47 protein-coding genes (2 of these 47 running past the window's edge) are annotated in these 57,671 nt (G+C 44.4%); 31 read left to right on the top strand and 16 right to left on the bottom strand.

The genetic code is table 11. The annotated features are described in order from the left end of the window. Positions 1-1,275, top strand: partial view of an MFS transporter gene (locus CLOSA_RS19715; RefSeq protein ID WP_013274494.1) — the 3' portion only. It extends 12 nt beyond the left edge of the window; 1,275 of the gene's 1,287 nt are visible here — the last part of the coding sequence; its start codon lies beyond the left edge, outside the window; it ends in the stop codon at positions 1,273-1,275. A 369-nt stretch (positions 1,276-1,644) separates the two neighbouring features. After that, on the top strand, positions 1,645-2,685 hold the full coding sequence (locus CLOSA_RS19710) for a LacI family DNA-binding transcriptional regulator (protein ID WP_013274493.1): 1,041 nt from the start codon (positions 1,645-1,647) through the stop codon (positions 2,683-2,685). Positions 2,686-2,793: 108 nt separating this feature from the next. On the opposite strand, the gene aes is transcribed toward CLOSA_RS19710, so the two are convergent. From aes to CLOSA_RS19695, 3 genes are all read right to left on the bottom strand, one after another. After that, positions 2,794-3,801, bottom strand: a complete 1,008-nt coding sequence (gene aes / locus CLOSA_RS19705; RefSeq protein WP_013274492.1) for an acetyl esterase — start codon at positions 3,799-3,801, stop codon at positions 2,794-2,796. A gap of 763 nt (positions 3,802-4,564) precedes the next feature. Next, the gene (locus tag CLOSA_RS19700) at positions 4,565-5,275 is read right to left on the bottom strand and encodes a DUF421 domain-containing protein (protein ID WP_013274490.1); all 711 of its coding nucleotides are present in this window, start codon (positions 5,273-5,275) and stop codon (positions 4,565-4,567) included. An 82-nt stretch (positions 5,276-5,357) separates the two neighbouring features. Continuing rightward, on the bottom strand, positions 5,358-6,068 hold the full coding sequence (locus CLOSA_RS19695; RefSeq protein ID WP_013274489.1) for a YetF domain-containing protein: 711 nt from the start codon (positions 6,066-6,068) through the stop codon (positions 5,358-5,360). Positions 6,069-6,701: 633 nt separating this feature from the next. Here CLOSA_RS19695 and CLOSA_RS19690 point away from each other — a divergent pair. Next, complete coding sequence (locus CLOSA_RS19690; protein ID WP_013274488.1) at positions 6,702-8,117, top strand: DEAD/DEAH box helicase; 1,416 nt, start codon at positions 6,702-6,704, stop codon at positions 8,115-8,117. 521 nt (positions 8,118-8,638) lie between these two features. After that, positions 8,639-9,652 (top strand): DUF4489 domain-containing protein, encoded by a 1,014-nt coding sequence (locus CLOSA_RS22345; protein ID WP_013274487.1) that lies wholly within the window; start codon positions 8,639-8,641, stop codon positions 9,650-9,652. 76 nt (positions 9,653-9,728) lie between these two features. Here CLOSA_RS22345 and CLOSA_RS19675 read toward each other — a convergent pair whose 3' ends face one another. Further along, complete coding sequence (locus CLOSA_RS19675; RefSeq protein WP_013274486.1) at positions 9,729-9,968, bottom strand: hypothetical protein; 240 nt, start codon at positions 9,966-9,968, stop codon at positions 9,729-9,731. A 28-nt stretch (positions 9,969-9,996) separates the two neighbouring features. After that, complete coding sequence (locus CLOSA_RS23025; RefSeq protein ID WP_013274485.1) at positions 9,997-10,146, bottom strand: hypothetical protein; 150 nt, start codon at positions 10,144-10,146, stop codon at positions 9,997-9,999. A gap of 368 nt (positions 10,147-10,514) precedes the next feature. On the opposite strand from CLOSA_RS23025, the gene CLOSA_RS19670 reads away from it, so the two are divergent. The 9 genes from CLOSA_RS19670 to hydE all read left to right on the top strand — a co-directional run bounded on the left by CLOSA_RS19670 (position 10,515) and on the right by hydE (position 25,675). Next, a complete protein-coding gene (locus CLOSA_RS19670; protein WP_041709508.1) occupies positions 10,515-12,704 on the top strand; it encodes a HelD family protein in 2,190 nt (729 codons plus the stop codon). 516 nt (positions 12,705-13,220) lie between these two features. Continuing rightward, positions 13,221-15,716: a LuxR C-terminal-related transcriptional regulator gene (locus CLOSA_RS19665; RefSeq protein WP_013274483.1), complete on the top strand. Its 2,496-nt coding sequence runs from the start codon at positions 13,221-13,223 to the stop codon at positions 15,714-15,716. A gap of 207 nt (positions 15,717-15,923) precedes the next feature. After that, positions 15,924-18,461, top strand: coding sequence for a bifunctional diguanylate cyclase/phosphodiesterase (locus CLOSA_RS19660; RefSeq protein ID WP_013274482.1), 2,538 nt, complete (start codon positions 15,924-15,926; stop codon positions 18,459-18,461). Between the two features lie 22 nt (positions 18,462-18,483). Next, positions 18,484-20,214 (top strand): methyl-accepting chemotaxis protein, encoded by a 1,731-nt coding sequence (locus CLOSA_RS21975; protein ID WP_013274481.1) that lies wholly within the window; start codon positions 18,484-18,486, stop codon positions 20,212-20,214. Positions 20,215-20,246: 32 nt separating this feature from the next. After that, positions 20,247-20,600 (top strand): DUF2442 domain-containing protein, encoded by a 354-nt coding sequence (locus tag CLOSA_RS19650; RefSeq protein WP_013274480.1) that lies wholly within the window; start codon positions 20,247-20,249, stop codon positions 20,598-20,600. Between the two features lie 91 nt (positions 20,601-20,691). Then, on the top strand, positions 20,692-22,653 hold the full coding sequence (locus CLOSA_RS23320; RefSeq protein ID WP_013274479.1) for a methyl-accepting chemotaxis protein: 1,962 nt from the start codon (positions 20,692-20,694) through the stop codon (positions 22,651-22,653). A gap of 209 nt (positions 22,654-22,862) precedes the next feature. Continuing rightward, a complete protein-coding gene (locus CLOSA_RS19640; RefSeq protein ID WP_013274478.1) occupies positions 22,863-24,020 on the top strand; it encodes a GGDEF domain-containing protein in 1,158 nt (385 codons plus the stop codon). A gap of 204 nt (positions 24,021-24,224) precedes the next feature. Continuing rightward, positions 24,225-24,587 carry a VOC family protein gene (locus CLOSA_RS19635; protein ID WP_013274477.1) on the top strand — a complete coding sequence of 121 codons (363 nt, stop codon included), beginning with the start codon at positions 24,225-24,227 and terminating at the stop codon, positions 24,585-24,587. Between the two features lie 50 nt (positions 24,588-24,637). After that, positions 24,638-25,675, top strand: coding sequence for a [FeFe] hydrogenase H-cluster radical SAM maturase HydE (gene hydE / locus CLOSA_RS19630; RefSeq protein WP_013274476.1), 1,038 nt, complete (start codon positions 24,638-24,640; stop codon positions 25,673-25,675). A 154-nt stretch (positions 25,676-25,829) separates the two neighbouring features. On the opposite strand, the gene CLOSA_RS19625 is transcribed toward hydE, so the two are convergent. Next, complete coding sequence (locus tag CLOSA_RS19625) at positions 25,830-26,426, bottom strand: hypothetical protein (protein WP_013274475.1); 597 nt, start codon at positions 26,424-26,426, stop codon at positions 25,830-25,832. Between the two features lie 316 nt (positions 26,427-26,742). Here CLOSA_RS19625 and CLOSA_RS19620 point away from each other — a divergent pair, with 316 nt between their 5' ends. Continuing rightward, the gene (locus tag CLOSA_RS19620; RefSeq protein WP_013274474.1) at positions 26,743-27,054 is read left to right on the top strand and encodes a nucleoside triphosphate pyrophosphohydrolase; all 312 of its coding nucleotides are present in this window, start codon (positions 26,743-26,745) and stop codon (positions 27,052-27,054) included. A 19-nt stretch (positions 27,055-27,073) separates the two neighbouring features. Next, entirely contained in the window at positions 27,074-28,636 is a 1,563-nt protein-coding gene (locus tag CLOSA_RS19615) for a sensor domain-containing diguanylate cyclase (protein ID WP_013274473.1), read from the top strand. Between the two features lie 180 nt (positions 28,637-28,816). Here CLOSA_RS19615 and CLOSA_RS19610 read toward each other — a convergent pair whose 3' ends face one another. Then, complete coding sequence (locus CLOSA_RS19610) at positions 28,817-29,923, bottom strand: tyrosine-type recombinase/integrase (protein WP_013274472.1); 1,107 nt, start codon at positions 29,921-29,923, stop codon at positions 28,817-28,819. 415 nt (positions 29,924-30,338) lie between these two features. Beyond that, positions 30,339-30,746: a metal-dependent transcriptional regulator gene (locus CLOSA_RS19605; RefSeq protein WP_013274471.1), complete on the bottom strand. Its 408-nt coding sequence runs from the start codon at positions 30,744-30,746 to the stop codon at positions 30,339-30,341. Between the two features lie 334 nt (positions 30,747-31,080). On the opposite strand from CLOSA_RS19605, the gene CLOSA_RS19600 reads away from it, so the two are divergent. The 4 genes from CLOSA_RS19600 (at position 31,081) to CLOSA_RS19585 (ending at position 34,681) form a co-directional block, all read left to right on the top strand. Continuing rightward, entirely contained in the window at positions 31,081-31,476 is a 396-nt protein-coding gene (locus CLOSA_RS19600) for a V4R domain-containing protein (protein ID WP_013274470.1), read from the top strand. A gap of 3 nt (positions 31,477-31,479) precedes the next feature. Then, positions 31,480-32,712 carry a sensor domain-containing diguanylate cyclase gene (locus CLOSA_RS19595; protein WP_013274469.1) on the top strand — a complete coding sequence of 411 codons (1,233 nt, stop codon included), beginning with the start codon at positions 31,480-31,482 and terminating at the stop codon, positions 32,710-32,712. An 80-nt stretch (positions 32,713-32,792) separates the two neighbouring features. Beyond that, a complete protein-coding gene (locus CLOSA_RS19590) occupies positions 32,793-33,842 on the top strand; it encodes a DNA adenine methylase (protein ID WP_013274468.1) in 1,050 nt (349 codons plus the stop codon). After that, the gene (locus tag CLOSA_RS19585) at positions 33,833-34,681 is read left to right on the top strand and encodes a DNA adenine methylase (protein ID WP_013274467.1); all 849 of its coding nucleotides are present in this window, start codon (positions 33,833-33,835) and stop codon (positions 34,679-34,681) included. The genes CLOSA_RS19590 and CLOSA_RS19585 overlap by 10 nt, the downstream gene beginning before the upstream one ends. 165 nt (positions 34,682-34,846) lie before the next feature. Here CLOSA_RS19585 and CLOSA_RS19580 read toward each other — a convergent pair whose 3' ends face one another. Genes CLOSA_RS19580 through CLOSA_RS19560 form a run of 5 tightly spaced genes read right to left on the bottom strand, consistent with a single transcriptional unit; the run spans position 34,847 to position 39,177 of the window. Beyond that, the gene (locus CLOSA_RS19580; protein WP_013274466.1) at positions 34,847-35,944 is read right to left on the bottom strand and encodes an ABC transporter substrate-binding protein; all 1,098 of its coding nucleotides are present in this window, start codon (positions 35,942-35,944) and stop codon (positions 34,847-34,849) included. A gap of 12 nt (positions 35,945-35,956) precedes the next feature. Continuing rightward, complete coding sequence (locus CLOSA_RS19575) at positions 35,957-36,745, bottom strand: ABC transporter permease (RefSeq protein WP_013274465.1); 789 nt, start codon at positions 36,743-36,745, stop codon at positions 35,957-35,959. Next, positions 36,745-37,557: an ABC transporter permease gene (locus CLOSA_RS19570; protein WP_013274464.1), complete on the bottom strand. Its 813-nt coding sequence runs from the start codon at positions 37,555-37,557 to the stop codon at positions 36,745-36,747. Before CLOSA_RS19570 ends, CLOSA_RS19575 begins: the two co-directional genes overlap by 1 nt. After that, a complete protein-coding gene (locus tag CLOSA_RS19565; RefSeq protein ID WP_013274463.1) occupies positions 37,550-38,626 on the bottom strand; it encodes an ABC transporter ATP-binding protein in 1,077 nt (358 codons plus the stop codon). The genes CLOSA_RS19570 and CLOSA_RS19565 overlap by 8 nt, the downstream gene beginning before the upstream one ends. Before the next feature lie 17 nt (positions 38,627-38,643). Next, a complete protein-coding gene (locus CLOSA_RS19560; protein WP_013274462.1) occupies positions 38,644-39,177 on the bottom strand; it encodes a helix-turn-helix domain-containing protein in 534 nt (177 codons plus the stop codon). Between the two features lie 302 nt (positions 39,178-39,479). On the opposite strand from CLOSA_RS19560, the gene CLOSA_RS19555 reads away from it, so the two are divergent. From CLOSA_RS19555 to CLOSA_RS19540, 4 genes are all read left to right on the top strand, one after another. Beyond that, entirely contained in the window at positions 39,480-40,535 is a 1,056-nt protein-coding gene (locus CLOSA_RS19555; protein ID WP_013274461.1) for a lactonase family protein, read from the top strand. Between the two features lie 88 nt (positions 40,536-40,623). Beyond that, positions 40,624-41,763: a chorismate synthase gene (aroC, locus tag CLOSA_RS19550; protein ID WP_013274460.1), complete on the top strand. Its 1,140-nt coding sequence runs from the start codon at positions 40,624-40,626 to the stop codon at positions 41,761-41,763. A 127-nt stretch (positions 41,764-41,890) separates the two neighbouring features. Continuing rightward, positions 41,891-42,334: a ribose 5-phosphate isomerase B gene (gene rpiB / locus CLOSA_RS19545; protein ID WP_013274459.1), complete on the top strand. Its 444-nt coding sequence runs from the start codon at positions 41,891-41,893 to the stop codon at positions 42,332-42,334. 24 nt (positions 42,335-42,358) lie between these two features. Then, positions 42,359-43,222, top strand: coding sequence for an NAD(P)-dependent oxidoreductase (locus tag CLOSA_RS19540; protein ID WP_013274458.1), 864 nt, complete (start codon positions 42,359-42,361; stop codon positions 43,220-43,222). Positions 43,223-43,276: 54 nt separating this feature from the next. Here CLOSA_RS19540 and lepB read toward each other — a convergent pair whose 3' ends face one another. Beyond that, positions 43,277-43,843, bottom strand: coding sequence for a signal peptidase I (lepB, locus tag CLOSA_RS19535; protein WP_041708716.1), 567 nt, complete (start codon positions 43,841-43,843; stop codon positions 43,277-43,279). 282 nt (positions 43,844-44,125) lie between these two features. Here lepB and CLOSA_RS19530 point away from each other — a divergent pair, with 282 nt between their 5' ends. The 3 genes from CLOSA_RS19530 (at position 44,126) to CLOSA_RS19520 (ending at position 48,519) form a co-directional block, all read left to right on the top strand. Further along, positions 44,126-45,175: a DUF3810 domain-containing protein gene (locus CLOSA_RS19530; RefSeq protein WP_013274456.1), complete on the top strand. Its 1,050-nt coding sequence runs from the start codon at positions 44,126-44,128 to the stop codon at positions 45,173-45,175. A gap of 82 nt (positions 45,176-45,257) precedes the next feature. Further along, a complete protein-coding gene (gene glgB / locus CLOSA_RS19525) occupies positions 45,258-47,579 on the top strand; it encodes a 1,4-alpha-glucan branching protein GlgB (RefSeq protein ID WP_013274455.1) in 2,322 nt (773 codons plus the stop codon). Positions 47,580-47,607: 28 nt separating this feature from the next. Then, a complete protein-coding gene (locus CLOSA_RS19520) occupies positions 47,608-48,519 on the top strand; it encodes a mechanosensitive ion channel family protein (RefSeq protein WP_013274454.1) in 912 nt (303 codons plus the stop codon). 180 nt (positions 48,520-48,699) lie between these two features. Here CLOSA_RS19520 and CLOSA_RS19515 read toward each other — a convergent pair whose 3' ends face one another. Next, complete coding sequence (locus CLOSA_RS19515) at positions 48,700-49,452, bottom strand: SIMPL domain-containing protein (RefSeq protein WP_013274453.1); 753 nt, start codon at positions 49,450-49,452, stop codon at positions 48,700-48,702. Positions 49,453-49,935: 483 nt separating this feature from the next. Here CLOSA_RS19515 and CLOSA_RS19505 point away from each other — a divergent pair, with 483 nt between their 5' ends. The 5 genes from CLOSA_RS19505 (at position 49,936) to CLOSA_RS19485 (ending at position 55,848) form a co-directional block, all read left to right on the top strand. After that, positions 49,936-51,333: an ABC transporter substrate-binding protein gene (locus CLOSA_RS19505; protein ID WP_013274452.1), complete on the top strand. Its 1,398-nt coding sequence runs from the start codon at positions 49,936-49,938 to the stop codon at positions 51,331-51,333. 141 nt (positions 51,334-51,474) lie between these two features. Continuing rightward, the gene (locus CLOSA_RS19500) at positions 51,475-52,317 is read left to right on the top strand and encodes a carbohydrate ABC transporter permease (RefSeq protein ID WP_013274451.1); all 843 of its coding nucleotides are present in this window, start codon (positions 51,475-51,477) and stop codon (positions 52,315-52,317) included. Next, positions 52,317-53,186, top strand: coding sequence for a carbohydrate ABC transporter permease (locus CLOSA_RS19495; protein WP_013274450.1), 870 nt, complete (start codon positions 52,317-52,319; stop codon positions 53,184-53,186). Before CLOSA_RS19500 ends, CLOSA_RS19495 begins: the two co-directional genes overlap by 1 nt. 126 nt (positions 53,187-53,312) lie before the next feature. Then, positions 53,313-54,791 (top strand): 4-alpha-glucanotransferase, encoded by a 1,479-nt coding sequence (malQ, locus tag CLOSA_RS19490; RefSeq protein ID WP_013274449.1) that lies wholly within the window; start codon positions 53,313-53,315, stop codon positions 54,789-54,791. 22 nt (positions 54,792-54,813) lie between these two features. Further along, positions 54,814-55,848, top strand: coding sequence for a LacI family DNA-binding transcriptional regulator (locus CLOSA_RS19485; RefSeq protein WP_013274448.1), 1,035 nt, complete (start codon positions 54,814-54,816; stop codon positions 55,846-55,848). Positions 55,849-56,289: 441 nt separating this feature from the next. On the opposite strand, the gene CLOSA_RS21965 is transcribed toward CLOSA_RS19485, so the two are convergent. Then, positions 56,290-57,671, bottom strand: the 3' portion of a protein-coding gene (locus CLOSA_RS21965; RefSeq protein WP_013274446.1) for an HD domain-containing phosphohydrolase. Its footprint extends 937 nt past the window's final position; 1,382 of the gene's 2,319 nt are visible here — the last part of the coding sequence; the start codon falls outside the window, past its right edge — the gene reads right to left on this strand; the stop codon is at positions 56,290-56,292.

Genomic DNA, 57,671 nt, shown 5'->3' with positions numbered 1-57,671 from the left:
AAAAAATCCGGAAAAGTTATAACCCTTATTTTGATGATGTTGTCGTTGAACACGATCTATGTTTTGCCATATCTGATGTACACCTATTATGCACCGCTTCAGGAAGCAATGGGGCTGCTGGGAAGGGATGCGGATTACGGTAAATTGTTGAATGTGTATGGCATTGCCAATATTATTCTTTATATTCCAGGAGGGATGATCGCGGATAAGTTTGATGCAAAGAAGCTTTTGATTTTTTCCATGATAGGAACAGGAGCCCTTGGATTATGGGAAGCAACATGGCCAAGCTACACAATACTGATGATCATCCATGTTGCATGGGCATTTACAACAGTACTGACTTACTGGTCCGCATCGATTAAATGTATCAACGTGATTGCAGGGGCCGATGAGCAGGGGAGTATGTATGGCTCACTGGAAGCAGGGCGCGGAATTGTAGGTATTATTCTTACGACCATTTTTGTAGGTATATTTACAAAATTTTCAGCCGATAGTTCAAAGGCAATGAGTTATGTAGTTATCACCTGCAGCGTGGTTATGATTCTGGTTGGTATTGCAATGGTTTTCCTGATGCCTGTAACAAATGTTGAGGGCTCTACAAATAAAGGATTGCTTGACAGTATCAAAGCAATGGGCCAGGCACTTAGCAGGCCGGTTACCTACTTGCTTTCCGGAATGATCTTTGGCGCCTGTATCGCACAGGCAGGAATCTCTTATCTGGCGCCATATCTGGCGAAGGTATGTGGGATGGATCAGAATATGACCGTTATTTTTGCGAATTATAACCGGACAATCTGTACGTTAATCGGTGCTTCAATCGCAGCGTTTGCCGCGAAAAAGATGGGGCGTTCAAGCAAGTTTATGATTTATGCGGGATTTGGTTCTATAGTCAGTTACATATTGCTGGTTCTGATACCAGGATCTGCGGTTACGATGTTTCCGATTCTGGTTATTATGGTTTTCTCTACCTTGTGTTATCCGGTATTCCGCGCATTATACTATGCAGTTGTGGATGAACTGGGAACACAGAAAAATGTGGTGGGTAGTGTTATTGGAATTGCTTCTATTCTGGGATTCCTTCCGGATACCTTTTACACTTCCATGTGCGGTGCAAGATTAGAGGCAGACCCGGTTGGCGGATACAAATTCGTATTTATTACTTGTATGGCGGCTATGGCGCTCGGTTTAATCTGTGCCTTTATCAGTGACCGGAAAATTTTAAAATACAGAAAAACGGATGAGTACAAAGCTACGATAAAGCAGGCAGATATGTAAAATCCCGGAACGGGGAAAGGCGCCGCCTTGATAGAAAATGGCGGGCAGTACATTGTTTTATATGATGAAAACAAAAGATGATTTCATAAACGGATGAATGGGCTGGAAAACAGCCCTTTTATCTTCACTAGCGCTGCAAGTAAAGATAAGTTTTATATGATGAAAACAAAGAATGCTTTCATAAACGGATGAACGGGCTGGAAAACAGCCCTTTTATCTTCACTTGCACTGCAAGTTCTGATAAGCTGCATGATATGAAATTATGCTATTTACATAATAGGAATAGTTTAGTATAATCAGACAAATGCAAATTTTTCAGAGAAGAGACCGATCCCTACTGCATGATGCAATGATAAGGAGAATGTTTTTATGCAAAGAATAACAATTAAAGATATTGCAGCAGAGGTAGGGGTTTCACATACCACAGTATCTTATGTCCTAAATAATAATACAAATCAGAGAATATCAGATAAAACACGGGAAGCAGTGTTGGACGCAGCCAGGCGTTTGAAGTATGTACCCAATGAAACTGCACGTTCCCTTCGTAAGGACAGTACGGAATGTATCGCAGTGGCATTGGAGAAATCTGTGGCACAGAGCCGGTTCGGAAGGCTGCTGCAGGGAATACGGGAAGTGCTGGGGACAGAAGGATATGGTCTGATGCTGATGGATTTCCAGATGAATAAAGAAAGTAAGTGTCCGGAATATGTGGAAAGCGTGTTGCAGCGGCGGACGGATGGGGTTATTTTTATTTCTTCCGATGGTCTTCCGCCGGTCTGCAGCAGGATGATTGACAGCTATAAAATTCCCTTCGTTGCCTGTGACTGCTGTCCGGAAGAAGAAGGGCTGGCTTCTGTAAGCTTTGATTATGAAGATGGGGCTTTCGAAGTAGCATGCTGCCTTTTGGGTGAGGGCGCGAAGCGGATTCTGTACTGGCAGCCGGGCGTAGACAGTCTGCAGGAGGAATATCGGTTATGCGGATTGAAAAAAGCTATGGAGTTATATCCGGATGCGGAACTTATCGTGTGCAAGGTCCCCGTTATGCAAGGAACCTCTTCGCACGACCGGCATATGGCATTTGATGATATGTGCAAGCTCTCTCTTACGCAGAATGTTCTGCCAAGACTCAGACTGTTTGAACCCAATGACGCTGTGATTTGCGGCTGGGGAGTGATGATAAAGTATTTATGTGCTGCTTTATATCAGAGAAAAGAATTGGAAATTAAGATTGCCGTGCTTTCGGATTCAGATGTTCCGGTGGTTCCTGGGATGAATATCATGGTCAGCAGACCGGAATATATACGAGGGGGGAAGGAGAGTGCAAGACTGCTTCTTGCCCAGATTCATAAAGAACAATACGAGAGCAGAATTGTAATTGCACCGACACCGCCTGCTTATGTGAAAATATAAAATTTGAATGCAAATACTAAAAAAGAGTGCCGTACCTGTGATATATATTCGCAGGTGCGGCCCTCTTTTTCGGTATAATCGGCAGGTAACCATATCCGGCCAACTTTTTTATTCTTCTAAGATGGAAGCATAAAATTCGCCGCTATGCTTTAAACAGTCAAGGGCTTCGTCCATCATACGCCCATAATGCATGAATGCATGCAGTACACCAGGAACCAGCTCAAATTCCGTATGTATGCCATGGAGAGCTAATATGTTATGTAAAGCCTGAGAATCTCCTAAGAGTGGATCCAAGCTTCCACAGCATAAATAAGCAGCAGGTATTCCGTGGGTCAGATCATTGTTTAGAGTAGCAAAATATGGATTTTCTCCATCTAATGAAGGATTTTCCAGATAGTAGCTGATGTAAGCAGACATATCACCTTTGCGCATACCGTCTAATGAGGTTCCGTTCAAGCGCCAGGAAGGACCGTCCATCAGACCGAAGGAACCATAATAGAGCAGCAGTGCGCAAATATAATCGTTATCGCCAAATACGTCACGCAGGTAAAGCGTTGCCCCCAAAGCCAGATTTGCTCCGCCGGAGTCGCCCCCAACCGCCATCTTATCCGGAAGAATACCATATTTAGAACCATGCTCATGGAAATAGCGGATGACAGCAGTGCACTCAAACAGCGGAACCGGGAATTTCGTTTCAGGCGCAAGATGATAATCCACACCGATGACTGCGCATTTGCTGGAAGCCATGACACTTCGCATCATGCGGTCGTGAGTATCAATGCTTCCTACGGTAAATCCGCCGCCGTGAATGAATACTAAAGCATGATGCTGTGGTTTATCATCAGGGTAATAAATGCGCACAGGGATCGGGCCGATCGGACCTTCGACTGTTAATTCCACTGTTTTGAAGGGATTTGGCCCTCCCTCATTCCAAAAACGGCGTTCTTCTACATATTTCGTTCTCAATTCATCCCAAGAGCAATTAGTATCAAAGGCATCGGCAGAGTGTTCTGCCTGATAATCAATGACCTTTTTCATTCCCTCAGAAAGAAGTGGATATGGATCCGGCTTGTTTACTTCGTAGTCGATTTTGTACTCTGGCATGTGAAATTTCATATAGTTTACCTCCTGATTTTGGATTGGTTCTCGTTCGTACTGCGGATTGTACCATATGGTCAAACCTAAAGCTCAGTCAGTAATTCAAACCGATGATGACGGGTGATACTAGGAGTGCTTATTATTTGGCTTTACGGCTTCAGAACAATCAAATCCTTATTTACAATTCTACATCAAATCCCTGTATTTTGAAACGGAAAATTCTATCTTTTCTAATAAAATTTGAATATCCAGATTAAAAAATACAGAGAAACGGATGAGTACAAAGCTTCGTTAAGTCAGGCAGGTATGTAAAAAGTCCCGGAACGAGGAAACGTATTATCTTGTTAGGCTAGCGTAAAGTTTTATTCGGATAACTGCAGTGGCATGATCGGCAGCTGCCAGCTGCAGGCAATGGATTATGAGAAACAGCTTCGTTATAAGGAACGGAAGATTTATAACATTATTACCAGAGTCCGGGAATTTTCATAATAGCAAAGCAGTAAGGGGGCAACCAAGCTGACGGATACCAAATTACTTCCAAGCAGGGAGTACTAAAGTAGGCAATAAGGTTATGGACGAACGTTCAAAGGTAAAAGACCCAAGCATAAATTTCAGAGATACCCTTAATGATGTGGTATCAGTGGAGAAGCATATTTTAGCAATCAACGAAATTATAAATGTTGATCTCCTAGGTTTGTTGGTTAAAAACCAAATGTTAATTACTCTGTCCTAGTTTGGCTACGGATGATAGAATTATAACTCTAAAACAGACAGTTTGTGATCAGTGCCTTAGATCATGCAGGCTGCTTGATTTCTCCTTACCCACTGAGATGTAAAGCTCTCCCTTTGTGTTGAATGCCGCATAGAAAACGTCTTTTTCCGAAGCTACATTATTGGTCTTAAGCTGGCTGGAAAGCCATTTCTCATCCAGGTTAAGCCTTTCAAGATTTTCTTTATAAATTGTACCTTCCACTATAAGGGGAATCGACAAACCCACATAATCCGTATTTATTTTGATTTCACTTGGAGTTATCGGTTGGTATTGAGACTTTTTTAGTACACTAAGCTGTCCGGTCGACTCTATGATTGCAAACTCAACTTCATTCAGATCAAAAACATCCTTGTCCCTTAAAAGTGTCAATATATTGTCTATACTATATTTTAATTTTTTCATATTTCCTTTCACAAACTGTCCGTTTTCTATTACGACAACAGGCTCGAATGTAAGAAGTTTGCCTACTCTCTTGCTTTTCACCAATACTATGGAGTAAATATAATGCAGCAGCATAATTAATATAACTGCATAAGCGGTCGGCCAATGCTCGATATCGGGATCTGCTATGTCTGCACCAACGACAGCCCCAACAGCTAAGAGTGAAAGAAAATCAAAAACAGGTAGTTCCCCAATCTTCCTTCTGCCGGTCAGCAAGGTAATTACAAGAAACATGGGCAAGATCGTAATTATTCTGAAAAGTATCTCAAGATATTTCATTTCAACCTCCTATTGTGTTTATTCTTGATATTTTCCTAAGTCAGAGATTATCTCTGAAAAATCCCGGGTACCCAATAAATGCTTAGTGACGCAAAATCCCTATTTCCCGGGGTTTTTCCAAACCTTTGGAAATATAAAGATTACCTTGAGAATTAATAGATGCAAAAAAAATCTCCTTCACTGAATGTATGTTATTTTCGCTTAATTGCTCCCTCAACCAGTCATCATCCAGCCCGAGCTTCTGCAGATTGTGTTTGTATACTTTCCCTTCCACAATCAAAGGAAGAGCTAATCCTTTGTATTCCGTATCAAGGTTTATTTCACTCGGTGTCAAAGGCTGGAACTGAGATTTTATCTGAACACTTAACTGCCCGGTAGATTCTATAACTGCAAATTCTACTTCACTGATATCGAAAACATCCTTTTCTCTTAATAATGCCAGAATATTGTCAATACTATATTTGAGTTTTTTCATATTCCCTTTTACAAAATCACCGTTCTCAATAACTACAACAGGCTCGAAAGTAAGCCATTTACCCAGATTCCTGTTCTTTATGATAATAATGCTGTAAATATAGTGTAAAAGCATGATTATTATAACTGAAAAAACAGTCGGCAGATGTTCAACTTTTGGATCTGCTATGTCCGCACCAACGACAGATCCCAATACCAGGATTGTCAAGAAATCGAATACCGGCAATTCTCCGATTTTCCGTCTTCCAGTCAGCATTGTAATAAATAGAAACAAAGGAAGAATCGTAATTATTCTAAGAAAAATTATTAGATAGTCCATATTTCACATCCCTTAAGTCCATAAGTTAATTTGCAACGGTTTGCATACCCCGTCACATTATTGTCAGAAGCTTTTATTATTATTTGTGATCCTGTTTAAAATATACACCTGCATAAAGTAAACAGGGCAAGTCAGTCTGTGCGTTTTCGCACTTATTTTACAAATGGGGCAACATCTTTCAGATTGACTACAGTTACTTCGAGCGGCCTTTTATCGCTTAGTTACAATTTAATGGTGTATTTGCAGTTTTTATAGGTAGCAATAAATATAAATTAGTGATATTATAAAATGAAGCTTCTATAGGCGTTGCATGTGGAGTCTGTTGTATTAATGGCAAGAGTTGTTAAATAGCAGTGGCGTAAGATAAACTGCCCCCTGTCATAAAGAAAGGGAGCAGTTTATCTTGCTTTTTTCTACCGGATCTCCTGGCACCTCGCTGACCCTGTGAACGATTTAGTTGATGTGCGCTGCAGCATGAATTTCAATAAGCTGTTCAGGGAATGACTAAAAAGGCTGGAAGCGGCCGGATTGGCGAAACGAAAAAGAGTATTCCCTGATCACTCCTTGCGCAGGGGACCGCTTGACAAAATAACAAAAGACTCATTTAAACAAAACAGATTAAAAGGAGATTTTATGCAATTTAAAGATTTAAATATTATACCTGATATAATAAAGGCATTGGAAAAAGAAAGTTACCTTATTCCTACACCGATACAGGAAGAGGCAATACCTGTTATATTAAGCGGCAGGGATTTACTTGGCTGTGCCCAGACAGGCACCGGAAAAACAGCTGCATTTGCCATACCAACGATTCAGCTGCTGAGAGAAGAGAAAGAGTCACATGGGGCAAAACAGAATATAAGGGCCCTGATTGTAACGCCGACAAGAGAGCTGGCTCTGCAAATATATGAAAGTTTTAATACTTATGGAAAATTCACTGATTTAAAGTGCTGCGTAGTCTTTGGGGGAGTATCCCAAAAGCCCCAGGAGGAAAAATTAAAACAAAGGGTAGATATCCTGGTGGCAACGCCAGGGCGACTTCTGGCCTTAATTGATCAAAAAATTGTTAATATAGATCATATTAAAATATTGATACTGGACGAAGCGGACCGTATGCTGGACATGGGATTTATTCATGACGTAAAAAAGATCATTGCCAGAACTCCTTTAAAAAAGCAAACTTTACTTTTCTCGGCTACGATGCCGCCGGACATTGCCAAGCTGGCAGGTACGATTTTAAAGGCTCCTGCGAAAATAGAAATCACTCCGGTATCTTCAACCGTGGATACCATCGGGCAGTATGTGTACTTTGTAGATAAAAGTAATAAGAAGGATTTGCTTTTGCACGTTCTAAAAGATAACAACATAGTTTCCGCCCTGGTATTTACACGTACCAAGCACGGTGCGGACCGACTGAATAAGCAATTATCAAGGAATAACGTAATTGCACAGGCAATCCATGGAGATAAATCACAAGGAGCCCGCCAGAGTGCATTAAACAATTTTAAAAACAAATCATTGCGGATATTGATTGCAACAGATATTGCAGCAAGGGGAATAGACATCGATGAACTAACTCATGTGATTAATTATGACCTGCCGGATATCCCAGAGACGTATGTACATCGTATTGGGCGGACAGGCCGGGCAGGACTAGGCGGAACCGCAATATCGTTCTGTGATTATGATGAAAAGGAACAACTGAATGATATTGAAAGGCTGATTGGGAAAAAAATAACAGAAATAAAAGACCATCCCTACCCCTTAAAGAACAACGTTCCTGGGATAAAGGCAGTGCAGCCACGTAGAGAAGCAGCGAAAACGGAGAAAACCAAAGCCAAACATCCGGAAAGAGCATTTCTAAAATCAAAAGCCTCACTCCAGACGGCCTCACTTAAACCGGGTGTATCATCAAAGAGAGAGCCATTGCATACCTCTTCCGTAGATGGAGCTTCAGCAACAAAGAAAAAGTACCGAATGACAGCAGATGGAACATTGAAAGAAAAAAAGAGTTTTCATAAGTTTTCAAGGAAGGACAAAAAATGGTAGATTTAATGGGAGCCAGAATAAAGGTGAATTTTACCTGTCAAAGGATTTCATGGAGGATATAGCGGAAAGTATGGTTGAAAAAGATATAACCATTGATCACATATGTGAGTATTTGAATCACAAATAATCATATAAGATTCTTAAGACTGCAAGAAGCATTCAGTGTTTGTGGAAATCTCCAAATTGATGTAAAAATATTACTCATTTTGGAGGTTTTATTTATTCTGGCAGGAAAAACAGATCCGTAACAAAATACAGAAGTATGTAAACCATTAGTGCCTGTCTTTCGGGGTACGTGGGAAGGAAAAGGAAGGATTTAAAATACATTCATCAATCGCTATTTTACAGTAAAAATTTTACAAACCCGCAGACGTTAATAAGAAAAAATCACGTATATTCATTTATTTCATATTATATATTAGATAAATGAATAAATGACTTACTCCATTAACCTGTTTTTTATAAGTACATAGTAGGATTCATTTGAACTTTAAAAAACTCAATGTGAGGGAGTAAATAATATGAATTTATCAATAAAATCTAATATTAACGATGATTGTGGAGATAGTATTAAGGGTTGCGGCTCAAACAGAACAATCCTGAAATGCGGGGAGATTAGCCAAGCTTTATTCTTTAATGGTGCGGGTATTGGAACTACTTTACCAGCCGCAACGATCACTCTGGATACCTCTAAACTTTGTAACTCGTGCATCATGCTGGAATTTTCCTCTAATATAATTGGAACGCTTTTTCAGGGAACTTTAAATTTTCAATTATATAGATCATGTAATGATCAACTGCCGATTCCTATCGGTCCACAATATTACTTTACACAATCAGTACCAGCTTATTTTGCAAATATGTTTTCCTTTTTTGTATGTGATTGCGATTTATGTTCTAATGATTGCTGCACCTATAGTATTGTTGTTTCAGCCGGCGGATCTGCCCCAATTATTGGGAATGCCGGAATCTTTGCAGCTAGACTGGCGGCTATTATTACAGATGATCCGGAGCATGATGACGAATGTTATCCATGCAATCAACTTTGCCAAAAAGGAAACAAGGCTATTTTAAAATGCGGAACACCAGGCGGAGTAATATCAATCACTCCGGATACTTTGGCAGATACTACGTTTACCGCCAGTACCCTTTCTTTAAATACCTCCAGTTTATGTAATCCTTGTATGAAGCTTGAATTTGCAAGTACGATAGCGTATTCAAGCCCTACCACCATTGATAGTACAGTTGTAAGCTTTCAGGTGTTTAAACTTTGCAGCAATCAGCTTAACCCAATACCAGTAGGACCCCAGTTGGTCTTTTCAGTTCCATTTACAACAGCAATCATTCCACCGGTAGCACCTGGGTTTTCCGGTACTTCAACATTTTCTTTCTTTGTTTGTGATTGTGACATTTGCCACGATGAGTGTTGTACCTATTCTGTAGTAGCAACTACAGCTACAGCGGATGCATCTGTTACTATTAACAACGTAAATTTTTCTGCAATCGCCGCAGATCATGACTGCAGATGCTGTTAAAACAAAATATATAAACGTATCTATCATAAAAGGCTCAAACAATAATCTGAGCCTTTTATTTTGTAAGCAAGGATAGTTACTTCCATTCCGAAAGCCACGTCTTATCATTTGCAATAGCAGTTACCACTTCTTCTCCGGATTTGAAATTGTCGAAGGTTCCTCTGTTAATTTCACTGATAGCCATACCTAACAGGTTTTCATAATAGGCTTCCGGTGTCAGATCGGTTGTGGTTTGATGGAAATGCTGCTGGGATTCTGTTGAGGCGATGCGTGCGTATTCGTTTTTTACTTGGGCTATGAGCTTATCACGATTCATATCATTTGCTCCTTTGCAAAAATGCGGTTTATTTATCGTTGCCGGGTTTATGGCGGCTGCCGGACTGCTTCTTCGTGTTCCGGCTTTCCCCATCGAGTGCGCTTTCTGCCATGGTAGGACCGCCATTGGCTTTTTTCTTACGAATGGATTTTGGATCAAGTTGTGAGTCTTTTGACATTGTTATTCTCCTTATTAGTAATAGGCTTATTATCTACAGGTAAAAGGATATTATTCTTAGTTTCTTGTTATACCGTTGAAGATATCCGGAATGCAGTCTGCCGGGCAGGGAAGCATAGAAGCAATTACAGAAGACCGCAGTCAGCAGAGAATTTTTCGGCTTATGCATTACTGGAAGGAAGGCTGTCTAACAGAGAAAAGGGAAGGTGATTGAACATCTGCACAATCACCTTCCCTTCCACCTTAATTGTAACACACAGAATTGCCAACAACAAGACTGTTTTTCTGATTTCTGTTGTGCTAGACTTTTTGAATAACGGTTTAGGAAACAGATATTCTGCCAATTCTAAAAGAGAGGTGGTATTGGTGATGATAAATAGCCAGATGGAATTAGAATTTGAAAATACCAGATTCAAACAAACCATAGCTTTGGCAAGGGAACAGCTTGACCAGGCAAGGGAGCGCAATGAGGTAAATAAGTCGGCCATTATTTCTGCCAAGAAGGAGCTGCGGGAGAATACTTCCCACTCCATATCAAACCTTTGGAGCAGTGAAGGCTTTGAGGCTCTTGCAGCTCTGAACCAATATGCAAATCCGATTGCAGATAAAATTGCAGATTATGAAGCAGTGGAAAATAAGATCGCACGGCTGGAGAACATGATCCAATCTCCTTATTTTGCACGGATTGATTTTCGATTTGAGGATGAAGAAGAATTTGAAAAAATCTACATTGGCCGTTCTTCTTTAAAGAAAGACAGTACAAACCAATTCTTTGTGTATGACTGGAGATCACCCATAGCTAGTGTCTTTTACCGTTTCGTATTGGGGCAGGTTTTTTATGATGCTCCTGGAGGAAGGATAACTGGTCAGGTCAGTTTAAAACGCCAATATGAAATCAGCAAGGGAAAGCTGGAATATTTTTTCGACGCCGATGTACAGATCGTAGACGAGTTTTTAAGGAAGCTTCTGTCCCAAAATACTTCGCCTAAGATGAAAACCATTGTTGAAACCATTCAACGGGAGCAGGATATCGTAATAAGGGATATGGAAAACGATCTGATGATGGTACAGGGGGTGGCAGGCAGCGGGAAGACATCCATTGCCCTTCACAGGGCAGCGTACTTAATGTACCAGGGCTTATCCAATAAGCTGTCCGCCGATAATATATTGATTATCTCTCCAAATACTTTATTTGAGCAGTATATTTCCAACGTGCTTCCTGAGCTGGGTGAGGATCATGTGGTTTCTGTGGTATTTGAAGATATCATTGCTTCTGTCCTGAAAAATGAACAGGTACAGTCAAGAAATCAATTCCTGGAAAATCTCATCTCCAATACCAGTTACAGAAACAGGATCAAGAGATCCATGGAATTTAAAACCTCCCGCCAGTTTCTGGAGATATTGGACCGTTTTATGGCTGATCTTCCTCATCACTGGATGGATTTTAAGGATGTGATCTATGATGGTGAGTGTATCATAAGCAAAGAGGCGCTGAAAGAAAAAATATTATCCGGCAGAAATGAAACTCCTTTGGGAAGCAGGCTGAAACTGATAAAGGAGTATATTCTGGAGCTGATCAGTGAGTCGAAGAAATACCGGTTGAAAAAGACGGAACAAGTGGTGCTGAAAGAAGAACTGCTGAAATTCATGGAACTTGACCTTAAGGATGTTTATAGAAAGCTGTTCCATGAGAAAGAATATTTTTACAGCCTGGCAGACGGTATCATACCTCCCGGCTCCATTGATGATATTCTGGCCGATACCCAGGATAATTTAAATACTGATATGCTGTATTATGACGATGCGACGATTCTCACTTACCTGAATTTAAAGCTATATGGGGCCAACAAATACAAAGCCATAAAGCAGGTAGTCATTGACGAAGCCCAGGATTATTATCCCCTTCATTTTGAAATATTTCATTTTCTGTTTCCTAAGGCAAAATTTACGATTTTAGGAGACATTAATCAGACCCTTGAAAAAAACGAAGACTTATCCTTGTACCAGGAAATCCGGAGAATCCTCCATAGGAAAAAATCAACCCTTGTCACCATGGACAAAAGCTTCCGCTGTACAAATGAAATTCTGAACTATGGTATAAGGTTCCTGGAGGTGAGATCAGAAATAAAGAGCTTCAACCGTAAGGGAGATGAGCCCAGGCGGTATGAGGAAAAGGATCAGTTGTCATTTCTTAATAGGATCATAACAGAAGTAAATGCTTGTCTGGAAATGGGGTACCAGTCCATCGGACTGATCTGCAAAACGGAAAAAAACGCCCTCTCCCTGTTTGAGAGCTTAAAGGACAGGGCCGATGTCCAATTAGTAAAAAACGGGGGTTCTGCAGATTTACACGGTGTTTTCATAATTCTTGTATATATGTCAAAGGGGCTTGAATTTGATTCCGTTTTAATCTGTGATGCTGATGGGAAAAACTACCACAGTAAAGATGATAAAAAGCTTTTATACATCGCATGTACAAGAGCACTCCACAGACTCAGCCTATTCTGCTTAGGAGAGGCCAGTCCCCTGTTGGATGGGAACAATATAGGGAACTGCTGACCCACCCATTCCTCTCGTATAAAGTTATCTGCCGGCACAAGGAGCTTCCTTTCCTGTGTTCGGCAGCATAACTGCAGTTATGATTCCCTTTACCTGGTTAGGGGTCATATCCTCCCCTATACCGGCCAGTTCTTTTCATTCTCGAAACGTCTTTCTTCACTGGAATTGATACCCTTTCCCCATAAACCCTTTAATTTGAATCCCGTAAAAAAATTATAAAAACAGGATCAACTATTTGGAATCCCAATCGATATAATTTTGATGAATATTTCAATGAGGACCATGTCGCAATATGTTGAAAAATGTCGATTTTTGTGGTAAATTATAGGAAATCAGGATATTATGACCGGATATTTATCAGGGAAAGAAGCTGGAAATAATGGGGTGTTAAAAGCAGCTTCGGAGGCTGGGGCAGAGCAATAGGATATACGTAGATCATCATTAGAGAAATTAGGCTCTGCATCAAAACTTCAGGCAGAAATTCATATTCTCCCCCACCAGAATAGAGGGAAATGAATGCAAAAAAAGTTTAACCAACGGAATAAGTACTTTTTTTCAGAAAGGCTCAAAAGGCAGCTTGATCAAATATCCCACCATCCATTGACCATTGTGGAGGCACCATCCGGGTTTGGAAAGACCACGGCTGTCCGGGAGTATCTTAGAGAAAAAGTCTCTCATGGGGCCTGTGAATATTGGTACACCTGCCTGGGGGAGCCTGCTTCTATGGCGTGGCTGGGTATCTGTGAATTGTTTTCCAATGTAAGTATTAAGGTGGCCGATGATTTAAAGAATATGCAGATGCCTACCTTGGATACGCTGTTTTTCATAACGGCCCATCTTAGGGATATTACGTGCCAGATGGAAACGTATTTAGTGGTTGACAATTATCAGCTTGTAAACTGTGACATTCCCCGTGAGTTAATAAGTGTGTTTTCCATGCATGGGAATCCTAAGCTCCATATGATTTTCATTACTCAGCAGTTGGAGGTAAGGCAGCAGGTCTCCATACATAATAATAATATTTATACCTTAGATGCATCGCCGTTTTTCTTTGACCGAGAAGGCACCGCGAACCTGTTCCGTATGGAAGGGATCCGCCTTACCGATGATGAACTGGAAAAAATATTCATGAGTACTGAGGGCTGGGTGTCTGCCATCCGTCTGCACATGATTAATTTTAAAGAAACCGGTTTTTTTGACCCTGCTGCTGACATTGAACAGTTGGTGGAAAGGGCGATCTGGAATAATCTTACGCCGCAAGAAAGGGACTTTTTTCTGTCGGTATCGATTCTGGACAGTTTCTCGGCGCGCCAGGCAGCCATTATGCTGAATCAGGAGGTTCTGCCTGATAAGATTATTGAGATTCTTAAGAATAATGAATTTATCAGATATCTTCCAGATAAGTACCGCTACAGCATGCACAGTATTTTACAGGATTATCTGCGAAACCGCTTTTATAATGAAATGCCGGAGGATTATCAGAACAGAACATTCCGGAGAGCCGGAACGTCCTGTGTAGCCGTGTCCCGGTATTATCCGGCTTCCGAGTTCTTTTTCCGCATCAGGGATTTTGACGCGATCTTGTCTCTGCCCTTCAGCATTGAATATCCGGATAAGCAGAGGGAGAAATACCAGTCTGAACTTATCGTCAGGATCGTCCATGAATGCCCGGAAAAAACTTTATGCAGCCATCCTCTTACCATGATCATCTTTGGCTATTATACCCTGATGAACGGGCAGACAGAAGTTTATCAAAGGCTTTGCAGCTTACTTGAACAGACGGTTCACCGTAAAGGGGATTTCCTGCCGGATGAGATCCGGAAAATCCATGGTGAATATGAGCTTTTGGCAGCCTTTGGGGAGTTTAATGATTTGTCCAGGATGAAGGAGCGGCAAAAGAGGGCGTGGGAAATTTTGGGTCAGCCATCGGAGGTGATCAAAGAAGATGCACCATGGCTGTTTGCTTCCCCAACGGTTTTGGGCATGTTCTGGCGTGAAACAGGAAAACTGGAACATATCCTGAAGGAGATAGAGGAAAGCAGTCCATTCTATCAACGTCTGGTCAGAGGGCACGGTGCGGGAGCCTTTCATGTGATGCAGGCAGAAGCAATGCTTATGAGAGGCAAGGATGATGAAGCTGAAATCCATTGCCATAAGGCTCTTTATGAAGCAAGGGGCAGCAGACAGGCAAGCATCTGCATTAGTTCGGAATTGGTTCTTGCCCGCATAGCCATCTTAAGAGGTGATGTGGAGAGTTATTTTAAAGCAATTAAGAGGATCCAGGATTATGCAAAGGAAAATACCAGCCTTTATGTACTGCACATGGTGGAATGCTGCATGTCAGTCATAAGCATTGAACTGGGAATCAAGGATTACGTTGCCCCATGGCTCTATGACATAGAAAGCATAAAAAAAATGCTTTATGATCCTGTGATTCCCCATGCACAGATCTTTTATTTAAAGCTCCTGCTCATGGAGAAAAGATATAATGAGCTTTACGGTATTTCCCAGCTCCTCCTGGATAATGGGAAAAAACAAGAGAAAAGAATAAAGTATATGCTGCCTCAGATATATAATCTGAAATTTCTTGCCATAGCCAAATATAATAACGGACATCAGCTGGAGGCTCTTGAATATTTAAAACAGGCCCTTGCTGCAGCGCTGCCGGACAAGGTTTATCTCCCCTTGATACAGGATGCAGGATGTCTGGCCCCTCTTTATGAATCGTTGAAGAACTTTATTCCGGACAAGGACGGCATCAATGCGGTACTTGAACTTGGCAGACGTCATGAAAAGGGCATGAAGATCATCAGAAAGGCTATTATTTCAGATAAAACGCCCCTCACTCCAAGGGAAAGGGAGATTGCCCTGCTTGCAAGAAACCGTTTAAGGGCAAGAGAGATAGCAGACAAGTTGTGTATATCTGAAACAACTGTCAGAACAATACTTAGAAATGTGTACAGTAAGCTTGATATTCATTCAAAAACAGAACTGGATACAAAGGAATTCTGACAGAAAGCTTAAATATACTACATTATGGAGTATGATAAAAATAGTAATCTGCGGTATTCTTTTGCTTAGCAGATTACTTTTTTTATCCATGGAATATCATATATGCTCCATAGGGGCAATATGCTTCACTGATTCAGGTGTATACAATCGATGAAAGACAATCATTTAATTACCTGGTTAAGATGAACCAGTGCCGAGGTGGCTGTGATGAGAAATAAATATTCCAGATATATAGCCGTACAGACGGTAATTATGCTTACGATTTTTATGACGATTGTTTTTGTTCTTCTGCGTTCCCAGCAATCAGAAAACAATTATCTTCTTTCAAGCATCGGACAATCCGTGTCCTATTCTTTGCAGCAGCATATAGCCATTACGGAAGGCGTATTAACCTCCCTGGCTTATAATTATGAGATTGATGATCATATTGATCAGCGGAAATTTAATATTCTTGCAGGCAAATACATGGAAGAAAACCCGGATATCCTTTATATTCAGCACAAAGATAAGGATACGGTTACGGATATGGTGTACCCGGAAATCTTTGATTACACCCTTGGCGTATCCCTTAAGGGGCGTCCTGAGGTGGAGGATGCGATAGAAAAAGCAATCAAAAACAAAATGACAACAGTCAATGATCCCTTTATCCTCAAGGGCACTAAGGATCTGCTGGGGCTGGTTATTCGGTATCCTCTTTATAAGGACGGTGAGTTTGACGGATTTTTCGTTGTGGTATTTAACTTTAATGCATACATGGACAAGGTGATCAAGGAGGCGGTGCCCAATTCCTACCACATCAGCATTTACAATAAGAAAGGCGGACTTATCTGGGGAGAATCTCCCTGGAAGGACAGAGATTCCTTTCACGTTAAGGTTCCGGTCATGGATACGTATTGGACCATGAAGCTGTCAAAAGAGGAGAGCAGCATCAATGCCAACGGTGCGCTGATTGGTTTCATCTCGCTGCTGGTTCTGTTTTTAATGGGGATCCTTATCTATATGCAGATGGGACTTTTTAAAAAGGATGAAAACCTCCAGCATCTTGCCAGCCTGCACAAGGAGCTGGAAAGACTGAAAGAAAGCTACACCCTGGCACTTGACAGCGCAAATGATGCGCTTTGGGAGTGGAATCTTATTACCGATGAGATCATCACCTCTGATAAATGGATTGATATCACGGGAAATGCCCTGGAAGGCCATGGGATCAGCGGGATTTTACAGAAGGAGACCATTCACCAGGAGGATTATCCGGCGGTACGGGCTGCCTTTGACGCCTGCTTAAAGGGGGAGACCCGGGAGTTTAACCAGGAATACCGCATCAGAAATCGGGACGATACCTATACCTGGGTCTTAAACAGGGGAAAGGTCTATTTTGACGGGGAAGGCCTTCCCGGTAAGGTGGCAGGGGCGGTATCCAATATTGAGGAACGAAAGCAGCGGGAATCAAAAATTGAATACATGGCATTTTATGACACTCTGACCGGCCTGCCCAATAAGATGAATTTTATGAGCACTCTTGAGGAGACCTTAGGAAGCATCGAAAACAGCTTGTGCAGGGATTCCATACTGATGATCGATCTGGATAATTTCAAGATACATAATGATCTGCTTGGCCTTGATTTCTGCGATCAGCTGCTTCAGCAGGTAGGCGACCGTCTGACCGGGATTCTGGGCCAGAAAAACATGGTGGCAAGATTCGGCGGAGATGAGTTTTTAATACTTATCAGGGACTGCAAGGATATGAGTGAAGTAAAAAAACTCTGTCAGAACATCCTCAGTATTTTCGGAGCTCCTTTTGTTCTGATGGAAAAGTCTGTTTATTTATCCGTCAGCATAGGCGTAGTCCATTGTATGGAAGCAGGGCAGACAGCAAATGATGTGCTCAGGAATGCGGATACGGCTCTTAACAAGGCAAAGGAAAGCGGTAAAAATCAGTATTGCATCTATGATGCACAGATGCATGATGAAATTATCAGAAAATCCAATGTGGAGCTATGTATCAGAGAAGCCCTGGCAAAGGACGATCTGCTTATTTACTATCAGCCCCAGCAGGATTTATTCAGAAATAAAATAAGAGGGGTTGAGGCCCTGGCCAGGCTGCATTCAAAGGAATTGGGCATGATTTCGCCTTTTGAATTTATTTCGGTGGCCGAATATACGGGACTTATCATTCCCCTGGGAAGCTGGATATTAAAAAATGCATGTAAACAGGGGAAAGCCTGGATCGACAGCGGCTGCAAGTTCGGAAAGCTGTCCGTAAATATTTCCGTCCATCAGTTGCGAAATGAGAATTTTTATGATCTGCTAAAAGAGGTGCTCAATGAGACACAGTTTCCGGTAAATCAACTGGAGCTTGAAATAACGGAAAGTGTTCTATTGGAATTTTCCCAGAATAACATTGAAATTCTTAAAAAACTAAGATCTCTTGGCGTTAGCATTGCCTTGGATGATTTTGGTACAGGGTATTCCTCCCTGAACTATTTAACGGTCCTTCCCATTGACATATTAAAAATTGACAAGTCATTCTTAGGAAGGGCTCTTGAAAGTGAAACGGAGCACCAGGTAATAAAAAGCATCACGGAACTGGCTCATGGCCTGAGCCTGAAAGTGGTGTCTGAAGGAGTGGAAACGGCTGAGCAAAAGCAGATCCTGAAGGATATGGGCTGTGATTATATCCAGGGATATTATTTTGCAAAGCCAGGGGATGCAAAAAGTGTGGAAAAGTGGTTTCGGAGAGAACAGTAGCGAATGAGGAGGGAATGTAATTATGCAGAAAAAAAGAATCAAACAATCCACTTTAAATCTTATGCTTGGAGGTTCCGCCATCTTTTTGTCGGTGATCCTGGTAGTCTTATCCATTCAGGTAATGAGCTCTTTTTTAGGAATGAGGGCCGCTGAGGTAAGAAAAGCAGAGTTTAAGCAATTAGGCATTGACCTTGCCAATGCATCCGATTATTTAACAAATGAGGCCAGGGCATACGTGCAATTTGGGGATAAAGTCCACTATGATAATTACTGGAAAGAGGTGAATGAGACAAAGACCAGGGATAAGGTGGTAGAAAGGCTGGAGGAGCTGGGAGCACCCCAGAATGAGCTGAGTCTGCTGGCAGAGGCAAAGAAAAACTCCGATACCCTGGTGGAGACGGAAGACAAAGCCATGAAGGCAGTGGAACGTGGTGATTATGAGGAAGCAAGGCATCTTATGTTTGATGCCCAGTATGACAGCGATAAAAGCGTTATTATGGCTCCTATCACCCAATTTCAGGAAACAATGAACGCCAGGGCTGCCGGTGAACTGAATCGTGCCGTTCGTAAAACCCAGGCTTATATAATTGTCATGATCCTGCTGATGGTGTTTACTGCTGTTTTCAACGGCATAAGCCTGCTGCTTTCCCATAAAAAGATCATCAAGCCGATCATTAAGATAAAAGATGATATGATGACGGCTGCAAAGGGGGATTTATCAAAGTCAGTCAGCGTTGGGGCCGACAATACGGAGATCGGGCAATTAGCGATGGCCTCTTCCACAGCCATTGAAACGGTCCGGAATATTATTCAGGAAATATCCTCTATACTTACGGAAATGTCAAAGGGAAATCTTAATGTTGAAATCAAAGGGGATTACAGAGGGGATTACGCAGCCATTAAATCATCCTTAAACCTGATCATCCAGTCCTTTAACGAGGTATTGGGAGAGGTCAGGACGGCAGCGGATCAGGTGGCATCCGGGTCCAGTCAGGTTTCCGGCTCCAGCATTACACTTTCCCAGGGGGCAACAGAACAGGCCAGCTCGGTGGAACAGCTTACGGCTTCCATTGAAGAAATCGCAGCCCAGACAAGACGCAGTGCCGGATATGCGAACCAGGCCAATGAGCTGGCTGATGCAGCAAAACGGAATGCAGAACACGGAAATCAGCAAATGAGAGAAATGCTTCAGGCAATGGAGGAGATCAATGCTTCCTCTGCCAATATCTCAAGAATCATAAAGGTCATTGACGAGATTGCCTTTCAGACCAATATCCTGGCTCTCAATGCAGCGGTAGAAGCAGCAAGAGCAGGAGAGCTGGGAAAGGGCTTTGCGGTGGTTGCAGATGAAGTGAGAAGCCTGGCGGCCCGCTCAGCCGATGCGGCAAAGGAAACCACGGATATGATCGGGAAATCCATTCAAAAGGTGGAGGGGGGTACCAGGATCGCAAATGAAACGGCAGATGCCCTGGTAAAAATTGTGGAGGATGTAGAAAAGGTGGCAAATCTGATCGGAGACATTGCCATTGCATCCAACAGCCAGGCAGAAGGCATTGACCAGATCAACCAGGGAGTAATGCAGGTATCTCAGGTAATTCAGACGAACTCTGCGACTTCCGAGGAAAGTGCGGCTGCCAGTGAAGAGCTTGCCAGTCAGGCGGAAATGCTGAAGGAGCAGGTAAGCAGATTCCTGTTAAAGGGAGGAGCCGGACTTTCATCGGCCTTTAAGGGTCCCGTGAAACATAACTTGTGAATTTGGAGAAATAAATTGAGGTGATGTAAATCATGGAGGTTATGGAGGAAAAAGAGAAAAATATTACAGAACAGAGTATGCAGAAAGAGGAATTATTTCATAGTTTAAAGGAAGAGAGGGAACAGGCCCATGAGGGATATTTCAAAAGTGTGGATGCCCGGCCGGATTATCAGTTAAAGGTGGTCATGGAGACAGGAACAACCATCCATTTTGACTTTCGCCCCAGACTGGATACTGTGCGTTTTGGAATGCTTAAGGATAAAGAATTGTTCCAAAGCGTTCATACCGATGGAAATTACCTGATTTTTAAGAAAACCAACCGAATGCCTTTAAGGATAACCGCTTCTGAGTTTATGGATCTTGTCCTGATTGACCGCAGGAAATAAACCAGTAAAATAATGGGGGGGGTTACGAAAAGCAGGAGAAAAGAACAAACCGGAATTTGAGTTTCCGGATAGTATTAGGAGGATTACGACAATGAAAAAACGAAAAAGGAAAGGTACCATATCTATTAAATTTAAGCTCATACTTTTTACAGGCCTGCTGATTCTGGTATTGACAGCAGTGAACCTTGTCACCAGCCTGTTCACCAGCTATCAGGGAATTTTGAGCAATGTCAGGGCTGATCTTGCATCCTTAGGTGCGGTTGCTGATCTGGCCCTTTCTTCTAAGGTGCAGAACCTGACAGATGATATAAAGGATACGGCAGAGCTGGGCCTTTCGTCGGCTTCCTCCGCAGAACTGGAAAAACTTGCAAAGAAGAAGGGCTTTCTGTATCTTGCGGTCTCTGACGGTACCGGAATCATCAGAAGCGGCCCAATCGGATATGAAGGGGACAACATCGGCTCCCAGGACCTTTTAACCAAAGCAATGGGAGGGGAAACCGTGATTTCCTCTCCTTATACGGACGGCAAGGGAGAATTTGTTATCCAGATATACACTCCGATGAACGGCAAGGTCTTGATTGCCGGCATTGACGGTATGTATTTAAGCAGCCTGGTCAGGGATTTCCGGGTGGGGAAATCAGGAAATATATTTATGATTGACAGCCAGGGAACGGTGATTGCCAATATGAGGCCGGAACTGGTTCAGGAGCAGAGGAATTTTATAGAGATGTCGAAAACAGACAGCAGCTATAAGTCGGCCGCCAGAGTTTATTCCAAGATGATTACAGGGGCTACCGGGGTGGATACCTATTCCTATGCAGGTGTCAAGCGTATTTGCTATTATTCCCCGGTGTCCGGAAGCAATGGATGGTATTTTGGGGCGGTAGCTCCGATTAATGAAATGACCTCCTCCATACGAACCGTAATGTTCTGTCTGCTTGGAACGTCTCTGATCATGATGACGGCCGGTATCATTCTTGCAGTTTTATTTGCCGGTGGAATAGCCAATCCTATTATAAAGATCACGAACCGCATGAAGCTGCTTTCCCAGGGAAATTTAACAGAGGAGACCCCCCAGATCAAAAGCAGGGATGAGGTGGGAGAGCTTTCCAAGAGCATTGACAGCTCCATTAAAACACTTTTTCTCTATGTGGAGGATATCACCAGAAACATGGAGGAGATAGCAGCGGGTAATTTAAAAACCGGACCTGCACAGGAGTATATCGGTGATTTCAAGCGGATTGAAACCGCAGTTTATGATTCGGTGAGAAACCTTTCTGAAACCCTGTCCCTGATTCATATGGCGGCAGAGCAGGTCAGCACAGGGGCCAGCCAGGTTGCATACGGAGCCCAGGACCTTGCGTCAGGATCCACGGAGCAGGCTTCAGCCATCGAGGAGCTGGAAGCCTCCATTGAGAAAATCGCAGAACAGGCATTGGATAATTCCTGTAATGTTAAAATGGCGGCACAATTTGTGGAGCAGACAGGATCCAGTGTCAGTGACGGAGACGAGCATATGAGCAGACTGACAGAGGCAATGACGGATATCAGTGCTGCATCTGACCAGATTACCAGCATTACAAAAGTCATTGAAGACATTGCTTTCCAGACCAATATCCTGGCTCTTAATGCTGCCGTAGAGGCTGCCCGTGCAGGTGATGCAGGAAAGGGATTTGCGGTTGTAGCCGATGAGGTAAGAAACCTTGCTTCCAAGTCTTCAGAGGCTGCAAAGAAGACTGCTGAACTGATCCAGCACTCGGCTGCTACCGTGGCAGAAGGCTCACAGATCGCAGAGCAGGCTGCTAAAATACTTCGCAGCATCCGGGAAAATGCTGTAAAGGTTAACGAGAGCATTGTTAAAATAGAGCAGGCATCCGTGGAGCAGTCTGATGCCATTGAACAGATAAAGCTGGGGCTTTCCCAGGTCTCCGCTGTGGTGCAGACAAATGCTGCTACAGCAGAAGAGAACTCGGCGACAAGTCAGGAAATGTCCGCACAGGCTGCCACGCTGCGCATGGAGGTGGAAAAATTTAAGCTAAATACTGAAAGGTAACAGTTTGGTTTATTTGCCCGGCCTTTCAAAATGATTTATTTATCGGCTGCATTTCCGGCAGGATTTAACCTGGATGCAGCCGGTTTTGTATAAGCAGATCCTTCATCTCAAAGATATTATTCATTGCGCTACGGATCAGTTAACAATGGGTGGTGGATATCTGCTTCTCTGCATATAATCCGACGAATAGGGATGTGGGAGGTAAAAACGTGAAAGTGGAAGGTTTTACATTTCATATGGAAGAAGAAAATATTGATGACATGTATATCAGGGCAGTGCAGGAAGAATATACAAAAATTGATGAAAGCTGGCTGAAGCTGCATTATAAAACCTCCGTTATCCTGGTCATCTTTTCTCTTATGGTTGAAATTGTGATGGGTATCATCCTGGTCCATTCCGATCTGCTGACAACAACGGTTTACAGATACTTTCTTAAATTTCTCATCATTCCAAGTTCTGTTAATTTCATTTGTATTGCAGCAGAAACGCTGATCATGAAATCAAAGTGTTTGTCACAAAGCCATAAAATTTATTTTGTATCCCTTATTTTCGTGGGAATCGGCTTCGTTATCTTTACGGTACACAGCACCTTTACGGCTACCTACTATATTTTTGCAATAGCCATCATGCTGACGGCCATCTATGCAGATTACCGTGTAACATGTATTACGGCAGGCACCAGCTTAGGTTCTATCATTTCTTCGGAACTGTTTATAAAATGGGATGCAGATAAGGTCAGCATATTTGAAAATACCCATCGGATGGGGGATTTTCTGATTTCTCTTTTTGTATTGACTGCTTTCTCCATTGCCTGTATGGCCGTGATCCGTTTTGAGCGGAGAAAAAACAGTGCAGGCATACAAAAAGAAATAGAACGCCGGCTTCTGCAGCAAAGTGTCCATACGGATGAAATGACCGGAATATACAACCGGAAGGCGTTCCGGGATGAACTGAAATTTGCAGAGGACACGGCATCGGACCGGAATTATATTCTTGCAATCGTAGACATTGACAGATTTAAAAGTATTAACGACACCTGGGGACATCATGTGGGAGACCGCTGCTTAATAGAATTTGCTAAGATCCTGAAGGAGTTTCATGGGGATATGACACCCTTCCGCTATGGGGGGGATGAGTTCTGCTTATTGTTCCGTGATAAAACTATGGAAGAGGCTGTGTCCATATGCGAAAAGATCCAGGTCAGATTGAATCACCTGTTTTTTGAAGATTATCCCAAGCTGATGCTGACGGCCAGCTTCGGGCTGGCGGCAATATCGGATCAGGTTGATACGGTAAGGCTTTTTATTCATGCAGACCGTGCTTTGTATGAAGCGAAAAAGGTTCGGAATGCGATCCATGTTTTTTGACCATGTACGTCCGTTGGTTATGACCAGGAATTGGAAAAGGCAGCCCATGACCTGATGAATGGGAAAAATTGCTATAAAATTATCTTTCACTATTATATAGAAAATGATAGAATAAACATGTTATTCTGGTATGATTAAGTGCAGATACCCTTATCCATGGGATAAGTTAAAATAAGGATAAAGGAATAAACAGGAGGATATTCTATGAAGTTTTGCTGGAGCACGTTAAACGTTAAGAATTTAGAAGAATCTATCAAATTCTATGAGGAGATCATCGGCCTGAAGGTGACCAGAAGATTTCCCGCAGGACCCGGTACAGAGATAGCTTTTTTAGGTGATGGGGAAACACAAATTGAATTGATCTGCGGCGGGGAGAAGGAAATCCATGTAGGAGATGATATAAGCTGGGGATTTGAAGTGGAATCCCTTGATCAGACCCTTTTCCTGGCAAAGGAAAAAAGTGCTGTCATTTTAGGTGAACCGGTTCAGCCAAATCCGCAGGTTAAGTTTGCCTTTATAAAGGATCCCAATGGCCTGCGGGTACAGCTGGTGGAGAATATAAGATAAGGAACGGGAAAAACCAGGCAGCGGCGGAAATTCAGAGCAAGGAGAATACTATGAAGCATTTGATCGATAAACTGTATGAAACTCATAATCTGGAAGAGGACGAGTTTATTTACCTGCTGGAAAATTATGATAAAGAGGCCGGTGATTATTTATATTCCCTGGCAAGGACCTGCAGCCAGGTACATTATGAAAAGGAAGTATATATCAGGGGACTGATCGAATTTACCAATTACTGCAAAAATGACTGCTATTACTGCGGCATAAGAAAGAGCAATAAAAATGCAAGCCGTTACCGGCTAAGCAAGGATGAGATTTTGTCCTGCTGTGAATCCGGGTATGAATTAGGCTTCCGTACCTTTGTGCTGCAAGGAGGGGAAGACCCTGCATTTACCGATGAGGCAGTTGTGGATATCGTAAAAACCATACGGGAAGGGTATCCGGATTGTGCCATCACCCTTTCCATAGGGGAAAAAACATATGACCAGTATTTGAAATATTATGAAGCAGGGGCAAACCGCTATCTCCTTCGCCATGAAACGGCGGATGAGGAGCATTATTCCCTTCTTCATCCCGGTTCTCTTTCCTTGGAAAACCGGAAGGAATGCTTAAGAAACTTAAAGAAGATCGGTTATCAGGTAGGCACCGGATTTATGGTAGGTTCCCCTTACCAGACTCCCAAATGTCTGGCTGAAGACCTGGCGTTTATTAAGGAGCTTTCCCCCCAGATGGTTGGCATAGGACCCTTTATTCCTCATAAGGATACTCCTTTTGCTTCTTTTCCTGCAGGAAGCGTTGATCTCACCCTGTTTCTCATAGGAATCTTAAGGCTGATGCTGCCCAATGCACTGCTGCCTTCCACAACGGCATTGGGGACCCTTGACCCGAAGGGAAGGGAAAAAGGGATTTTATCGGGGGCCAATGTGCTGATGCCCAATTTATCCCCCATTGGCGTACGGAAGAAATATGAATTGTATGATAACAAGATCTGTACCGGAGAGGAAGCTGCTGAGTGCAATGTCTGTCTGAGAAACCGGGTTGCGTCCGTAGGTTATCATGTAGTAGAAAAAAGAGGTGATTTTAAAGAATAGCCTAACATAACAAAAGCATCCAGGAATATCATAACAAAATGCTGGTCCGGATTTGATGTTGAGCAGGAACGATGGGGACAACATTTAAGGCGGAGCAGGCCGGTTTTCCATTGACCTGCATCTGCCTTTTTTAATCCTCTTTTATTCCGTAAAACTAGATCACTTGCATGCGGTAAGCGGTGGTTTGGGGCGGAATACTTGCAGTTTGGAAATTGGCATGTTCAATCCTTGCCATTTGCCCTGGCTGTAAGGCACTTAAGGGAATGGAGCTGCCTGTCTGATCCAGGATTTCCGTAGCCTGAGAAACCACAAACCTCATCTGGTCTAATTCGTTATTGGCATTTCCGGAAGTAAGGAAACCGTTTTCTGCATCCACAGAAGCGATCCGGTCCGTTGTTATGCGAAACAGGGGTTTTTGCATGATTGCAACAATCCGGTATGCCTTTGACTGAGGGGGAATACTCCTCGTCATGGCGGCGGAAAACTCGGCATTGATCCACATTCCCTTTCTGACGTTGCACAGGGTGATTGGATCTCCAAACTGATTTATTAAAATTGTTTCCCAGCCTACGTTTAGTTGCAGGAGCTCAATAAAGACCATATCTTTCCTGCCGGGTGAGGCGTAAGAAATCAGGATATAACCGGTCCTGCTGTTGGGAGTATATATATCTTCTACAAGGGCATTTTCGATATGCAGGATACTTCCGACCTTGGTGATGCTTCCTCTCTTGCCTGTAACGGTATTATTCATACAAATCCCCTAAAAGGCATGTGGTTTAATTAATATTATAGGCCGCTTCCCTGAAATATTCCGAAATTTACCCGGCAGATGGAATTATCTTAGTAACGGATATCCTTGCCGGCAAAGATTATGTAGAAAAGCTTAAACGGACTTTAACAGAATAAAAGAGGATATGACACAGCTGCTGGCCTGCCATCAAGCAATGGCAGGTCTTTTTTAGGGAATAAGCGACATTTTTTCATGAATGTGTTATACTGTTTTTTAAGTGTATCTTTCGAAGCATAGGTTACCGTTTTATGATTAAATGGAAAGAGGGGATTTGCCATTGAAAAGGTACGACAAATTAGTCAGGGATAAAATACCGGAAATCATTACGGCAAACGGGAAAACAGCAGCATGGCGGTTTCTGACTGAGGAAGAATATATGGAGAAGCTGGAAGAAAAGCTTTTTGAGGAGGTAAGAGAATATCAGGAGGAGAAAAGCCTGGGCGAGCTGGCCGATGTAATGGAGGTATTATATTCCATTTGCAGTGCCAGAGGATATACCAAGGCGGAATTGGAGGCTGAACGAGAAAAAAAAGCAGAATTAAGGGGCGGATTTCATAGCAGGATTTTCCTGGAATATATGGATGAGTAGATGAAAATGCTGACATACTATGGTAAAATTAAACATTCCAAAAAAGGAGGAATGCGTTATCCGGCGTAAATATACAATTTTTCTGTCTACCATCATCGGCATCATCTGTACGGTCATGGCTTGCTTTTACTTGTATTCCATTGACAAGGTGGGCGATATTTATATTGAGAAATCAGAAGAAGCAATCTACAACATTAAGAAAGATTTTTTGAAGGATACGGTGAATAACCTGATTTCTGAAATTGAGCTGAGGCGGACAGCGAAATCATCATACGTGGAAACTTTTATTTCCAGGACGTCTGATATCATAAATATGAAGAAGGATCTTTCTGATAAGGAATTCCGTGATTTCTTCATAGAGTTTTTCCGGCATAATCCGGATTATAGTTTTGTGACCGTAATCGTGTGGGGCAATGAGGAAAATAGGCCCATGTATGACCCTAAGAATCTGGCTGAAGCCACCTGGAAGGATACTCTTAAGGCCAATACCTCCGGCTTATCCTCTTACCGGGTCTTTAGCCATGGAGAATACGCATTTCTTTTTGGACTCACCAAAAGCTATGTGAATGATCTTGTAAAAGCGGATATGGTCAATGTAATCAGAAACACAAGATTTGATGGAAATTCCTATATCTGGGTAAACGAGATACTGAATTATCAGGGGGGGAAAAATTACGCCATCCGGAGGGTCCATCCCAATCTGCCGGAAACGGAAGGAACCTATCTTTCTACGGATATGACTGATATTGCAGGAGATTACCCTTATTTAACCGAGCTTCAGGGGATCAATCAGGATGGGGAGCTGTTTTTCTCTTATTATTTTAAAGAACTGAACAGCAATGATATCACCAAAAAGCTGGCGTATGCAAGGCTTTATAAGGATTATAACTGGGTCATTGCCATGGGGGTTTATCTTGACGATGTACAGCCTTATATAAACCAGACAAATAAGGAAAGCAGAGAGCTGGTTTCTAAGTTTACCCTGTTATTGGTTTTATTGCTTATCCTTATATTGATCATCAGCCTGTTCTCCGTATCCCTATTGGAGAAATTATATTACCGCCATGCGAAAAAGATGATGGAATCTGAGTTAAACCAGGATGTCCTTACAAAGGCTGGGAACAGGAGGGGCGGAACCAATGATCTGGCCAATGCCTTTAAGGAATTTAAACGGACAGGCATAAGCCCGGGAATCATGATGTGCGATATGGACCATTTTAAAGACATTAATGATAAATATGGTCATTACGCAGGGGACATGGCTCTGGCGGAATTTGTGAATGTTATGAAACGTACCTTGAGAAGTACGGACAAGATCATCCGCTGGGGCGGTGATGAATTCGTCGTCATCCTTAACGGAATGGATAAGAAGCATGTGATGAATTTCGGAACCAAGTTTCTGGCTTCCGTTTCTTCTTTGAAAATACAGGATCACAATGAAGAGATTGGGATCACTGTGTCCGCCGGATTTTCCTTCTTTAAACAAGGAGACGAAGACTTCCAGGGAGCTTTGAAGCGGGCGGATGAGGCCCTTTATAAGTCAAAGTCGGAAGGCCGGAATCAGGTAAATGTTATTTTATAGAGAAGGAGCCGGAAGGGAAGATGCAGGTCCAGGAGTAATCCTTCTTCCCCAGAATGATAAGACGATCCATTCCGTAACCGGGTCGTCTTATTTTAATTCTTAGGCCATGACGCCCCGGTGATAAATATGCTTTTTAAATATGTGCCGGGGAAGGGCTCTGCACAGGCTGTTTTTCCAAATTTAAATAATACATGTCATTAAATTTTTCAATGGCAGCTTTTTTTGCTCCATCAGGGAGTGGGAATACACATTAAGGGTAATGGACACGCTGGAATGGCCCAGAAGTTCACTGATGGTCTTTACATCCACCCCCATTTCCAGAGCCCGGGTGGCAAAGGTATGGCGGATGGCATGAAACTTCCGATCCTGGACGTGGGCTTCCTTTAACAGTTTCTTATAAAGCTTTTGAAAGCAGCGGGGGTCAATAGGGCTATCCCCCTGGGAAAAAATATAATGGTCCGGATTAGCATGAGAAAATCCACACTCCTTAAAAAGCTTTAACAGAAATTCCGGCAGTGGTATTTTTCTTAAAGACTTCCGGCTTTTGGGGGCACCGACAAGCAGAGCGGTTTTGCTTTTCCCTTCTTCAAAATCCTTAATTCGGGAAACCGTCCGTCCAATGGACAGGGTGCCGGCTTCCATATCAATATCCCCCCATTTAAGAGAACACAATTCTCCCAGCCGGATGCCGGTATAGAAACACAGGATGATTCCCGCAGCCCGCTTGTCTTTGGAATGAAGTGCCGTTTGTTCTATGAGTCTTTGCTCTTTCAGGGAAAAGACCATGACCTCCTTGTCATCGGGTTTTGGGATTTTTACCTGCTCAATGATGGAAAAGCCTTCCGGTGTTCCCTTAAGTATCTCCTTTAATGCGATCTTGAAAATGGTAAGATTCTTCTTCCTGGAGGAATCCGCCAGCCCCGGTTGTTCTCTCATAGCCTTTACAAAGCAAAGAACAGATTCTTCCGTAAGCTTCTGAGATTTATCCTGTTTAAAAAAAGGGATCACGTATTTATCCATACAACGGTAATAGCTTTCATAGGTGGAAGGCTTCACCCGAAGAGAGGCATCTTCCAGCCATGACTCAAACAGACTGCAGACATCCTTTGCACCGCCGTAACGCTTTTCCTTGCCTGATTCCCGGGTTTCCTTATAATTTTTCATTTTTTCTTTTACACCCTTATAGGTTCTGGCGTAGAAATACCGGTATTTCCCGTCCTGTTTTAAGCATCTTCCCTCCCAGCGCCCGTCTTTTCGTTTATAAATATTTTCTCCTCTTCGCGGCATCGTAAAATACTCCTTTGTTTATCATGTAATCATTATATGACGTTTCCCATGTCGTAAAATACTCCAAATATTGCCAAAAACAGCCGTAGAAACCTGGTAAATTCCCAGGATAGTAACAGATCTTTTTCGGTAAGGTTGACATTTTCCATGTTATGAGTAAGGCGGGCGTGGATGCATCGGCCAAGATAAGCGGCCGGGAGATGGTGCAGATGGAGGACAGGGAGCAGTAGTATGCCGGTCCATCAAATCCTTTATGGCCTGATTTGGCCCCTTAAGTGGAATGGATGCAACACAGGAAAAGGAATCATGAAGCAGCCCGGCTGTAATCAAAGCCGGGCTGTTCTTTTATGAAGCCGGAAGATACTAAGAAGCCGGCTGACCATCCCCTGGTCAGCCGGCTTACCGGTTTTCCCTTTTAAGCATCTTTGGGGCCGTTTACATGAGCTTTAATGGCTGCAAAGCTTTCTGCGCTGATTACGTGCTCGATCCGGCAGGCATCCTCCAGTGCGGTTTCCGGGGCCACCCCCAGGGCCATCAGCCACTCTGACAGCAAGGTGTGGCGCTCGTATATCCTTTCTGCAATTTCCTGCCCTTTTTCCTGTAAAGTGATGTGACCGTTTTCATCGATCCCGATGTAACCGTTTTCCCGGAGATTTTTCATGGCCACACTGACGCTTGGTTTGGAAAAATCCAATTCTTCTGCTATATCGATGGAACGCACATAACCGTTGCGCTTCTTAAGCATCAGGATTGTCTCCAGATAATTTTCGGCAGATTCCTGTATCTTCGTATCATCACCTTCTTTCCTGGTTTCTTTGGATATTCTCTTATTTTACCATGGACTGGCATTAATTTTCAAGATAACTTCATTCTATATTATTGAAATGGTTTTTTATTTTGGTTACAGAAAATTTCTGCTGCTATTTTTATGTTGAAATTTGTCGGAATTTTTATTATAATATAATATGGTTGACTTTAATCATTTGGCAGATGACCCATATTGCTTAAAATGTATCCTTCATAATCGGGTAGTTAAATGAAAAAACGGTTGAAAACTGGTAATATTCAGGCAAAATATGCTTAAATTATGAATGTACAAGTAACTGGTCCAAGTTGATACGATCGGATTGTGCAGATGAAGATACAGGAGGAGGCATATGTTCAATATTTTTCAAACGGGAGAAGTGAAGAATTTTTCCTGGAACACAAAAGGGAATATCCCAGAGGGCAGGAAACATCTGGGGGATGAAATGCCGGTTTTGATGGAACGGCTGCTTCAGTATTCTTTGAGAAATGAACTGGCGGACAGGTTTAGAGACGAAAAATTCGTTCCCATTACCGGAGAGATGGTCCTGACTGTTGAAGAAGACCTGGAATGCTCCGGACACCCCATAACAGGTGATTCTGTCTGGAATTATGAGGAAGGATTCCTGACCGGAGTAATAACGGCATATACGGAAAAGGAATATGTGGTAAAAGAAGTTGATTGCTGGGCCAGCGGTTCGCATGTATGCAGATTTGAGGCCATGATCGATCAACAGGCGAAGGTGTAGTGGATGACAGAGAAAGATGCTTCTGTTCTTTTGGAGCAGATCCGAAATATTATATTAAATAAGCCGGTTTACGGGGAGCTGGAAGAAAAATCCCAGGTGTATTCAGACCTGGAACAGACAGTTTCCTATCTTTCTCACTGTCTTATGGAATCCAATGAATTTCTTAAGAATCTGGCGGCAGGTAATTTAAACGTGCCCCTGCCGGTCCGTCAGAATTTCCAGGCAGGGGAATTAAAGCAGCTTCATGCCGCCTTAAAGCATCTGACCTGGCAGACCGATCAGGTGATCAGGGGGGATTATAAGCAGCGGGTGAACTTTATGGGAGATTTTTCGCAGGCGTTTAATGAAATGGTGAACCAACTGGAGATAAGGGAAAGTGAGCTGAAAGAGCAGGCGGAAAAGATCAAAAGGTTCAATACTCTGCTGATATCCATTATGGACAGCCTGAAAGAATGGGTCGTCGTTATTGAGGAAGAGAGCGGTAGGATCCTATATACCAATGAATCGGCCAGAAAGCAGTTTTATGATCCGGGACCAGTACAGTTTGCCTGCGGAGGAAGTGATTGCCCCTTAATGGCACGATTAAAGTCCCATACCAGACTGGAACAGGAATTGAGGTATGAATTTAAGTGTTCCCGCAATAAAACCTTTCAGGTTAAGTCTTTTTCCCTTCTTTGGGGAGAGAAAAAAGCGGCAGTCCATCTTATGACCGATATTACCTATCAGAGAGAAAATGAAGCATTCTTAGAGGTTATGGCCTATAAGGACGAGCTGACCGGTCTGGATAACCGGCGAAGCGGTATGCGGGCCATTGATTCCCATATCCAGAAAGGCATTTCCTTTTCCCTTTGTATGATCGATATGGATGGGCTGAAGACCATCAACGACCGGTTTGGTCATTTATACGGAGATGAATATATTAAGTATGTTTCAGAAGTCCTGAAGGAATCCGCCCGGGATACTGATTTTACCTGCCGGATCGGCGGTGATGAATTTGTGGTTTTGTTCCGGGACTGCGGGGAACAGGCGGCGGAAGAGAAGATGGACCTTGTGGATAAGAAGCTGCTTGCCGGCGGGAAGGACTACCCAATGTCCATCAGCTACGGAGTTGTTTTTATTACCAAGGGGATGGGCCTGTCACCGGAGGCAGCATTAAACCTGGCAGACGAAAGGATGTACCGCTTTAAAAGACGGCGGAAACAGAAAAACAACGTAACAGACGGTGAAGGGATTTAGGAAGCTCAACTTTTCTTGTATTTTTTTTGATTTTACATTATAATGGTAGGCAGGCTAAATGAAATGGGAGCAAGAAAAGAATGAGATTTATTGGGAGCAAGACATTGCTGCTGGACCAGATCAGGCAAGTGATTGATGAAAAGGCGCCGGGAGCGGAAAGCTTTTGTGATATATTTTCTGGAACCGCTGCGGTTGCCAGATATTTTAAACAGTGGTACCAGGTCAGTTCCAATGACCTGCTGTACTTTTCCTATGTGCTGCAAAGGGCTACCGTAGAGAATGACGGAATGCCGGAGTTTGCCCATTTGCAGGAAGCTGCCGGGATCAAGGATCCGGTGGATTTTTTTAACGGCAGAGAAAAAAAGGATTTAGAAGAACTTCCGGCGGAGCGCCGCTTTTTCCAGAATACCTATGCGCCCCAGGGCGGCCGCATGTATTTAAATGATGAGAATGCCCTGCGCATCGATTATGCCAGGTGCACCGTGGAGGACTGGAAGGCGGCCGGGTTTTTAAGTGAGGATGAATATTATTATCTGGTAGCATGTATTGTGGAGGGTATCCCTTTTGTTTCCAATACTTCCGGAACCTACGGCGCATTCCATAAGTCCTGGGAGAGGCGCAGCTACAAACAGTATGAGCTGTACCGCCTTCCTGTTACTCACAATGGAAAGAAGAACCGCTGTTATAATGAAAACGGAGGGGATCTTTTAACACGGATCCAGGGGGACATCCTCTATATTGATCCTCCTTACAATGCCCGCCAGTATCTTTCCAATTATCACGTCCTTGAAACTGCCGCCAGATATGACTACCCCCAGGTTCGGGGAGTTACAGGGCAGCGTCCGGACGAAGGGCAGAAATCAGAGTTCTGCATGAAAAATAAAGCGGTTCCGGCCTTTGAAGAACTTCTTAAGAATGCCCGGTTTCCGCATATCATATTAAGTTACAGCACGGATGGGCTTATGACGGTGGGCGAGATTGAGGAAGCCATGAAAACGTATGGAAAGCCGGAGACCTTCCGGATCTATGAGATTCCCTACAGAAGATACAAGAGCCGGAAGGTAAAGGAAACAGAACGGCTTAGAGAGCTGCTGTTCTACATGGAAAAGCAGGTGCCGCCATGTACATAAAAAGTCCTTTAAACTATACAGGGGGGAAGTATAAGATCCTGGAGCCTATTTTTAAGGCCTTTCCCAGCGATATCCGCACCTTTGTGGATGTCTTTGCAGGCGGATTCAACGTAGGGATCAATGTAACAGCCGAAAGGATCCTGTGCAATGATCAGATCAACGATCTGATTGAGCTGTACCAGATGTTCCGTACCACAGACAGGAACCAGATTCTGAAAAGGATCCAGGACCTGATCTTAAAGTATGGTCTGTCCCAGCAAAACCAGGAGGGCTATTACGCCCTCCGTTCAGATTATAACCAATCAAAGGATCTGACAGAGCTGTTTGTGCTGGCCTGTTATGCTTTTAACCACCAGATCCGTTTTAACAACAGCCATGAGTTCAATTCCCCCTTTGGGAGGAACAGAAGCTCCTTTAACGGCAGCATTGAAAAAAATCTTATGGAGTTCTGCCAGGCCCTTCAAGAAAAGAACATTGAGTTTTCCAACCTGGATTTTATGGAGCTGGACTATGGGGGACTGGGACGGGAAGACCTGGTTTACTGTGATCCGCCTTACCTGATTTCCACAGGAAATTACAACGATGGGAACCGGGGATTTAAGGACTGGAAGGAAGAAGAGGAAAAAGCCCTACTGGGGCTTTTGGACCGGCTTCATGAACAGGGGACCCGGTTTGCCCTGTCCAATGTCCTTTATCATAAGGGGTTGTCCAATGATCTATTGATTGAGTGGAGCAAGAAGCACCAGGTTCATTATATCAATAACACCTATTCTAACTGCAGCTATCAGTTTAAAGAACGGGATGCGGTCACGGTGGAGGTTTTGATTACTAATTTTTAATATGGCTGCGTCTCAGAACAAGGCCGTCATAAAAAGGGAAGGGAAGCCGTAAAAGGACTTCCCTTCCCTTTTTTATGGAATAAGATTCCGGTTAAAATCAAGCTAAGATTTCATAAAAAAGAGCGGAATTTTCCGCTCTTTTTTATCCAATTTATATTCTGACGGTTAATTGGATTTTACTTCTTTCCAGGCCTCGTTGTAAAGGGAATCCACTTCATCCCCCAGGTACTTATACACTTCGCTGTTCTTTAACGTATCTGAATCCGGGAAAACGGCCTTGTTATTCTGCAATTCCGGATCCAGCAGATCAAAGGCTCCCTTATTTGGGGTTGGATAGGTAATGTATTCAAAATTCTTTTTGGCAATGTCAGGACGGCAGAGGAAATTAATCCATTTTTCTGCATTTTCCTTGTTGGGTGCATTGGCAGGAATGACCCAGGAATCCAGCCAGAGATTGGTACCCTCCTGGGGGATCACATATTCCAGGGAATAGTCAAGGCCAAGATCCTTTACCTCATTCTGGATGTAAAGCATCTCTCCGGAATAGATTACGCCCACTGCGGCTTCTCCGCCGATCATTTTATCCCGGACCTGATCAATGACATAGGCCTGAACCAGAGGCTTCTGCTTGATCAGAAGCTCCTTTGCTTCCTGAATCTCTGCCTCATTGGTGGTGTTGGCGGAATAGCCAAGGGATTTTAATGCCACCATAAAGGCATCGCGGACGCTGTCCTGCATGAGAATATTATTCTTAAACTTTTCATCCCATAGATCGGACCATTTGGTGGGAGCGTCCTTAGGGTCCACCATGCTGGTGTTATAAAGAATCCCCACGGTTCCCCAGCAGTAAGGAACGGAATATTTGTTTTCCGGGTCAAAGCTTTTTGACATTTCCTGGTATCTTGGTTCGATCTCTTTTAAATTGGGAACATTGTCAAAGTTGATTTCTGCCAGAAGGTTGTTTTCGATCATTTTCTGGATCATATAATCAGAGGGGCATACGGCGTCATACTTTACGCCTCCTGCTTCAATGACGGGATACATCTCTTCATTGGTTTCAAACATGTCATAAACGACCTTGATTCCTGTCTCTTTTTCAAATTCCTCAATGACGGATTCGTCTATGTATTCGCCCCAGTTGTATACATAAACTTCCCCGGCACTTCCTGTCTTGGGAGCGGATTTTCCGCAGCCGCTGAAAAGGAAGATGGAAAGGAGCGGAAGGGCGCTGACCGCCATGATCTTAAATATAGTTTTTTTCATGTGAGTGTTCTCCTATTGTTTTTTACGCTTTGGTGCAAAGTTGGTGATAAGAAGCAGCACCAGCACTGTTAGAAAGATGATGTTTGATAAAGCGTACATGGAGGGCTTGATCCCCCGGCGCACTTCGCTGTAAATTAAGGTGGACAGGGTATTAATGCCGGCACCCCTGGTAAAGTGGGTGATGATAAAATCATCCAGAGACATGGTAAACGCCAGGAGAAAGCCGGAAAGCACGCCGGGCAGGATATCCGGGAATACCACCTTAAAAAATGCGGTGACCGATGTGGCGCCTAGATCCATGGCGGCTTCGTAGGTGCTTTTATCTGTCTGCTTCAGCTTAGGCATGACGCTTAAAATGACATAAGGAATATTAAAGGTTATATGGGAAATCAGTATGGTCTGAAAGCCCAGGGAAATACGAAAGGCAATAAACGCCAGCATAAGGGAGATTCCGGTAACAATATCCGCGTTCAGCATGGGGATGTTGGTAACACCCATGAGAAGGGACCGTGGGATCCGGTTCATGCTGTTAATGGCAATGGCCGCCGCTGTGCCGATGATGACCGCAATAAGAGATGACAGGAATGCAATCAGCAGGGTATTATAAAGGGCTGCCATAATGGTACTGCTGGAAAACAGCTCCCCATACCATCTGGTGGTAAAGCCGCCCCACTGGGTACGGGATTTGGAACTGTTAAAGGACAGCACCGTCATAGTGGCAATGGGGGCGTATAAAAATACCATAATGATCACCAGATAAAAATCCTGGATCAAGCGTTTGATAGAGCTCTTTTTGTTCATCAGAATGCCGTTCCCTCCCCGTTCTTATCGTATTTGGCTATCAGCGCCATGCTGATCAGAATGAAAACCATGAGAACAAGGGATAGGCCGGAGCCTAAATTCCAGTTGCTTCCCTTGGTAAACTCCTGTTCAATGACATTGCCGATCAAAAGGATTTTGCTTCCTCCCAAAAGGTTTGAGATGACAAAGGTGGTAAGAGCCGGAACAAAAACCATGGTAATTCCGCTAACAATGCCTGGAATGCTTAAAGGAAGCAGGATACGGAACAGGACCTGGGCCGTGTTGGCCCCTAAGTCCCTGGCGGCGTTTATCACATTGTCATCAATTTTCATCAGTACATTATAAATCGGAAGGACCATAAACGGCAAAAAGTTGTAAACCATGCCAAGGATAATGGCTCCCGGTGTATTGATCAGATTCTGGCCGGGTAAATGGAGGGCGTTCAGCAGGCCGTTTATGACGCCGTTCTTTTCCAGCAAAGTCTGCCATGCCAGGGTCCGGAGAAGAAAATTCATCCACATGGGAAGGATGAAAATAAAAACAATAAAGCTGCCCTGTCCCATGCCCCTGGATCGAAGCACCATGGCCAGCGGATAGGCTAGGATCAGGCAGAGGATGGTGCTGATCAGGGAGAGTCCCATGGAAAGCCAAAGGGCCTTTGCATGTTCCGATGTTGTTACGGACAGGATATTTGCCAGGGTAAAGGCCCCTGACCGGTCTGTGAGCCCGTAAAACACAATCAGCGCCAGGGGGATCAGGATGAAGCCGATCATCCACAAAATATATGGGCCGGATAATAATTTTTTACTCATTGATCCCCACAGCCTCCTCATCCTCAGAAGCAGGTTTGTTCATGATCTGGATATCAAATGGGTCCACATGGATGCCCACTTTTTGTCCCACCGGGAACAGATCCGTGCTGTGCACCAGCCATTCAAAGCCGTCAGGCGAGGTCACTTCCATTTCATAGTGTACGCCTTTAAAGATCAGATGGGTTACAACCCCGGTCAGCGTGCCTTCTTCAGGAGCCACCAGGTCGATGTCCTCCGGGCGTATGACCACGTCCACCGGGGTATTGATTCCAAACCCCTTATCCACACAGACAAATTTGGCGTTAAAGATTTCCACCAGCTCATCCCGTACCATAACTCCGGGCACAATGTTGCTTTCTCCGATAAAGTCAGCCACAAAGGCATTTTCCGGTTCATTGTAGATGCTTTCCGGAGAACCCATCTGCTGGATATACCCCTGATTCATAACCACGATGGTATCGGACATTGTCAAGGCTTCCTCCTGGTCATGTGTTACGTAGATGAAGGTGATGCCCAGTTCATTTTTCAGGCGGATCAGCTCATACTGCATATCCTGGCGGAGCTTTAAGTCCAAGGCTCCCAAAGGCTCGTCAAGGAGAAGAACCCTTGGCTCGTTTACGATTGCCCTGGCAATGGCGATCCGCTGCTGCTGGCCGCCGCTTAAGGAGCTTACGGAGCGGTTTTCATAGCCGTCTAAATTTACCAGTTTTAAGGCATATTTGATCTTATCCTGTATATAAGCTTTTGGCTTATTTTTAATTTTTAGTCCGAATGCAATGTTATCAGCAATGGACATGTGGTTAAACAAAGCATATTTCTGGAATACCGTGTTAAGCTGCCGCTTGTTGGGGGGAAGATTGGTAATATCCTGCCCGTCAAAAATCACCTTTCCCTGATCAGGGCCTTCAAAGCCTCCGATAATCCGAAGGGTTGTGGTTTTGCCGCATCCGCTGGGTCCTAACAGGGTAACAAATGCGTTCTCCTTTACGGAGAGGTTTAAATCATCCAGTACCATGGTACCGTCAAAGCTTTTTGTAATATTCCGCAAATCAATTAATGGCTGACCCATAACCCTTTATCCTCCTGTTAAAAGCTCGGCGGGGAACTGACCCAGATAAGGGCAGCGCCGGCCTTGCTGCTTAAGTAATGTTTTTTGTCAGATACAAAGTAAAAGGACTCCCCTTTTTTTGCTTTGTATGTTTTGTTCCCAATATGAATGGAAATATTACCCTGTAGCACATAGCCGAATTCCTCACCTTCATGGGGATTATCCGGATAGGTCTCTCCGCCGGCCTCCAGGGTGAGAAGGATCGGCTCCATCATGTTTTTCTGTGCATTGGGAATGATCCATTTGATTGCATTCTTAAGCTCTGCATCATGCTTTTCAAAATAATCGGATTTTCCGAATACGATCTGTTCCTCCGGGCTTTCATTGAAGAACTCGCCCACTGAGGTTCCAAGACATTGCAATATATCCAAAAGGGTAGCAATGGAGGGGGAGGTCAAGTCCCTTTCCAGCTGGGAGATAAACCCCTTTGACAGCTCTGCGCGGTCAGCCAGCTCTTCCTGGGTAAGTCCCTTTAAGACCCGAAGCTCTTTTAGTTTTGCACCGATATCCATATGCTCCTCCTTTTTGTTTTTAATAATCTGAAAGTTTACCTATACTAACTGATGATAAATATAACTAAAAAGTTTAGTAATGATAAACAGGCAGCAAGATACATTATACTGTTTTTTCATTGTATGTCAATAGTTTTTAAGGAAGTTTTTCCTTAACAAACGGGGAATTTTATGATATGATAGTTTTACGTTATGCAAGGAAGTTCGATTCGCCTGACGGCTCGTCGAACGGCTGGTTTTCTTAAGCAGGAAACGTCTGTTTTTGAAATAATGCCAAGGAAGATATCAGGAGGAAATGTTTGATGAAAGGCAAGTATATGGCTTATGTAGGTTCTTATTCCTACAATGGACAGGCAAAGGGGATCACCGTATACGATGTGGATGTGGAGAAGGGCCGTTTTATCCCAAGATGTGAGGTGGAGGTTGATAATTCCTCCTATGTAATTGCAGCCAATGACGGGAAGACGCTGTACTCCATTGCAGATGAAGGAGTCGTGTCCTTCCGCATTCATGAGAATGGGGCGATCACAAGACTTAACTCAGCCAATATAAAAGGAATGAGAGGCTGTCATCTTTCTACGGATGCGGAAGATAAGTATATCTTTGTATCAGGATACCACGATGGCAAATCCACGGTGCTGCGTCTGAATCAGGATGGCTCCGTTGGGGAAATCGTGACAGGAGTGTTCCACAAGGGCCTTGGCAGCGTGGCGGAGAGAAACTTCCGCCCTCATGTCAGCTGTTCCAGGAGAACCCCTGACGGGAAGTTTATTATGGTGGCGGATTTAGGAATTGACCAGATCAAAATCTATCGTTTTAATGAAAAGGACGAGGAAATGATCCTGGTGGATGCCCTGCACTGTGATCTGGAATCCGCTCCCAAATGCTTCCGTTTCAGTTCCGACGGAAGGTTTTTCTACCTTGTTTCCGAGTTAAAGAATGTGATCGATGTGTTCACCTATGAAACAGGAGAACGACAGCCGAAGATCGAGAAGATACAGACCATTTCCACTGTGGGCCCAAAGCACAGCCAGCTTACTTCGGCATGTTCCATGCGCCTGTCCAATGATGAAGGGTATTTATACTGCGGCAATGCAGGGGATAACTCTGTTTCCGTTTACGTGAGGGACAAGGATACCGGGCTTTTAGAGGCTATATGCTGTCTTCCCATAAGCGGCGGTTATCCTAAGGATATCTGCATTTTCCCGGATGACAAGCATATCGCTTCCATTAACCATGATACAGGCAGCATCACATTTTTCACCATTGATTATGTAAAAGGGCTGCTTGTGATGAACGGCAAGGAAATCAGGGTCAATGAGCCCAACAGCTGCGTGATCGTGAAAGTAGGAAAGTAAATACCTTGCAGATATGCCCTTACACCCGGGTATGCGAGGCGGGCTCTGCCCGGTAAGTGAGGGAGGCGACAGGAAAGGAGAAACATACATGGCAGGCTCAACACTGGGAACTATATGGAAGGTGACAACCTGGGGGGAATCTCACGGAAAGGCCATCGGCGTAGTAGTAGACGGCTGTCCGGCGGGGCTGAAACTGGAGGAGGCGGATATTCAGGTATATCTGGACAGGAGAAAGCCGGGGCAGAGCAAATTTACGACTAAGCGACAGGAAGCCGATCAGGTGGAGATCCTGTCCGGGGTATTTGAGGGGATGACAACAGGAACTCCCATTTCCATGGTCGTATGGAACACGGACCAGCGTTCCCATGATTACGGAAATATCATGGAGGTCTATCGTCCGGGCCATGCAGATTTTACCTTTGATGAAAAGTACGGGATCAGGGATTACCGGGGCGGCGGCCGTTCCTCCGGAAGGGAGACCATCGGAAGAGTGGCAGCCGGTGCTGTCGCCGCCTGCTTTTTAAAAAGCCTGGGGATTACCGTAACCGCTTACACCAGATCCGTTGGTCCCTATGAGGCAAAGCAGGAGCATTTTAATATCAAAGAGCGTGAGAAAAACCGCCTTTTCATGCCGGATCAGGAAACGGCTGCTCTGGCTGAAGAATACTTAGAAGAGATGATGGAGAAACTGGACTCTGTGGGAGGTGTGGTGGAATGTATCATTGACGGAGTACCGGCCGGCATCGGAGACCCGGTATTTGATAAATACGATGCGGCTCTTGCAAAGGCGGTCCTGTCTATCGGGGCAGTCAAAGGCTTTGAAATCGGGGATGGCTTTATGGCCGCCCGCGCTCTGGGCTCCCAGAACAACGACGGTTTTTGCAAAGGAATCCATAAGAGCGTGGAAAAGACCGCCAACCATGCAGGAGGGATTCTTGGAGGAATCAGCGATGGTTCCCAGGTAGTCCTTCGTGCCGCATTTAAACCAACACCGTCTGTGGCTCAGCCTCAGAAAACCGTAACCCGCCGGGGAGAGGAAACAGAGATCCGGATCAAGGGCCGCCATGACCCTATTGTGGTTCCCCGTGCAGTGGTGGTGGTGGAAGCCATGGCGGCCCTCACTACCGCAGATTTACTCCTTGCCAATATGGCTTCCAGAATGGATAAGATTCTGGAATTTTACGGCAGCCAGGGGGCAAGGAACGGCAGGGAAGGTTCAGAAACTTGATAAAATCCGGCATTTATGATATGTTAAATGCCGGATATATTTTGCACAAGCATTAAACCCCAGGAATATGCCTGCATTGCATGTTTTCATGTTCGGCAGGCAACGACAAAATGACAGGAGAACAACAATGAAGATTGCAATGGGAAATGACCATACGGCCATAGAAATGAAGAATTATATCAAGGAATTTTTAGAGAGCAAGGGATATGAGGTAATCGACTTTGGAACCAATTCCACGGAGAGCTGTGATTATCCGGAATATGGGGAAAGAGTTGGGCGCGCCGTTGTGGACGGGGAAGCTGATCTGGGAATCGCTGTCTGCGGGACAGGAGTGGGAATCTCCCTTGCCTGCAACAAGGTCCGTGGAATCCGGGCATGTGTGTGCAGCGAGCCTTACACGGCAAAGCTTTCCAGAATGCACAATGATTCCAATGTTCTTTGCTTTGGTGCCAGGGTCATTGGCCTGGAAATGGCAAAGATGATCACAGAAGAATGGCTGGATGCAAAATACGAAGGCGGAAGACACCAGCGCCGGGTAGATATGGTAATGGATATTGAAAATAGATCGTAAAAATTGGGGGAAGGGGTAAAACATATGAAAAAGATCGGATTTATCGGTATTGGGATTATGGGAAAATCCATGGTACGCAATTTAATGAAGGCCGGCTTTGAGGTGGCAGTATATACCAGAACAAGAAGCAAGGCAGAGGATGTTATTTCAGAGGGAGCCATATGGTGTGAGGATGTAAGGGCCTGCTCCAAAGGCAGGGATGCGGTCATCACCATCGTAGGGTATCCGGAAGATGTGGAAGAGGTGTACTTCGGAGAAAATGGAATCATCGCAAACGCTGACCCTGGAACCTGCCTGATTGACATGACAACCACCAGTCCAAAGCTTGCGGTGCGGATCAGCCAAGAGGCCGGGAAGTCCGGGCTGACGGCATTGGATGCCCCTGTGACAGGCGGAGATACCGGGGCAAGGGAAGGGACCCTTACCATACTGGCAGGAGGAGAACGGGAGGCCTTTGATCGTTGCCTTCCCGTTTTTGAGGCAATGGGAAAGTCCATTCAGTATGAAGGGAAAGCCGGCAATGGCCAGCATACCAAGATGTGCAATCAGATAGCCATTGCAGGAGCCATTTCCGGGGTATGTGAAGCAATGGTTTATGCAAAAGCCAACGGGCTTGACGTTGGGGTCATGGTGGATTCCATTGCCACCGGCGCAGCAGGAAGTACCCAGTTAAACGCTATGGCTCCCAGGATCCTTTCCGGAGATTTTGCTCCCGGATTTTTCATCAAGCATTTTATCAAGGACATGAAGCTTGCACAAGGAGAGGCTAAAGACGCAGGGATATGCCTTGGCGTGCTGGATCACGTGCTTTCCATGTATGAGTCCATGGCTGCCTCCGGCCATGGGGACGAGGGAACACAGGCTCTGGTCAAATATTACCAGTGGTAAGAGGATATATAAAAACGCAGGCAGGGAGTATGGCTCCTGGCCTGCGTTTTTCAATTATTCAATTTTTTTAACGGAAGGGAAATAGCGGAACAGGACTTTTGCGATGATTTTGTCTTTTTCCACATATTTGTGCTTCCATCTTCTTGCGTCTGCGGAAAAATTCCGGTTGTCTCCAAGCATGAAGTAACAGTTTTCCGGCACTTCGTAATGAGCGTCAGGTTCCGGATCCATTGCCTCCGGAAGATAAGGCTCTTGTAGAGGCGTTTCAGAATTGTTCAAGTAAACCTTTCCGTTCCGGATATCGATGACGTCGCCGGGAAGGCCGATGACCCGTTTGACGTAATAGGTCTTTCCGGTGGGATCATCAGGGAAATGAAAAATGACTATATCTCCCCGCTCAGGATCGCCAAAATAATAGGAAAGCCTGGAGCCGATGACCCGGTCCCCTGTCATAATGGTCTGTTCCATAGACCCGCTTGGCACTCTGCTGTTGGCAATGATGAAATTATTGAGCAAAAATGCAATGACAGCGGCAGTAATGATGATCTTGATCCAACTGATGATTTCTTCTCTCCAGTTAAACGATTCCCGTTCCTTTGGCATGTTGTCGTCTCTTTTCATATGATTTCACTTCTTTTCCTTAATTTTGTCCACGTTTTCCGGACATAACGGGATACCCGCAGGGTGCTTCCTTAATTTTGTCCACGTCTTCCGGACATAACGGGATCCCCCCAAGGTGCTTTCTTCCTGATGGTTCCTTTACAAAGTTTAAATGAGATTGATATATAACGCAAGGGGTTTTACAAAATGGTAAGAAAATATTCACAAATACTCTACGGATTGTCCATAAACCCATGGTATTATGAATTCAGATCATAAAAATACACCAGGGGGAGCCGGAACATGGGAGGGAGAAGCCGGAATATTGACAGAAGTCTTTTAGCAGCTTCTGGGATTATGTTTGCAGTTTCATTGCTGCTTCAGATATTAGCAAGAAAGGTTCCGGGATTCGGGGACTGGTATGCCAGACGGGTTTACCGGGTCATGGTGGGTAGCATGGGAAGGGGGACAGGGATTTTTTCCTTTGCGCTTGTGGAAGCAGCCGCTTTTCTGTTTGTTTTATATGCCGTCTGTTACGTGTTTATCCACCACAGGGAAGGAAAGAGGATTCTTATAAGAGCCGTGTTTCTTGTTACCGGCCTTTTTTTGCTGTTCACGGTTAACTGCGGGATCAACTATTACCGGAACCCCTTTTCCAGCTATTCCGGGCTGGAGGTGAGGAAGTCTTCCCTTGATGAGTTAAAAAGCCTCTGCCAGCAGCTAACGGCTGACGTTAACCAGTTGTGCGGAGAAGGAATCCTTCGGGAAACGGACAGAAAAAGCCTGGGAAAGGAAAGCGTGAAGGCCATGAAGGGGCTGGGTGAGATTTATCCGGAGCTGGCAGGCTATTACCCGCAGCCAAAGCCTCTCATTTGGTCTTACTTCTTTTCGGTCCAGCAGCTTTGCGGACAGTATTCCCCTTTTACGGTGGAGGCCACTTATAACCGGTCCATGCCGGATTACAACATTCCCCATACCGTATGCCATGAGCTGTCTCACTTAAGAGGATTCATGAGGGAGGATGAGGCTAATTTCATTGGTTATCTGGCATGCATTGGCTCTGATAATGAAGGGTTCCGCTACAGCGGATATCTCACCGGCTGGATCTATGCCACCAATGCCCTGGCAAAAGCGGATCAGGAAGCTTATTGGGAAATCTGCGGGCAGCTTAGTGAAAAGGCATGGGAGGATTTAAGGCACAACAATGAATTCTGGGGGAAATACGAGGGGAAAACTGCCGAGGTATCCAACCGGATGAATGATACTTATTTAAAGCTTAACAGCCAGTCCGATGGGGTCAACAGCTATGGCAGGATGGTTGATTTAATGCTGGCTTACGCTAGGTCCAAATGACCTTCAATTCCCGGCAAACTCTTGAAAATTACATGCCTGAGTGATAAAATATTTTCATAAAGAGGGAGCAGGAGGGTTATGTATGGATGGAAAATTGTATGATTTAATGGATTGGGCCGGCATTGAGGAAATTGTATATTCAGAAGCAGCGAATCCCCACAACATTCTGGGACCCCATATCACAGAGCAGGGACTGCTTATCCAGGCATTTATTCCTACGGCAGAATCGGTGATTGTCCGGTTTAAGGAAAGCGGTAAGGAATACCCTATGGAGCTTGCGGATGAAGCTGGATTTTTTGCGGCTCTCATACCGAGGAAAACAGCAGCAGCCTATATTCTGCTGATCACTTATGACAATGGGACGTCAGAGGAATGTCTGGATCCCTATTCCTATCCACCCTTCTACACAGAAGGAGATCTTAAAAAGTTTGAATCCGGAATTCACTACAGTATCTACGAAAAAATGGGGGCGCACCCTATGACTGCCGGCGATGCGGAAGGGGTATATTTTTCCGTGTGGGCACCATGTGCCATGCGTGTCAGCGTGGTAGGGGATTTTAACCTGTGGGATGGCAGGCGTCACCAGATGAGGAGGCTGGGGGATTCCGGTATTTTTGAATTGTTTATTCCCGGCTTAAGGGCAGGGATGATTTATAAGTATGAGCTGAAGCATAAAAACGGGAAGCCTCAGCTAAAAAGTGATCCTTATGGCAATTACAGCGAGCTGCGACCTGATACTGCTTCCGTGATCTGGGACATTAACCGGTATTCATGGAGTGACCAGGAATGGATGAAAAAACGGGCAGGAATTGATACCAAGCAAAGGCCTATGTCCATTTATGAGGTTCACTTAGGCTCCTGGCTTCGGAAGGAAGCAACGCTTGATGATGACGGTAGCCAGGTCGTTGGCTCTGAATTCTATAATTACCGTGAGTTGGCAGGAAAGCTGGCGGAATACGTGAAGGATATGGGCTACACCCATGTGGAGCTCCTTCCCATTATGGAGCATCCCCTGGATGCTTCCTGGGGATATCAGGTGACCGGTTATTATGCACCTACCAGCCGCTATGGAACGCCTGATGATTTTATGTATTTTATGGATTACATGCATAAGCAGGAAATCGGCGTAATCTTAGACTGGGTTCCGGCTCATTTCCCCAGAGACAGCTTTGGACTGGCGGGCTTTGACGGGACCTGCGTTTATGAGCATAAAGACCCAAGACAGGGAGCCCATCCTCATTGGGGCACTTTGATTTATAATTACGGCAGACCGGGAGTCAGCAATTTTCTCATTGCCAATGCCCTGTTTTGGGTGGAAAAGTATCATGCCGACGGAATCCGCATGGATGCGGTGGCTTCCATGCTGTATTTGGATTACGGAAAAGAACCTGGAGAATGGATTCCCAATATTTACGGCGGTCATGAGAACCTGGAAGCCGTGGAGTTCTTAAAGCACTTAAACTCCATATTTAAGAGCAGAAAGGACGGGGCGGTTCTCATTGCGGAGGAATCTACGGCATGGCCCAGGATCACGGCTGGTGTTAAGGACGATGGCCTTGGTTTTGATTATAAATGGAACATGGGCTGGATGAATGACTTTACCGGCTACATGCAGTGCGACCCTTATTTTCGCAAGCATCACTATGGAGAGATGACCTTCAGCATGCTTTACGCTTACAGTGAAGATTTCATTCTTGTATTCTCCCATGACGAGGTGGTTCATGGGAAAGGCTCCATGATCGGCAAAATGCCGGGGGATACCCTGGAAGCAAAGGCGTCCAATTTACGGGCGGCCTATGGCTTCATGATGGGGCATCCCGGTAAAAAGCTTCTGTTCATGGGACAGGATTTTGCTCAGGTCAGCGAATGGGATGAAAACAAAAGCCTTGACTGGGAGATCCTTGCCGAACCGGTTCATAAACGGACAAAGGAATTCGTAAAGGCCTTAAACCATCTGTATATGAGCCAGCCGGCCCTGTATCAGATGGATTATGATCCGGAGGGATTTGAATGGGTGGAGTGTACGGATTCCAAGGACAGTATCACAGGCTTTTTAAGAAAAACAAAGAAAAAGGAAGAAACCCTTCTCATCCTCTGTAACTTCGATACTGTGCTCCATGAGAAATACCCGGTAGGAGTTCCCTTTGAAGGAAAGTATAAGGAAATCTTAAACAGCGACCATCAGGCCTTCGGCGGGGAGGGCCGCGTGAATCCCCGGGTAAAGACTTCTAAGAAAAAAGAGGCGGACGAAAGGCCTGATTCCATAGAAATCACCCTTGCCCCCTTAAGCGTTTTAGTCTTTGCCTGTACCCCTGAGAAAAAGAGCGCCTTAATCGCAGGGAAAAAGGCCGGAAAGTCTGCATATAAGAAAAAAGCGAAAGGCGAAAGTAAAGATCAGGCGTAAAAATGATAATGGATCAGGAGGTTTTTAAATGATATTTCATATAGGTTCCAATGTACTGCCGGAGGAGACTTTGGGGGAGCTTCAGCAGGAGGTACAGGAAAACTTAGACCAGCTTAGAAACAATGCAGTGATGGAAACCTTAAGGAGCTGGGCTCCCGAAGTGATTGCATTCGGAATAAAGCTTTTGATCGCACTGGTGATTTTTTTCATAGGTTCCAGGATCATTAAGCTCATCTATCATATGCTGAACCGCTCCTTTAAGAGGGTAGATATGGAGGTCAGCTTAAGAAAGTTCCTTCTGTCTGTGTTAAATGCCGCCATGTACTGTCTGCTGGCTTTCATGATAGCCGGGCAAATCGGCGTGAATTCGGCTTCCATTGTAGCCCTTCTGGGATCTGCCAGTATTGCCGTGGGTCTGGCAGTTCAGGGAAGCCTTGCTAATTTTGCCGGCGGGGTGCTGATCCTTCTTATGAAGCCTTTCCGGGTGGGAGATTATATTGTATCAAAGGATGGGGAAGGTACGGTCCGCTCCATCGGACTTGTGTACACGGTTTTGAACACAGGCGACAATAAGCAGGTGGTCATTCCCAACGGAACCCTTTCTAATTCCCCTCTCACCAACGTGACCGCAATGGATAAGAGACGGCTGGATGTTCTGGTGGGGATCGGGTACCATTCGGATCTGAAAAAAGCAAAGGAAATCATGGGACGAATTTTCCACAGTCAGGAGAAGGTCCTTAAAGAAGAACCCATAGATGTTTTCGTCAGTGACTTAACGGAAAATTCCGTTACCATCGGCGGCCGTGGCTGGACCTCCATAGATGATTACTGGCCGGTGAGGTGGGAAATCTTAGAAAGGGTTAAGCTGGAGTTTGAAGCGGCAGGAATTGAGATTCCCATCAGCCGGATGGAGGTTCAGGTGGAGGACCGACGTTCTTAATACAGAAATCACGTCCTAAGATGATCAGATTTTTAAGAAAATTCTTAGGAAACGATAGAAGAATACAGCAATCCCAGATAAAAATGAGCCTTGAATTGGTCCTGGTGCCAATTCAAGGCTCATTTTTTAAATTACTCTGGTACGAATTCTGGGGCAGCCCCCACAGACCGGGATTAAATTTTACTTTACCCGGTAGGTAACGGTCACCTGTGCTTCCACGCCGATCTGGCCTGGCTCCACAACTACGGATTTGGCACCTGCAGCAGCATCTTCCTTTGCCACAGAGGAGGAGTACCTGATATTGGGATAGGTGTTCATCTCTTCAATATGAGCGATCCCATCCAGAGTGACACCGCTGGCGGAGGCAATCGCCTCTGCTTTGACTTTGGCCGCATCCACTGCCTTTTTCAGAGCTTCCCTGTAGGTTTCATCGTATTTGCTGGAAAGGTAGTTTACGCTGTCAATGGAGTTGATGCCTGCATCTATGCTGGAAGAAAGCAGGGAGCTTACCTGATCTAAGGGAAGGTCAGATAAGGTGATGCTTGTGCGCATCTGATATCCGGTGATCTGCTGGCCCGTATTGTTCCAGTCATACATCGGCTCAAGGCCATAGCTGGAGGTCTGAATGGATTTTTCATCAATGCCGGAATTCTTTAAAAAGGAAATGACATTGTTGGTATCTGCGCTGTTTTTCTCCTGGCAGGATTTGGGGTCACCGGACTGGGTGAGCACTGCATAATTGATCTGAGCCATATCAGGAACAACTTTAATTCCTTCTGTGCTGCTTACCTGTATGGTATTGGTGTCCTTTGTGCTGACTGTAGTCACATTGGTCCCGGGAACAGAAGCGGTCCCTGTCTGGGCACAAGCGGTCATGGAAAGTACTGCTGCGGCTGCTAGAATGGCTGCCAGTGGCTTATTCATTTTTCTCATAATAAATCCTCCTTTTCAAAGTGGAAAGATGTTTTTCTTTCCCTTTCATTCTACAGGAAAATGGAAGATTTTGTATTTCTTTTCTCTTAACTTTCCGGGTCAAATTTCCTAGGTTTTGTTTACAAAAATCTGACTATGGAAAAAATCGGACGTTAGGCCTGGATTTGATGGGGACTACCGATATGAGAGGTAAAATTGTGAAAAGTGCACAAAAAGAACAATAAAAATACACTGTATTAACGAAAAAAGAAAGATTGGTAAAATCTATTGCATTTTTTTGTGCATTGTGATATCTTATAGCCATAAGGTCATTGGAAACGTTACCGATACCGTTACCAAACCAAAGAAATCCATTGACCAGGAAAAAAAGCCCGGAAATAAGGGGCGCAGCAAGCTTCTGTATGAAAGCCATACAGGGAAAAATTGGGGGTTGAGTGGACCATCCATCAACCGGAATGTGCACATGCACGGAAGGAGGATATTATGAAACTAAGGAAACTGGCAGTACTTACTCTGGCTGCGGCTATGGCAGCCGGGACACTTGCGGGCTGTTCTTCCAATAAGGCCCCGGAAACAACTGGGGCAGGGGAGAAAACACAGGCAGCGGAAACCACTGCAGCAAAGGCAGATGATACGGCAGAAGCCAAGGGGCAGATTTATTATCTGAATTTTAAGCCGGAGGTGGCGGACACATGGGTGGAGCTTGCAGGCAAGTATACCGAGGAGACCGGTGTGCCGATGAAGGTGCAGACAGCAGCGGCAGGAACCTATGAGCAGACTTTAAAATCGGAAGTTGCAAAAAAAGAACCCCCCACACTGTTTCAGATCAACGGACCCATCGGTTATAAGGCCTGGGCAAAATACTGCAAGGATTTAAAGGATACTGCAATCTATGGACATCTGGTTGATAAAGATCTGGCTGTGAAAGATGGGGACGGAGTCTACGGCATTCCTTACGTAGTGGAAGGCTATGGTATTATTTATAATGACGCTATCATGAAGAAGTATTTTGCTCTTGACGGCGCAAAGGCAAAATCCATGGATGAGATCAATAATTTTACTGTACTCAAAGCCGTTGCAGAGGATATGCAGGCAAGAAAGGCTGACCTTGGAATTGAGGGCGTATTTGCATCCACTTCCTTTGCTCCAGGCGAGGATTGGAGATGGCAGACTCATCTGGCAAACCTTCCGGTTTACTATGAATATAAGGATGATAACGTATCCGATAAGGATGCCCTTGATTTTAAATATGCGGACAATTACAAGAACATCTTTGACTTATATATTAACAACTCCTGTACCGATCCCAAGATGGTAGGTGCTAAAACCGTTGAGGATTCCATGGCTGAATTTGCTCTGGGTAAGGTAGCTATGGTACAGAACGGAAATTGGGGCTGGGGACAGGTGTCCGGCGTTGACGGAAACACGGTGAAGGAAGAGGATGTCAAATTCCTTCCTATCTATACCGGAGTAAGCGGTGAGGAAAAGCAGGGGCTTTGCATTGGAACGGAAAACTTCTTCTCCATCAACAGCCAGGCAAAGGAAGAGGACCAGAAGGCATCATTGGATTTCCTGGAGTGGCTCTTTACTTCCGAAACAGGAAAGGATTATGTCACCAACAAACTGGGCTTTATCGCTCCCTTTGATACCTTTACAGCAGATGAAAAGCCAACCGATCCACTGGCAAAGGAAATAGACCGGTATATGAATAATAAGGACTTATACTCCGTATCCTGGAACTTTACGTCCTTCCCAAGCCAGACTTTTAAGGATAACTTTGGAGCATCCCTGCTTGAATACGCACAGGGAGGCAAAGACTGGCAGGCCGTTGTAGATGATATGAAGGCCGACTGGGCAAATGAGAAAGCCATGACAAAATAAAAGAATTAAAATAGTTTCAGACGGAAATGGGTGAGCGCGAGGGAGATGCCTCACCCATTTTTATACTAGAAAATCTGATCAGCCCAGGCTCATCGAAGATTTTTTGCCCAAAAAGAGAAAGAGTTTAGAAGGAGAGCTGCTATGCAAAAGTCAATGAAACGGTACTTTCCAATATTCGTACTTCCCACACTGGCCGCATTTACCATTGCATTTCTGTACCCGTTTGTCATAGGCATCTATTTATCCTTTACAGAATTCACTACGGTAAAGGATGCATCCTGGGTGGGGATTTCAAATTATAAAAAAATATTTATGGACCGGAATTTTATCAATGCCCTGGGATTTACCGTAAAGTTCACCCTTGTATCCGTGGTGTCCATTAATACCCTGGGATTTCTGCTGGCCTATGTCCTTACAAGAGGGATCAAGGGAACAAACCTGTTCCGGACCGTATTTTTCATGCCAAACTTAATCGGCGGCATTGTGCTTGGTTATATCTGGCAGCTTCTGTTAAACGGGATCCTAGCAAAATTCGGAGTTACCCTTTCCTTCAGCGCCAAGTACGGCTTCTGGGGTCTGGTAATCCTGATGAACTGGCAGCTCATCGGATATATGATGATTATTTACATTGCAGGTCTTCAGAATGTACCGGGAGAGCTGGTTGAAGCCGCCAGGATCGACGGGGCCACCAGATTCCAAATCTTAAAGAGGATCATGATTCCCATGGTGATGCCGTCCTTTACCATCTGTCTGTTTCTGACCCTGACAAATTCCTTTAAGCTGTTTGACCAGAACCTGGCATTGACGGCGGGTGGGCCGGGAAGGCAGACCAGCATGCTCGCCCTTGATATTTACAGCACCTTTTACGGCAGAGTGGGCTGGGAAGGGGTTGGTCAGGCAAAGGCCACGGTGTTCTTTCTCATGGTTGCGGTCATTTCCCTGACCCAGCTTTCCCTGACACGGCGTAAGGAGGTGGAAAACTGATGAACAGAAAGAGAAAAACCATGGAAATCCAGCAAATGGAGGTAGGAAAAACCACGGGAGCAATTCTCACAGCCGTGCTTACCGCCCTCTCTCTTGCGTTTTTATTCCCCATTGTTCTGGTATTCATAAATTCCTTTAAAAGCAAGCTGTATATCAGCGATGCACCCTTCCAGCTTCCAAAGGCAGGGACTTATGTGGGGGTAGCCAATTATGTGGAAGGCATCCGGAAAACAGGGTTATTTCCGGCCTTTGGCAGATCCCTGTTTATTACGGTAGCTTCTGTGGCGGTGATCATCCTGTTCACATCCATGACAGCCTGGTATCTGACCAGAGTGAAATCCACATTTACCGGACTATTATACTATGTTTTTGTTTTTGCCATGATCGTGCCATTTCAAATGGTCATGTTCACCATGTCAAAGACAGCCAATGATTTATACCTAAACTCCATGTACGGCCTGGTACTTCTTTACCTGGGCTTTGGAGCCGGGCAGGCGGTATTTTTATTCTGCGGTTTTGTGAAGGCCATTCCCCTTGAGATCGAAGAGGCGGCGATGATTGACGGCTGCTCTCCCATGCAGACCTATTTTCATGTGGTGTTTCCTATGTTACGGCCAACGGCAGTGACGGTTGCCATCTTAAATGCCATGTGGATCTGGAACGATTATTTACTTCCAAGCTTGATTCTTCCGCAGGAAAAAGGTACAATACCAATGGTTATTCAGAACTTAAAGGGCGGATACGGCTCCATTGATATGGGAGCCATGATGGCGATGCTGGTTTTGGCCATTTTCCCTATTATTGTTTTTTATTTAAGCTGTCAGAAATATATCATAAAGGGCGTGGCCGCAGGAGCGGTAAAGGGCTAGGAAGTTATATAACCTGCACCAGGCTGCAGAGGATTTAACCATTATAGCATTGTCCGGATGAAGAAAGCAGGTTCTCCTGCGCCTGGTACATTGCTTGCAGAGTTATACAGAAAAAGGAGACTGATTATGCGGGAATGTGGTATGTTGCTCCCGGTTGCAAGCCTTCCGTCAAAATACGGGATCGGGGCATTTTCAAAAGAGGCATATGAATTTATTGATATATTAAAAAAAGCAGGGCAGCAGTACTGGCAGATTCTCCCTTTAGGCCCTACCGGATTTGGGGACTCTCCCTACCAGTCATTCTCCGCATTTGCGGGAAATCCTTATTTCATTGATCTGGATGAGCTGGTGAAGGAGGGGCTGCTCACCTCGGCGGAATGTGAGGCAATGGATTTTGGAGAGGATCCCAGGGACATTGACTATGGAAAGATCTACAATAACCGTTTTCCCCTGTTAAGAATGGCTTACGGACGGTGGAAGGGCCAGGGTCATAAACCGGAAGAACCGGGAAAGCTCCTTGGAGAGGAAACGTCCGGGTACTGCTTTTACATGGCAGTTAAGGATCATTTTAAAGGAAAAAGCTGGATCTGTTGGGATGAAGACATTCGCCTTCGAAGGGAGGATGCGGTTGCACGGTATGAACAAGAGCTGTCAGACGAAATCGGATTTTACGGCTTCCTTCAGATCAAGTTTGAGGAGCAGTGGAGCAGGTTAAAATCCTATGCCAGGGAACAAGGCATCCGGATCATTGGAGACATTCCTATTTATGTGGCATTTGACAGCGCGGACTCCTGGTTTCATCCGGAGCTGTTCCAGTTTGATGAAAGCCGTGAGCCTGTTGCTGTGGCAGGGTGTCCTCCCGATGGTTTTTCTGCCACCGGACAGTTATGGGGAAATCCTCTTTACCGCTGGGAGTACCATGGAGAAACAGGGTATGAATGGTGGATGAAGCGGATGGAATACAGCTTCCGCCTGTATGATGTGGTGCGTGTGGATCACTTCCGTGGTTTCGATGAGTATTATTCCATTCCTGCCGGAAGTGAGAATGCAGTAAACGGTGCCTGGGAAAAAGGGCCTGGAATTGATATTTTCAACCGGATGGAGGAAAAATTCGGAAAGCTGGATATCATAGCAGAAGACCTTGGTTTTTTGACTCCTTCGGTTTTAAAACTGGTAAAGGAAACGGGTTTCCCAGGCATGAAGGTGCTGGAATTTGCCTTTGACTCCAGAGAAGAAAGTGATTATCTGCCCCATAATTACACCCGGAATTGTGTGGTATATACGGGAACCCATGACAACAATACCATCAGGGGCTGGTATCAGGATTTAACCGCCCAGGACCGGCAGCTTTCCATTGACTATATGAATAACGGGAACACGCCTGGAGAGGAGATCCACTGGGATTTTATCCGTCTGGCCCTGGCCAGTGTAGCCAGACTGGCAGTGATACCGGTCCAGGATTATCTGGGCCTTGACGGGAGGGCAAGGATCAACGAACCTTCCACCCTGGGGAAAAACTGGAGATGGCGTATGCTTTCCGGGGAAATAACAGAAGAGCTTGCAGGAAGATGCCGAAAAATTGCCAGACTTTACGGCAGGGCGTGACGAAAGGGGATGAGTATTTCTCATGGACTCCATAAACATTAAGGATATAGCCAGATTATGCGGGGTGGGTGTCAGCACCGTGTCCCGGGCCATCAACAATCATCCGGATATCAACCCAGAAACAAAGAACATGATCATGCAGGTGATCAAGGAAAACAACTATATTCCCAACAACAGTGCGCGGAATCTAAAACGAACCGATTCCAGGGCCATTGCCGTGCTGATCAAGGGAATCGGCAATCCTTTTTTCAGCAAGATGATCCGTGTCTTTGAGGAGGAGATCCAGAAAAAGAAATACTCATTCATCCTGCAGCGGGTGGATGAGCATGAGGATGAGGTTGATGTGGCTTTGGAACTGATCAAGGAAAAAAAGCCAAGGGGAATCGTATTTCTTGGAGGATACTTTTCCCATAGTAAGGAAGAGCTGGAGCAGCTTACCGTTCCCTATGTGCTTAGTACCATCGGTATGACGGATTACTCCGGAGAATTGCCTGATTTTTCCTGCGTATCCGTAGATGACTATGCAGAAAGCTATAAAATGACGGATTATTTATGTAAACTCGGACATGAAAAGATCCTCATCCTGACAGCAGCTCCTGATGATGAAAGCATTGGCCGCCTTCGCCTGGAGGGGTATAAAAAGGCTCTTGCAGACAACGGCATCCCTCCCTCCCTTTCTCTGATCATTTATTCTGAGGAATGTGAGGAATGCTATACCATGGACAACGGTTACCGGATGATGGACCGGGTTCTGAAGGAGAAACGGGATTTTACGGCTGTATACGCCATTTCAGACAGCATTGCCATCGGCGCCTGCAAGGCAATCCTTGAGCATGGGAAGAGGATTCCCGAGGACTATTGCGTTGCCGGCTATGACGGTCTTGATATTGCCCGTTATTATAACCCTTCCATTACCACCATACGCCAGCCTGTGGAGGAGATGGCAAAGGCTACCATTAAAATCTTATTCGATGTAATCAAAAATAAGGCGGAGCATCAGAAAAAGGTTTTTAAAGCGGAGCTGGTTGAAGGCGAGTCTACAAGAAGGGTAACATGATAATAATTCAACAGTTAAAAACGGAAACCGGATTTAAAAAGTCGATTCAGGGAAAGCGACTGTGTCACAAGGAAAAACTAATTAAGGCAAACTGAATACGGAAAAAGAACCATAGCGGAAACTCCTCCGCTATGGTTCTTTTCATGTGTTTAACGACTTCTAAGGTATTTTATCAATATCCAAATGAGCCACAGGCCACCTGTGCATATAACTAACAGAAAATCGATGACGGCCTCGCCGCAAGCTCGGCTACCGCACTCCAGAGGAACTATTTGAGGCATTCTTGAATAAAGTTTACGCCGCCTAAGAACCCGCGCCCACTCTACCGTGGGTGTCCAACTTGCTCTTGCAATTTACGGTTGCAAACACTAACTGAAAAAAGCAGGAAGAATGTTAAAAAAACATTCTTCCTGCTTTTCGTAGTTCTTAAATCATCCAAAGCTATTTATCTTGATTAATCAGACTGTATACCTTTTCAAATGCAACTACAATCTTGGGGTCAAATTGTATTCCTGAGCACCGTTTAAGTTCCTCCATAGCTTGTTCATGTGAAAACGCATTTTTATAAAGCCTATGTGAAGTCATTGCTTCATACGCATCTGCAACGGCTATAATTCTGGAAACCAAAGGAATTTCCTGGCCGGAAAGTCCGCGAGGGTAACCGTGTCCATCCCATCTTTCGTGATGTGCTAAAACATATTCTGAAAGCTTTGTATAAGCATCTGCTGATTTTAAAATATGATAACCAATCTCGGGATGCTTTTTAATCTCCATAAATTCGGATTCTGTTAGCTTGCCAGGCTTATTAAGAATGCTGCTATCGATAGCAATTTTACCAATGTCGTGCATTAACCCTGCTATTTCTAGTTCTTTTAAAGCCTCGTTGTCAAGATTCATTGCTTCACCAATTTTTCGGCTTAACTCGCTGACTTTTTCTGAATGAAGCTTCTCCCTTGGATTTGTATTATGAAGCGTTTGCGTAATCACTTTTATCGTTTGATTTCTCATACTTTGGCTTTCGAGGATTTTTGTGCTGTACATATGGTCTTCAGCTTTGGAAAGCACCTCTTTTACATTTTCCTGCGACTGTATTTTTGTTTCCCAGCCAATGGATACAGACATAACAATGTTATTGTCCTTTCGATTGCTTATGGCTTTGTATATTCGCTTTACAATCAACTCTGCTTGATTATAATTTGTTCTAGGCAATAATAAAACAAATTCATCGCCTCCAATTCTTGAAACAATATCATCAGCCCTGCATTCGCTTTTCAACACTTTTGCTATGCTTTGTAAAAGCAAATCCCCGGCTTCATGTCCAAAGGCATCGTTGGTGAGCTTAAGGCCATTTACATCCGCCATGGCAATGGTAAGTGGAAGACTTTTTTCAACATCTATCCGGTTGAGTTCCTCTTCAAAGAAATGCCTGTTATAAAGTCCCGTCAACTGATCATGATAACTTAGATATTCTATTTTTTTCTGTTTTTCCTTTTTTTCAGTAACATCTCTGAATACCAAAACTGAACCGATAATATTACCGATCTTATCTATAATGGGGGATGCACTGTCTTCAACAGGAATGTTGTTGCCTGTCTTGGTAATTAGGACGGTATGATTTTCAAGTAAAACAATCTCTTTAAGATGCAATGCTTTTGCCACCGGATTGGCACATTTCTCTCTTGTATATTCATTGACAATCCTGAACACATCTTCAAAGGGTTTACCGGCCGCTTCTTCTTGTGTCCAACCGGTCAATTCTTCAGAAACAGTATTCAGTAAAACGATTCTTCCATCTTGATCTGTAGAAATTACGCCATCGCCAA

The sequence above is a fragment of the [Clostridium] saccharolyticum WM1 genome (assembly GCF_000144625.1).
Lineage (GTDB): Bacteria > Bacillota > Clostridia > Lachnospirales > Lachnospiraceae > Lacrimispora > Lacrimispora saccharolytica.
This window is presented reverse-complemented; position numbering and strand designations above follow the sequence as displayed.

What these genes read in the sequence shown, in the direction of transcription:
- CLOSA_RS19590 (WP_013274468.1), top strand. Translation starts at nt 32,793, where the DNA reads ATGAGATTTATTGGGAGCAAGACATTGCTGCTGGACCAGATCAGGCAA.
- hydE (WP_013274476.1), top strand. Translation starts at nt 24,638, where the DNA reads ATGAAGCATTTGATCGATAAACTGTATGAAACTCATAATCTGGAAGAG.
- rpiB (WP_013274459.1), top strand. Translation starts at nt 41,891, where the DNA reads ATGAAGATTGCAATGGGAAATGACCATACGGCCATAGAAATGAAGAAT.
- CLOSA_RS19575 (WP_013274465.1), bottom strand. Translation starts at nt 36,745, where the DNA reads ATGAACAAAAAGAGCTCTATCAAACGCTTGATCCAGGATTTTTATCTG.
- CLOSA_RS19635 (WP_013274477.1), top strand. Translation starts at nt 24,225, where the DNA reads ATGAAGTTTTGCTGGAGCACGTTAAACGTTAAGAATTTAGAAGAATCT.
- CLOSA_RS19555 (WP_013274461.1), top strand. Translation starts at nt 39,480, where the DNA reads ATGAAAGGCAAGTATATGGCTTATGTAGGTTCTTATTCCTACAATGGA.
- aes (WP_013274492.1), bottom strand. Translation starts at nt 3,801, where the DNA reads ATGAAATTTCACATGCCAGAGTACAAAATCGACTACGAAGTAAACAAG.
- CLOSA_RS19700 (WP_013274490.1), bottom strand. Translation starts at nt 5,275, where the DNA reads ATGAAATATCTTGAGATACTTTTCAGAATAATTACGATCTTGCCCATG.
- CLOSA_RS19505 (WP_013274452.1), top strand. Translation starts at nt 49,936, where the DNA reads ATGAAACTAAGGAAACTGGCAGTACTTACTCTGGCTGCGGCTATGGCA.
- CLOSA_RS19530 (WP_013274456.1), top strand. Translation starts at nt 44,126, where the DNA reads ATGGGAGGGAGAAGCCGGAATATTGACAGAAGTCTTTTAGCAGCTTCT.
- CLOSA_RS19675 (WP_013274486.1), bottom strand. Translation starts at nt 9,968, where the DNA reads ATGAATCGTGATAAGCTCATAGCCCAAGTAAAAAACGAATACGCACGC.
- CLOSA_RS19515 (WP_013274453.1), bottom strand. Translation starts at nt 49,452, where the DNA reads ATGAGAAAAATGAATAAGCCACTGGCAGCCATTCTAGCAGCCGCAGCA.
- CLOSA_RS19500 (WP_013274451.1), top strand. Translation starts at nt 51,475, where the DNA reads ATGCAAAAGTCAATGAAACGGTACTTTCCAATATTCGTACTTCCCACA.
- CLOSA_RS22345 (WP_013274487.1), top strand. Translation starts at nt 8,639, where the DNA reads ATGAATTTATCAATAAAATCTAATATTAACGATGATTGTGGAGATAGT.
- aroC (WP_013274460.1), top strand. Translation starts at nt 40,624, where the DNA reads ATGGCAGGCTCAACACTGGGAACTATATGGAAGGTGACAACCTGGGGG.
- CLOSA_RS19660 (WP_013274482.1), top strand. Translation starts at nt 15,924, where the DNA reads ATGAGAAATAAATATTCCAGATATATAGCCGTACAGACGGTAATTATG.
- CLOSA_RS19710 (WP_013274493.1), top strand. Translation starts at nt 1,645, where the DNA reads ATGCAAAGAATAACAATTAAAGATATTGCAGCAGAGGTAGGGGTTTCA.
- CLOSA_RS19650 (WP_013274480.1), top strand. Translation starts at nt 20,247, where the DNA reads ATGGAGGTTATGGAGGAAAAAGAGAAAAATATTACAGAACAGAGTATG.
- malQ (WP_013274449.1), top strand. Translation starts at nt 53,313, where the DNA reads ATGCGGGAATGTGGTATGTTGCTCCCGGTTGCAAGCCTTCCGTCAAAA.
- lepB (WP_041708716.1), bottom strand. Translation starts at nt 43,843, where the DNA reads ATGAAAAGAGACGACAACATGCCAAAGGAACGGGAATCGTTTAACTGG.
- CLOSA_RS19585 (WP_013274467.1), top strand. Translation starts at nt 33,833, where the DNA reads ATGTACATAAAAAGTCCTTTAAACTATACAGGGGGGAAGTATAAGATC.
- CLOSA_RS19665 (WP_013274483.1), top strand. Translation starts at nt 13,221, where the DNA reads ATGCAAAAAAAGTTTAACCAACGGAATAAGTACTTTTTTTCAGAAAGG.
- CLOSA_RS19540 (WP_013274458.1), top strand. Translation starts at nt 42,359, where the DNA reads ATGAAAAAGATCGGATTTATCGGTATTGGGATTATGGGAAAATCCATG.
- glgB (WP_013274455.1), top strand. Translation starts at nt 45,258, where the DNA reads ATGGATGGAAAATTGTATGATTTAATGGATTGGGCCGGCATTGAGGAA.
- CLOSA_RS19610 (WP_013274472.1), bottom strand. Translation starts at nt 29,923, where the DNA reads ATGCCGCGAAGAGGAGAAAATATTTATAAACGAAAAGACGGGCGCTGG.
- CLOSA_RS19695 (WP_013274489.1), bottom strand. Translation starts at nt 6,068, where the DNA reads ATGGACTATCTAATAATTTTTCTTAGAATAATTACGATTCTTCCTTTG.
- CLOSA_RS19615 (WP_013274473.1), top strand. Translation starts at nt 27,074, where the DNA reads ATGGTAAAATTAAACATTCCAAAAAAGGAGGAATGCGTTATCCGGCGT.
- CLOSA_RS19495 (WP_013274450.1), top strand. Translation starts at nt 52,317, where the DNA reads ATGAACAGAAAGAGAAAAACCATGGAAATCCAGCAAATGGAGGTAGGA.
- CLOSA_RS19520 (WP_013274454.1), top strand. Translation starts at nt 47,608, where the DNA reads ATGATATTTCATATAGGTTCCAATGTACTGCCGGAGGAGACTTTGGGG.
- CLOSA_RS19595 (WP_013274469.1), top strand. Translation starts at nt 31,480, where the DNA reads ATGACAGAGAAAGATGCTTCTGTTCTTTTGGAGCAGATCCGAAATATT.
- CLOSA_RS19690 (WP_013274488.1), top strand. Translation starts at nt 6,702, where the DNA reads ATGCAATTTAAAGATTTAAATATTATACCTGATATAATAAAGGCATTG.
- CLOSA_RS19580 (WP_013274466.1), bottom strand. Translation starts at nt 35,944, where the DNA reads ATGAAAAAAACTATATTTAAGATCATGGCGGTCAGCGCCCTTCCGCTC.
- CLOSA_RS19600 (WP_013274470.1), top strand. Translation starts at nt 31,081, where the DNA reads ATGTTCAATATTTTTCAAACGGGAGAAGTGAAGAATTTTTCCTGGAAC.
- CLOSA_RS19670 (WP_041709508.1), top strand. Translation starts at nt 10,515, where the DNA reads ATGATAAATAGCCAGATGGAATTAGAATTTGAAAATACCAGATTCAAA.
- CLOSA_RS19570 (WP_013274464.1), bottom strand. Translation starts at nt 37,557, where the DNA reads ATGAGTAAAAAATTATTATCCGGCCCATATATTTTGTGGATGATCGGC.
- CLOSA_RS23025 (WP_013274485.1), bottom strand. Translation starts at nt 10,146, where the DNA reads ATGTCAAAAGACTCACAACTTGATCCAAAATCCATTCGTAAGAAAAAA.
- CLOSA_RS19560 (WP_013274462.1), bottom strand. Translation starts at nt 39,177, where the DNA reads ATGGATATCGGTGCAAAACTAAAAGAGCTTCGGGTCTTAAAGGGACTT.
- CLOSA_RS23320 (WP_013274479.1), top strand. Translation starts at nt 20,692, where the DNA reads ATGAAAAAACGAAAAAGGAAAGGTACCATATCTATTAAATTTAAGCTC.
- CLOSA_RS19485 (WP_013274448.1), top strand. Translation starts at nt 54,814, where the DNA reads ATGGACTCCATAAACATTAAGGATATAGCCAGATTATGCGGGGTGGGT.
- CLOSA_RS21975 (WP_013274481.1), top strand. Translation starts at nt 18,484, where the DNA reads ATGCAGAAAAAAAGAATCAAACAATCCACTTTAAATCTTATGCTTGGA.
- CLOSA_RS19565 (WP_013274463.1), bottom strand. Translation starts at nt 38,626, where the DNA reads ATGGGTCAGCCATTAATTGATTTGCGGAATATTACAAAAAGCTTTGAC.
- CLOSA_RS19625 (WP_013274475.1), bottom strand. Translation starts at nt 26,426, where the DNA reads ATGAATAATACCGTTACAGGCAAGAGAGGAAGCATCACCAAGGTCGGA.